This window comes from Alkalispirochaeta alkalica DSM 8900 (assembly GCF_000373545.1).
In the GTDB taxonomy this organism is placed as follows: Bacteria; Spirochaetota; Spirochaetia; order DSM-27196; family Alkalispirochaetaceae; genus Alkalispirochaeta; species Alkalispirochaeta alkalica.
Genome location: NZ_KB891760.1, coordinates 1 through 57671, shown reverse-complemented (window position 1 = coordinate 57671; position 57671 = coordinate 1). Strand labels below are relative to the sequence as shown.

Here is a 57671-nt window from a genome sequence, read left to right as displayed (position 1 = left end):
GGGTTCCCAGAGTGCGTGCAAGGCTGCGTGTCAGGCCTTTTCCGATGCGGTGGTGGAAGTGGCGGCGAATCCGCTGAAGTTCTGATCGGGAGCGATCTGGAAAGGAGGAGGTATGCAGGAGAAGCAGACCTTTGACGCGGACTTGCTTTCGATTCAGGAGGCGAGGGAACGGGCCGTCGCGGCCCGGGCTGCCCAGCGAAAGTTCCTGAAAGCCTCCCAGCAGGAGGTGGACCGGATCTGTGCGGCCATGGCCGAGGCGGCGTTTGATGCCTCGGAACGGCTGGGTCAGATGGCCCACGAGGAGACCGGTTTCGGTGTTCCCGCCCACAAGTGCGTTAAAAATCAGTTCGCCAGCAAGACCCTCTGGGAGTCCATACGGGATATCCCCACCGTGGGGGTGATCGAGCGCGATGAAGCGAGGAAGGTCGTCAAGATCGGCTGGCCCGTGGGGGTGATTGCGGGATTGATTCCCTCAACAAATCCCACGTCGACGGCCATGTTCAAGATCCTCACGGGTGTGAAGGCCCGCAATGCTGTTATCATCGCGCCCCATCCCTCGGCGAAGAACTGCGCCTTCGAGACGGTGCGGATCATGGTCGAAGCGGGCGAGCGGGCCGGAATGCCGCCGGGGCTGGTGAGTTGCATGAAATATGTCTCGCTGGAAGGGTCCCGGGAGCTGATGCAGCACTACGCGGTGTCGCTGATTCTGGCCACCGGTGGGACGCCCATGGTCCGGGCCGCCCACAGCATGGGCAAGCCGGCGATTGGTGTTGGCCCGGGGAACGTTCCTGTCTACGTGGACCGGAGCGCCTATGTCCGGAAGGCCGCTCAGGATATCGTCAACAGCAAGGCCTTCGATTGCTCCGTGATATGCGCCACCGAGCAGGCTGTCGTGGCAGATCGCCCGATTGCCGAGCAGTTGCGCCAGGAGATGCGTGCTGCCGGCGCGCACTGGGTGAACGACGAGGAGCGTCGGGCCCTGGAGCGGTTGCTCTTTCACGCCAACGGCGCCATGAACGCCAGGGCTGTGGGCAAGACTCCCCAGCAGCTGGCTGCCATGGCGGGTATCTCTGTACCCGACGATGCCCGCGTTCTTGTGGTTGATCTGGAGGGGGTGGGCAAGGAGTATCCGCTGAGTGGCGAAAAACTCACCACCGTCCTGGGGTTTTACGTTGAGGATGACTGGCACGCCGGGTGTGAGCGGTGTCTGCAACTGATTCGGTACGGGGGCGACGGGCACTCCCTGGTGATTCACGCCACCGACGAGGAGGTCGTCGAGGCCTTCGGTCTGGAAAAACCGGTCTTCCGCATTCTGGTGAACACCTGGGGAACTCTGGGCGCCGTGGGAGCTACCACGGGGGTAATGCCTTCCATGACTCTGGCACCCGGTGGTGTCGGCGGGGCGGTGATGAGCGGAAATATCACTGTGACGCACCTCCTGAATGTGAAGCAACTGGCCACGATGACCTCGGAACCTCCCGAGGCCGCGAAGAGCCTCGCTCCGGGGGTGAAAGCTCTCCCGACTGGCGGGAAAAACCCCGGAGAATCCCTTCACTCACCGGAACTGATCGCCGATATCGTCCGTCAGGTTCTGGCGGAGATATAAGGAGCAGGTAGATGGCTGATGGACAGAAGGCTGACAAGCAAAATGCCGAGAAGCAAAGTGCTGACAAGCAAAATGCCGACAGGCAAAAAAAAGAGAGCAGGAAAAACGATCCGGTCCAGCCCGAGCTGAGTCCGGTTGAGGAAGGAACTGCAGAAGCGGTCGATGCCGCCGGGGATGGGAACGAATCCCCGAAGGCCGGGAGCAAGAGCAGCAAAACCAGGGATGAGAGCAGCGGGGAAGGTGCCCGGCAGAACGAAGGTTCCGGGTCTTCATCACCAAAAAAGCAGAAACCTGAGAAGGAGCAAACGATGGCAGACGTACAGATGATCGCACTGGGAATGATCGAGACCAAGGGGCTTGTCGCAGCGATTGAGGCAGCCGACGCGATGGTGAAGGCAGCAAACGTGAAGCTGATCGGCAAGGAATATATCGGTGGCGGTCTGGTAACTGTCATGGTTCGGGGAGACGTGGGGGCTGTTAAGGCTGCTACCGATGCCGGAGCGGCCGCAGCGCAGCGGATCGGTGAGCTCGTGAGCGTACACGTCATTCCTCGGCCCCATGGCGATGCCGAGATGATCCTGCCGAGCGCAAAGTAACGGGCTTTCCCGGACTGAAACCAAGGGGAGGATGATCCTGTGGCAGGCAAGAAAAAACTTTACACCGAGGATTCGATCCGGGAGCTGGGACGAGCCGGGGGGTGTTCTCTCCTCGTTCTCGAGCCGGGGGATATTATCACCCCCCTGGCGCGGGACATGGCACGGGAACTCTCCATCGAGATTCGTCGCCAGCCCGGTTCCGCCTCGGCGGAACCCTCGGGCTCTCCTTCCGCGCCCTCCCTCGGGGCGGGGGCCCCTCCGCCACCGCAGGCGAAGGAACTCTCCTCCCGGGCCGGAATCAAGGTNGTGAATGGCAGNGAGGTNTCGCTGCCTCCCTTCGCCTTCGATATCGGCAGGCCCGAGATGGATGTGCGGTGCGGTGATGTGGTGACTTCCGCCGACGGAGCACCCCTGGCTGCGGGGTTTCTCTCACTTCAGAAGGGCTCCTTTCCCTGGACCTTTCATTACCACGAGGTTCAGTACGTGCTGGAAGGGGAGTTGCACATCGGGACAAAGGAGGGGACGATCGTGGGCAAGCCGGGGGATATCCTCTACGTTCCTCACGGAACGGCCATCACCTTTGGTACCCCTTCCTGGGCCAANCTCTTTTATGTCACCTACCCGGCTGATTGGGCGATGCCATCGTGAGAGGGAACGAATCTGTGCCGCTCTACACCGAGGAATCCCTGCGGCGGCTCCTGGGGCCACCCCGGGAGGGAATGAGCCTCTCCCTGCCCCGGGGTGCCCGGTTTTCTCCGGCGGCGCAGGACTTTCTGAACCACTGGAAGGTGGCTCTTTCCTTCAGCGGGGAGTCTGGTCCCGTTGCAACGGAGGCTCGCGGAGCAGGAGCCGGTTCCGGCTGGGATCGGCCCGGAGCGTTTCCCGTGGTTCTCTCGGGCGATGCTCCCCGGTGCGCTCTCTGTGGGTCGGGGGTCAGGGAGAAACCGGAACACCTGACCCAGGTGGATGCGGGGACCTTCGATGCCAAGAACAGTCCCCGGATCCGCTTCCGGGGCAGGATGGATAGCCTGAATGCCTGGGTCATGCTCACGGCAACCCGGGCCCGGGCTGCGGGGCGTCCCGGTCTCGTGAGTCATCTCTCTACCGTGGCAGCCTACTGCCGCGAGATCATGAGCGCCGAGTACCATCTCCGCCCCGTGGCGCCGATCGAGGTGGCTGGTTTCGACGAGGCGGCTCTGCGAAGAGCCACCCACGATCCCGAAAAGGAGCTGGGGGTTCCCCACCTGGCGCCCTCCGTGGAGGACGATGAACTGCTCCACTGGCTCAACGTGCTCAGGACCCAGGTGCGGGAGACGGAACTTGTGGCGCTCGATGCCTTTCCTCCGGGGTCGGCCCGGGAGTTGCCCGATCTGGCGAGAGCGGTGAACCGCCTCAGCAGCGCCGTCTATCTGCTGGAGCTCCTGCTCGTGCGGGGGGACTACGGTCCGGGAGGGAGCCCGTGAACAGCCGACTCCTGGATATCCTCGAGAGAGCCGATCGGGTCGTGGAGGAGACGGGGCCTGTCGAGTCTCGGGGGCCGCTTTCGGTTGGGGTCGATCTGGGAACCGCCTACACGGTTATGTTCGTTCTGGACGAGGAGGGAACTCCCCTGGCGGGAGAGTACCACTTTGCCCAGGTGGTGCGTGACGGGGTCGTGGTGGATTTCGCCGGAGCGGTGGATCTGGTGCGGGCCATGAAAGGACGCCTTGAGACGCGGCTCGGGCGGGAGCTGGAGAGCGCCGCCACCTCCTACCCTCCCGGNGTCTCGCCCGGAGAAGTTCGGGCNGTAAAATACGTCCTGGAGTCGGCGGGGCTGACCTGCAGCACCCTGATCGATGAGCCGAGCGCGGCTAACACGCTTCTGCAGGTTGATCAGGGGGTGGTGGTTGATGTCGGGGGCGGNACCACGGGGATCGCCGTGATAGATCAGGGCGAGGTGGTCTATACCGCCGACGAGCCCACGGGAGGGACCCATTTCAGCCTGGTTCTGGCGGGGGCGCGCAAGATCCCCTTCGATCAGGCCGAGTCTCTCAAGACCGATCCGTCCAGGCATCGAGAGCTTTTTCCCCTGGTGCGGCCCGTGATGGAGAAGATNGGTTCGATCATCTCCTCTCATATTGCTCCNTTTCAGGTTGAACGGATTTATCTGGTGGGAGGAACCTGNAGCTTCGAGGGNATGGCGGGGGTTGTCCAGGCGGCCACGGGAATCGAGACCCTGGTCCCGGGGAATCCCCTCTTTGTCACCCCTCTGGGGATCGCTTTGAACGACGGGGTCCAGACGCTGGCTCTGGCAGAAAGGAATAACTGATGACCACTGACAATTTTCAATTGCGAGCCTATTGCTATCTTGACCGGATGCAGCCGCAATACGCCGCTTTTGTGGGCACCGTAACCCAGGGAGACCTGCCGATAGAGGGCATGGCCAGCCTCTATGTGGAGATGGCTCCCGGAAACTGGGTCTTTCGGGTGGTCGATGCCGCTGTGAAGGCCACCAGNGCNCGTCCGGGGGCGCAGATTGTGGAGCGGGAGTTTGGAATGTTCGAGCTTCATTCGACCTCCCAGGAAGACGTGCTTCAGGCGGGTGAGGTGGTATTGCGCGAGCTGGGTCTGGATGCGGGGCAGCGCAAGAAGCCCTCCATCGCCTCCATGCAGGTTATCACCAACGTGAACGGCTATCAGGCGCAGCTTCTGAACAGGTTCAGCCGGGGAATGATGCTCGTTCCCGGNGAGACCATGCTGGTCCTGGAGGTCGAGCCCGCTGCCTACATTAACCTTGCTGCNAACGAGGCGGAGAAGGCCTCCACGGTTAACCTTATGCATATCAGTGGCGTGGGGCGCTACGGCAGGCTCTGGATGGCGGGCACCGAGGCCGACGTGCTTGCCGCCCGGGATGCGGCGGTGTCGGCAATAGAAGCGATTGACGGTGTGTAGATTGACGGTGTGTAACGGAGGCACGACATGGGAAAACGATTTATTACAGCCCGGGATATTGACGACCTGATAGAGCAGGGGCAACAGGAGATTCATCTCGACACGGACACGGTGGTCACCGATGCAGCGCGGGAGCGCGCCCGTGAGCGAGGCCTGCGGCTTTGTCGGTGTGGAGCCTCTTCGGGAGAAGCCGCTCCAGCGCCTTCCGGGACCGAGCCCCTCCCGGGAGCCCCTCAGCAGAGCCAGCCTGGCGGGTCCGATGCCGCCCTGGCGGCCGCCGTTGAGCGAGCCGTTGTGGCGCATCTGGGAAAAGAGCCCCCGGGACTCCGGGATGTGATCAACCGGATTCTGCAACGGCGCTAGCGGCGCCAGAGTCTGTGGAGGCCCCTCTTCCGGTGGCTTCCCACGCATGGACACGGGGGGAACGATTCCGCTACCCTGATGCGTATTCAAGGAGGATGAATACGTATGCAGGTACACGCGCGGTTTGCAGCGGTTCTGGTGTTGATTATCGGGNCCCTTCCGCTCTTCGCCGGGGGAGCCCCCGAGTCCGGCCGGGGGACGCAACAGGTTATCGGAATATCGAAAATTGTTACCCACCCGGCGCTNGATGCGGTCGAACAGGGAATCATCGACGAGTTGCACCACCTGGGCCACGAAGNGCTCTCCTTCGATCTGCAAAATGCCCAGGGTGATCTTTCCACGGCAGCCCAGATAGCCCAGAAGTTCCGGGCTGACCGGGTGTCGGTGGCCGTAGGAATTGCCACGCCCACGGCGCAGGCCCTGGCAAACACCATCACGGAGATCCCCGTCGTTTTCGCCACCGTGACCGATCCCCTGGGGGCCGGTCTTGTGCCGTCCCTGGAAGGGGGCGGGGGAAACGTCACAGGGACCTCCGACATGACCCCCGTCCAGGCCCAGTTCGAGCTGATTAACGACGTTCTGGGGGCCCGGCGGGTCGGTCACGTCTACACCAGCGGCGAAGCCAACGCCGTGAGNCTGGCACGAAAGGCCGAAGAGGCGGCAACCTTTTTCGGGATGGATTTCGTCGAGGCCACGGTGGTTAACTCCAGCGAGGTCCGTTCCGCCGTTCAGGCGATCCTTCACCGGGTGGATGTTATCTACGTCAGTACCGATAATACCGTGGTGAGCGCCCTGCCCGCCCTCACCGAGGTTGCGGCTGCCGCCGGNGTACCCGTTGTCGCTGCCGATACCACCAGNGCTCTCGATGGCGGGGTTCTTCTGGCNCTTGGTTTCGATTACTACGCCTTTGGTCGTGTCACAGGAGCGATGGTGGCCGAGATTCTCCAGGGAGCNAACCCCGACCTCATGCCCGTCAGGTTTATAACGGACCCCGCCGACCTTGATCTTCTGGTTAATCTGGATGTGGCCCGTGACCTTGGTCTGGACCTTCCCCCGGAGCTGGTCGATCAGGCGTCGCTCGTAATCAGCGAGGGATCTCTCAGGTGATCGAGGGTATTCTTGTAGAGGGCCTTCTCTACGGGATCATGGCGCTGGGGGTCTTTATCACCTTCCGCATCCTGAACTTCCCCGATCTCTCCGTGGATGGCACCTTTCCCCTGGGTGCNGCCATCCTGGGGATGGCCGTCCTGGCCGGGGTGCCCCTTCTTCTGGGGGTNCTCCTGGCNTTCCTGGGAGGGGCCGCCGCCGGAGCCGTGACCGCCACCATTCACAACAAGCTGAAGGTTCCCAACTTGCTGGCAGGGATCCTGACCATGACCATGCTCTGGTCCGTGAATATCCGCGTTCTGGGNAACCGGGCNAACCTCTCGCTCCTGCGGACTCCCACGGTNCTCAGCCGGGCCACAACGTGGATAGGTCAGTTCCTGCCCTATCCCTGGTCGGTGGTGGCCTTCTTTCTCTTGCTCGCTCTGGNGCTGAAGTTCCTTCTGGACCTCTTNTTTCATACCGACCTGGGACTCACCCTGGGTGCAATGGGGGATAACCAGCAGATGGTGGTGAGTCAGGGNGTNAACCCCGAAATCATGAAGGTTATCGGTCTGAGTCTCTCCAATGGACTGGTTGCCCTTGCTGGCGCTTTCGCCGCCCAGTACCAGGGATTCGCCGATGTAAACATGGGGCAGGGGATCGTTGTGGCCGGTCTTGCCTCGGTCATGATCGGTGAGTTTCTTCTGCGNTCAAACAGGATCGGGCTTTTAACCTTCCGGGTGATCCTGGGGTCGATCGCCTATCGCGGTGTTATGTACCTGGGGCGCTACTACGGATACCACATCAGGATGACTCCCAACGATCTTCGTCTGCTCACGGGGATTTTGATCATTGTCTCGCTCATGGTGAGTCATTACCAGGGCGGTCGTGCCGAGCGATCCCGTCTGGAGAAGACCTTTCTCCCCGATCTCCCCGAAAAAGACCCGGCGAACCAGGCCAATCCTTCGGGAGGGCTGCCGTGATTCGCCTTCAGGGAGTATCCAAGACCTTTCATCCCGGGACGGTCAACCAGGTAACGGCGCTTCGCCCGGTCACCCTCGATGTGGCGGAAGGGGATTTTATTACCCTNATCGGCGGGAACGGGGCGGGNAAAACGACGCTTTTTAACCTGATCGCCGGATCGTTTCTGCCGAGCCAGGGNTCGATTCGTATACACGACCGCGACGTGACCAGCGAGCCCGAGTACCGCAGGGCCCGTTATATCGGCCGCATTTTTCAGGATCCGCTGCTGGGNACGGCGGGCTCCATGACGCTCGAGGATAACATGATGATCTGCTACCGCAAGGGGATGCGGGGGCTCCGGATCAGCCTGAACCGGGAACGNCGCTCTTTTTTCCGGGAGCAGCTCGTGCATCTTCGCATGGGTCTGGAGAACCGNATGAAAGATAATGTCCGNCTCTTCTCGGGCGGGCAGCGNCAGGCCCTGACNCTGCTCATGATGGTNCTCTCCCGGCCGGATCTGATCCTGCTGGACGAACACACCGCCGCACTGGATCCCGGAAACGCCGACCTGGTGCTGGAACTGACCCGTCGGTATATCGAGGAGTACGGCCTCACGGCGATGATGATCACCCACAATATGCAGCAGGCGATTACCTGCGGGAACCGTCTGCTCATGATGGACCAGGGTGAGATCATCCTGGATCTTCGGGGTGAGGAAAAGCGGAACCTTACCGTGGAAGGTCTTGTGGAGCGGTTTCACAGTATTCGCCACCGGGAGATGGAGAGCGACAGGGCCCGTCTCTCCTGACCGTTTCCGGAGCGCCTCCGGGGAAGCTCCCGGCAGGGGNCCGGAGAAATCAGTGATGAATAACAGGGGGTGAATTTGCATATTTATACAAAAACACCCCGGAGTCCTTGCAAACGAAAGGCGCCCTACAGCATAATGGGTCCACTTTTTCCAAGGAGGGTGAGCATGAAGATGAAAATTGGCGTCCTGGGGGGCGTGGTTCTGGCGCTGATGCTGAGCGCCTGCGGACAGAAGGGTNCCGACGAGATCCGGATCGGCGTTCCCGGGGCTCACAGTGGGGATCTGGCCTCCTACGGTCTTCCCACAGTGAACGCTGCAGAGCTGGTGGCAGAACAGGTCAACCAGGCCGGAGGCCTCCTGGGCAAGCAGATCCGGCTCTTTGTCGAAGATGATCAGTGTCAGCCCGAGGTCGCCACGAACATCGCGGCAAAACTGGTGGGTGACGGCGTCGTGGGTGTCCTGGGGCATATCTGTTCCGGCGCGACCCGAACGGCTCTGGGTATCTACACGGGCGAGGGAATCGTTGTGGTTTCTCCTTCTGCTACAAGCCCTCCTCTGACACAGAGCGGAGATTTCCCCACGTTCTTCCGGACCATCGCTCCCGACGATGCCCAGGGGGAGCTTCAGGCTCAGTTTGTGGCCGAGACGCTGGGAGCAAAATCTGTGGCGATCCTCCACGATGGTGGCGACTATGGTCGCGGCCTTGCTGATTTTGCCCGGGCAGCTCTGCTTGAGAAGTATCCCGACGTGCGAATCGCCCTCTACGAGGGAATAACCGTGGGTGCCGTAGATTATTCGGCGATCATCAACCGTGTGGGAGCTGCCAACGTGGACGTTCTGATCTACGGCGGGTATCACCCCGAGGCGTCGCGCCTGGTCTCGCAGATGCGTTCCCAGGGAATGGATCTTCCCTTTATCTCCGGCGACGGCATCCAGGATGAGACCTTTATCGATGTGGCCGGGGCCAACGCCGAGGGCGTCTACGCNACCGGTCCCCGGGATACCAGCGCAAACCCCGTTGCCCAGGCTGCCCGACGGGCACACCAGGAAAAGTACGGTGAAGAACCCGGTCCTTTCTTCATGAACGCCTATTCCGGTATGCTCGCTCTGGTGAATGCAATCGAGGCGGCGGGATCCACCGATTCTGCGGCAATCCAGGAGGCTCTGCGCACGAGCCCTGTCCAGACGCCCATCGGAGAGATCACCTTCGACGAGCGGGGCGATGCGATCGGGATCGGTTTTGCCATCTACCAGGTGCAAAACGGCGTGTACGTAGAACTGCAGTAAATCAAAACCAAAAACCCTGTGCAGGCGGGCCGATCTGTGCCCGCCTGCGTTGATTTTATGATAGGTGGAATCCATTCATGGCAATAGACTATTTTTTCAGGTTGTTTTTCAGCGGCCTTACCAGGGGAAGCATCTACGCGCTCCTCGCCCTCGGCTACACGATGGTTTACGGAATCATCAAACTCATTAACTTTGCCCACGGCGAGATCTACATGATCGGTGCCTTCACGGCCCTGATCATGGCCACGGTTTTCTCCTTCACGGGAATGCCCGCGCTGGCGATTCTGGTGCTCTCCAGCATCATCGCTATGGTCTATTCCTCGGCCTACGGGTTTACCATCGAGAAACTGGCCTACAAGCCCCTGCGGCAGGCGCCCCGCCTGTCGGTTCTGATCAGCGCGATCGGGATGTCGCTCTTTTTGCAGAACTACGTGCTTCTGGCACAGACGTCGAACTTTCTTCCCTACCCGTCGCTTCTGCCCGCCGTGAAGGTCCCTCCCTTTCTTCGGGGAATCGTGAACGGCCCGCAGCTCATTATCTTCGGGACCACGGCGGTGGTCATGGTGGCGCTCACCCTTCTGATCAAGTTCACCATGATCGGAAAATCCATGCGCGCCACCAGCCAGGATCGCACCATGGCCACCCTGGTGGGGATCAATGTCAACAAGGTAATCAGCTGGACCTTTGTTATCGGAAGTTTCACCGCTGCCCTGGGCGGAATCCTCATCAGTTCCTACACGGGACAGATCAACTTCTACGTAGGATTCATCGCCGGAATCAAGGCCTTTGTGGCGGCGGTCCTGGGAGGGATCGGCAGTATTCCCGGTGCGGTTCTGGGGAGTCTCGTTCTGGGCATGGCCGAGGCCTTTGCCGCGGGGTATATCTCCAGCGTCTACGAGGATGTTTTTGCCTTTGTTATCCTGGTGCTGATTCTGATCTTCAAACCTTCCGGATTGCTGGGAAAACCGGAAGTACAAAAGGTGTAATCCATGACAGTGAACGATATCAAAAAGACGGCCCTGGTGTCGCTGTGGTTCGTCTTTCTTACCTTTCCCATCATGGTGATTCGNGTAAATACCATCACCCAGACCGTGGTCTGGCGGTGGCATAACATGGCCTATATCGGCTTGGGAACCTTCCTGGGAGGACTCCTCTGGCGCTTTGCCCTTTCCCGGCGGAGCTTGGGGGTGAAGCCGAAGGTCGCAACCGGGGAGACCCCTGAATTGAGCGAGGCTCTCGCGGGACAGGGGGGGTGGAAGGAGAAACTTCTTCTCCTGACCCGGACCCCTTCGCTCCGCAAGGGAAGCCTGATGGCGATCCTGGCGGTGGCGGTTATCTTCCCTCTGGTGGGGTCCCTCTACCAGACGAATATCATGATCTCGGCCCTGATCTACGTGATGCTCGCCCTGGGGCTGAACATCGTCATCGGCCTGGGGAACATGCTCCATCTCGGGTATATTGCCTTCTTTGCTGTGGGGGCCTACACNTACGGATTGCTCCACCACTATTTCGGTTTGGGCTTCTGGCTCGCCCTTCCCCTGGGGGCGCTCTTCAGCATGGGTGCGGGAATTCTCCTGGCGCTCCCCGTGCTTCGGCTGCGGGGGGATTACCTGGCTATTGTTACCCTGGGGTTCGCCGAGATCGTGCGGATCGTGCTGAACAACGCCCGCGATCTCACGGGAGGGCCCGCCGGAATCAGCGGAATCGCCAGGCCCTCCTTTTTCGGCCTCACCATGAACCTCTCCCAGGTCTCGACCTATATCTACTACATCGTCCTCGCCATGGTCTGTCTTACGATCTTTGTGGTCTGGCGGTTCGAGAACTCCCGTCTTGGCCGGGCTCTGGTGGCCATGGGAGAGGACGAGATCGCTGCTGAGGCCATGGGGATCGACATCGCCCGGACAAAACTCACGGCCTTCGCCCTGGGGTCGCTCTGGGCAGGTGCTGCCGGGGTCATCTTCGCTTCGCGGACGGCCTTTATCAACCCCGCAAGCTTCACCGTCTGGCAATCGATCATCGTTCTCTCCTGCGTTGTGCTGGGAGGAATGGGGTCCATTCCCGGCGTTATCGTCGGGGCCTTGGGGCTCATTCTCATCCCCGAATATCTGAGGGCCTTCGCTGATTACCGGATGCTGATCTTTGGTGCGGTGCTGGTGGTGATGATGGTCTTTCGTCCCGGCGGACTGATCCAGAAAAAACGCCGGGCCTATACCTTTCACGGGGAGGCCCAGGAATGAGCCGAATTCTCGAAGTACAGAACATGACCATGGATTTTGGGGGCCTCCGCGCGGTGAACCGCGTGAATATCGAAATGCACCAGGGGGAGATCATCGCCCTGATCGGTCCCAACGGCGCGGGCAAGACAACCTTCTTCAATTGTGTCACCGGTGTGTACACTCCCACGGGAGGGGATGTGATGATCTGTCCCCCCGGGGGGGAGTTGCAATCGATCAAGGGAGCAAAGCCCAGCCGCATCTCCGCCAAGGGCCTGGCCAGAACCTTCCAGAATATTCGACTCTTTCCCAACATGACCGTCCTGGAGAACGTGATGATCGGGCGCCATAACCAGCTCAAGACGGGAATTGTGGGAGCTATTTTCCGCCCCCCCCGTACGCGGGCTGAGGAAGAACAGGTCCTTCACGACAGTTACGGAATCCTGGGAAAGCTGAATCTCGAACAGTATGCCAACGATCTTGCCCGGAATCTGCCCTATGGGGCCCAGAGGCGGCTCGAGATCGCCCGGGCGCTGGCGACGGAGCCCTTTCTGCTCCTGCTGGACGAGCCAGCAGCGGGAATGAACCCCCAGGAGACCAGGACTCTGGAGTCGCTGATACGCAAGATTCGCGATACCGAGAAGATCTCGATCTTTCTGATCGAGCACGACATGAGCCTTGTCATGTCTCTCTCGGAGCGAATCTACGTGATGGACTACGGACGGATGATCGCCACGGGAACTCCCGAGGAGGTCCGCAACGACCCGGCCGTGATCAAGGCATATCTGGGGGAGGACGTCAGTGCTTGAGCTTCGGAACATCAGTACCTACTACGGAAATATTCAGGCCCTCAAGGGAATCGACCTCACCATAGACCGGGGCGAGATCATCACTCTTATCGGTGCCAACGGGGCGGGGAAGTCCACAACTCTGATGTCCATCTCCGGGGTCGTGCCACCCCGGGACGGGGATATCCTCTTCGAGGGCGAGTCTCTCCTGGGGATGGACCCCGATCGCATCGTGGGGAAGGGTATATCCCAGGTCCCCGAAGGGCGGCGCATTTTTCCCCATCTCACGGTGCGGGAGAATATCGATATGGGAGCCCTGCTCCGGCGTGACCGTGAGGGGATAAAGCGTGACCTGGAGTACGTCTACTCGCTCTTTCCCATTCTTGCCGAACGTCGAGGTCAGGCTGGAGGAACCCTCTCGGGGGGGGAGCAGCAGATGCTCGCCATCTCCCGGGCAATTATGGCCCGGCCAAAATTGCTGCTCCTGGACGAGCCCAGTCTTGGGCTGGCTCCCCTGATCGTGCAGCAGATCTTCGAGATCATCAGCCAGATAAACAGCGAGAACGGAACGACGATCTTCCTGGTGGAGCAGAACGCGAACCAGGCACTGAAGGTCGCGCACCGGGGCTATGTGATGGAGAACGGCCGGATAACCCTGGCCGACGCGGCCTCGAGACTGCTGGAAAATCCCGAAGTAAAAGCCGCCTATCTTGGCGTATAACGGGTATAATAGGGGCAGGATGATGAACCATCGGTGGGTGGCCCCGGAGGGCATAGCAGGTCCCGATGGGCCAGCAAACCCGATGGCATAGCAAGCCCGTTGGCATAGCAAGGGAGAGCGTGAAATGCTTGTAAAGAACATCATGAGTCGGAATTTGTATGTGGCCCACCCCAAGACAGCGGTGACGGATGCACAGGAGACGATGCGCCGGGAAAACATCCATCACCTTCCCGTGATCGACGACCACACAAAGAAGCTTGTGGGCATCGTGAGTGAGAAGGACCTCCTCTACGCCTCACCCTCGCCGGCCTCGACGCTGGATGTCTACGAGATGACCCGGCTTCTCTCGAAGCTCTCCGTGGGGAGTGTGATGGCAAAGAAGGTGGTCTCGGCCCATCCCCAGGATCTGGTAGAGGATGCTGCCCGGAAGATGGTCGATCACGACATCGGGTGTCTCCCGATTGTGGACGAGGATAACTACCCCGTGGGCATCATCACCGAGTCCGACATGTTTCGCCTCTTTATCGACCTCTTCGGCACACGGGAGAAGGGGCTTCGGGCCACCCTGCGCATCCCCGAGGAGCCGGGGGAACTGGCAAAGCTCGGCAGCGATGTCTCTGAACACAACGGCAACATCGTCTCCATCGGAACCTGGCCGGGCGAACGGCCCACGGACGCACTCTGCATCATGAAGGTCACGGGTATGACCAGAGAGCAGTTCATTTCCTCCGTGGAGAAGCATATTCTTGAGGTGATCGACATTCGGGAAGTGTGATTTTCAATTTATTTTGCTGATAACCTTCAGTTAATGTCCCGGTATCTGTTATACTGAAGGTCAGGTATGAGAAATTTTCTGACCCATTTCTTGGGCCACAAGGTCGGCGCTGTTCGAGTAGTCCCCTTGGGGCTCAAGATCGTGGCAGTATTTGTAATATTTCTCCTGGTTTCCAACTTCACCACGAACTATCTCAATCTCATCCTCAACCGGGGTGAGCAGATCCGCCTTCTGAACCAGCTCCTGGTAAAAGACCTCAAGGAAATGCACGTCTTTGCCAACAACCAGCGGGAGATCTTCCTCTTTAATCCCGACGAGGAGGCGACTGTTTCCAACATGGCCGCCGCAGCGGAGCGGAATCACCGGGGTGAACGGTCGTTGAGTCTCGGTCTTGATTCCCGGGGAACCATTTTCTTCCTGGGGGGGGCTGTCGAGGAAAGACGGGCCTTCCCCGACGGAGCTGCCCTGGGTGAGATGACCGCTGCCCTCGCCAGGGGCGTCGAAGAGGGGACCCTGCGTTTCCGGTACGGGGATTACAGTTACTTCGGTGTCTACAAGTACAATCAGGCCTGGGATCTCTTTCAGATTCGGGCCGAGGAACTCACCGAGTTCTACGCAGATTCGGCCGAGATCTTCCGCAATGTTTCGGGGATCATTGTCCTGGTGACCCTGATCTTTGCCGTTGTGGGGATTCTGATCATCCGGCACATCCTGCGCTTTGTCCGGGTCATCACGGACAATATCATGAGGATGCACGAGGACCAGGCGCTCTCGCTCATGGAGCTGGAGGGGGCGCCCAACGACGATGTGACTTACCTGGGCATGGCCTTCAACTCCCTGGCGAACACCATCGATAATCTCATGACGATCTTCAAAAAGTTTGTGGCCCGCGATGTGGCTGCCAGGGCCTACCAGGAGCGGGAAATCCGGCTGGAAGGGGTAAAGCGGGATCTGACGATTCTCTTTACGGACATCAAGAACTTTACCTTCATGACCGAGGCTCTGGGGACGGATATTATCAAGCTTCTGAACATCCACTACGACCAGGCCATACATCACATCCACGAGGCGGGCGGTGACATCGGATCGATCATCGGGGATGCCCTGCTCGCGGTCTTTGGGACGGTTGAGTCCGATTCCACCCCGAAGAGCGTGCAGGCGCTCCAGGCTGCTTTCGAGGTGAACCGCGTGGCGGCCTCGTTGCGGAGGGAGATGCAGAAGCGCCGGGATCAGATTATGGACGAGCGGGGGTTCCTCACCCAGGAGGAGCAGTACGTTTACCGGGCAGTTCTCCTGGAGGTGGGGGTCGGTCTGGACGGCGGAATGGTCTTCTACGGGAATATCGGGAGCTACGAGCGCATGGTCAATACCGTTATCGGTGACAACGTAAACAGCGCGGCCCGCCTCGAGGGGCTGACCCGGTTCTACAAGGTGCCCGTGGTCTGTTCGGAATACGTGAAAGACGAGGTTCTGGCCTTCACCGACCGCTATACCTTCGTGGAGCTCGATCTTGTTCAGGTGAAGGGCAAGACCCAGGGCAAAAAGATTTTCTGGCCCATCGAGTCAAACTCCCTGGACGAGGAGTTTCGCCGGGGAATCGACCATTTTTCCGAGGCTCTGGAACTCTATTATCAGGGAGCCTGGCCCGAGGCCTTCTCGCGCTTTCAGGCCTCGTCGCTTCCCGTGGCAAATATCTTCAAGGAACGCATCTACGGCCGGGAAGCTCCGGAAGGTTGGGACGGCATATGGACAATGACAGAGAAATAGAGCAGGTCCACTCCCAGGCACAGATTCTGGCCAAGAGCAAGGAACGTTTTCTTCGGGATATCATGCGGGAGTTCCGCCAGGGCCAGGACCGGTACGATCTCGAGACGGAGTTTGCCAGGACAAAAAAGAATCGCAGCCTCGTGATCCCCCTCTCGATTCTCCTGTTGGTAGCGGTTTTCGCCCTGGTAGTGACCATGGTTACCCGGTTTATAGAGGAAACGAGTCTGGCAATTCCCGTAAATATCGACGATTTTGCCGATGTGAACCTGCGGGATCTCCTGGACGAGGCCCAGCGCTTGCAAAACCGCTACGACGGGACCCTGCGCGACCGAAACCGCCTGACCGAGGAACGGGACAGCAGGGTTCGTTCTGTCGAGCGGGGGCTCGAACGGGAACTCTCCCTGCTGGAGGACTCGGGTCTTCCGCTGCGGGAGCGGTCTCTCCGGGCGGCGCAGCTTCGGGGGGACGCCGAGGAGCAGATCCACCGGATCCAGGAAGAGTTTCTTCGGGCTGACCAGGAGCTTGCCCGGGAGCTCGAGGAGCTGGAGGCCGCCATCGCACAGTACGATAGTCGCCAGCTGGAGCGGGCCCGTGAGCAGGAGGAAGTCCTGAACAATCAGCAGCGGCTCTTCGAGATGGAGATGCAGCAGCTCCGCTCCCGTTACGACCAGGAGATCGAGCAGCTTCTGGCAAACCACCAGGCAGAACTTGAGACGATCGAGGCCCACCACAGGGAGGCTGTAGCTGCCCTGCGGGCCCGAAACCGGGAGAACGAGGCCTTCCTGCGGCGTCGCTTCGATCCCGATCTGTCGGAGGACCCCGTGGGACCGCTCCTGACGGTGCCTCTGGAGCCTCCCGGGGAGTGGGCCGCACCGGGTTCGTACAGGACCGTTCTGGCAGAGGCGGGGCTCGCTGGCCGCGGGGACCACGCAGCCTTTCTCGCCCGGCACGGAGAGCTCCGGACGATTCTGGAGCGACTCCAAAGCATTCCTTACGAGAACTCCCTCGCGCCCGCTCTGGTGCAGCTCGACCTCCGACTTCAGCACCTGGTGAGCGACTACGAGAGNGTCTGGCGTGGCCTGGGTGATCTGGCCGAGGAAAGGACCCTGGCTCTTGAACAAACCCGGGNGGTGCTGGCAGAACGGAAAGAGGATCTGGCGCGTCTCCAATACGCTCTGGACGAACTGAGCATGATTCAGGGAGAGAGCGGNTACATTCTCGATCCCAGGGATCCCGAGGCGATAGANGTCTACGTGCACCCCCTGGTTGCTCTTCCGCCCGATGCTCGGGGGTACGTCTTCCGTCGCGACGACGAGCTGGTGGGGCGGGTCCAGTTTTATGAACGACAGGGTCAGATCTGGGCGCGCAGCGACGACGAGGGGCTGCGTCCCTTTGATCGTATTCTGATCGATCTTCAGGGAGGGGAATAGCATGAGCCGTTGCAGAGGATCTTACCGGGTAGGGGCCTTTTGTCGGGCTGCAGCGTTCCTTCTCTTTCAGCTTTTCCTGCTGGATCACCTGNCGGCNCGGGAGGCCTTCCCCCTTCGGGAGGAGCTGGCGGCCCGGGGCTTTTCCGTTGAGTCCTTTCACCGCGACGGGCTCCGGGTTTCGGCGGAGCTGCGTCACCGCCAGGGGTTTCCCGTGGTGATCTCCTCTGCCTCGGGGGTTGGGTCGGACCAGGTAGAGCGCTTTCTCGGACTGCACGAGCTTCTGGAGGATCTGCCGGGGNTGCAGATAGGGAGAATCCGTCTCGCCCTGGAGGGGTCGCGAATGACGGCCGTGGTCTTGCCCCGTGAATATCGGCTACAGGGCGAGGATTACCTTGCCTATCTCCCCGGAGGCATGAGGTTTGTCTTTGAGGAAGCCTGGANCTACGATTTCAGGCTGCTCGTGGAGAGTTTCTCCCTGCGGGTTCAGGGGCAGTTTCTCACGGNCCGCCAGCTCTCCGAGCGTATCATCAGCGCCGTGGAGAACCCCGCCGGATACATCAGGAGTTCCGATCCGTACTATCTGGCCCAGCGTCTGGAGCAGCAGCAGCGGGTGCTGGAAGATCTCGGGCAGCGCCTCCAGGAGCAGACCCGGGCTCTGGAGGATCAACGGCAGGCCCAGGCCGCTGCCCTGGCCCAAACATCGGAGGAACTCACCCGGGCTTTTCGCGAAGCCCTCACCCTGATGGAGAACGAACTCGAGCGGGCCCGCCGGGGCGTGGTTCTTCTGGAGGGGCGTTCCCTCTTCGGTTCCCTGCGTGATCTCTCTCCCCAGGCTCTTGCGGCGGCCTTTGCGCTTCTGGGGAAAGAGCCGTCGCTGGACCCCGAGGAGTTGCGGGAGCGGGTAAACCGGACATTGCCCGAGGGGGTCGCTCCGCTTCACCGCCGCCACGCCGAGGCAGTTCTTGCCGTCTCTCGGGGAGAGCTTCCCGAGAGGTAGACAATCACCGCTTCTTTGTTGTATATATCGGGAAACGTGGTGTATGTATGGCCCGCCTGAGCGCCCCTTGCTCCTCTCGTCCGCGGGTCCAGAAGGAAAAACCAACCTGTTATATCTGTCGTTGTGCGTCAAAAGAGTATAACAGGGAGTACTATAAGGAAGAGTAACGCATGAATGAAGCAGTGAGAAAGATGCGCAACATCGGTATCAGCGCCCACATCGACAGCGGGAAGACAACACTATCCGAGCGCATTCTGTTTTTTTGTCAGAAGATTCACGCCCTTCACGAAGTTCGGGGAAAGGACGGGGTCGGTGCAACCATGGACTCCATGGAGCTCGAACGGGAGCGGGGAATCACCATTCAGTCCGCTGCCACCAACGTAACCTGGAAGGATCATACCATCAACCTGATCGATACCCCGGGCCACGTGGACTTCACTATCGAGGTGGAGCGGGCCCTGAGGGTTCTTGACGGGGCGATCCTGATCCTGGACTCCGTTGCGGGTGTCCAGTCCCAGTCGATTACCGTCGACCGGCAGCTGAAGCGCTATAGCGTGCCCCGCCTCGCCTTTGTGAACAAGTGCGACCGGACCGGTGCAGACCCCATCAAGGTCTGCGCTCAGTTGCGGGAGAAACTCGGGTTGAACGCGGTGATGGCTCAGTTGCCGATCGGTCTCGAGGACAAACACCAGGGTGTGATCGACCTCGTTAAAATGAAGGCGATCTATTTTGATGGAGATCACGGTGAGGTTCCCCGCTACGAGGATATTCCCGAAGATCTTCTTGCCCAGGCCGAGGAGTACCGGGAGGGGCTGCTCGACGCGGTCTCCATGTTCGACGAGGAGCTCATGGAAGCTGCCCTTGAGGGAACGGCCACGGAGGACCAGATCCACGCTGCCATCCGTCAGGGTGTACTCGCCAACGAACTCTGTCCCGTGTTTGTGGGGAGTGCCTACAAGAACAAGGGGGTTCAGGCTCTACTGGATGCAGTGATCGCCTACCTGCCCTCTCCTCCGGACATCACGAACCGCGCCCTGGATCTGGACAAGAACGAGGAAGAGTTTGTTACCCAGTCCGATGATACCATGCCCACCATTTCTCTGGCGTTCAAGCTCGAAGATGGTCAGTACGGACAGCTTACCTACATTCGTATCTATCAGGGAATGGTAAAAAAGGGTTCCGAGCTCTACAATGTTCGAACGCGGAAAAAGTTCAAGGTGGGGCGGCTGATCAGGATGCACGCCGACCACATGGACGACATCTCCGAAGCTGCAGCGGGGGATATCGTGGCCCTCTTCGGAATCGACTGCGCCTCGGGAGACACCTTCTGTGATCCCAGCCTCAACGTTTCCATGACCTCCATGTTTGTTCCGGAACCGGTGATCTCGCTCTCTCTCAAGCCCAAGGACAAGGCNTCNTCTGACCGGATGGGCAAGGCTCTGGGACGGTTCATCAAGGAAGATCCCACCTTCCGTAGCTACGTCGATGAAGAGAGCAACGAGACGATCATCCAGGGAATGGGTGAGCTTCATCTTGAGGTTTACGTTGAGCGAATGAAGCGGGAATACAAGGCCGACGTTGAGACGGGCATGCCCCAGGTGGCGTACCGCGAGACGATCTCTGCCCGGGGTGAGTTCGATTATACCCACAAGAAGCAGACCGGTGGTTCCGGTCAGTACGGTCGTGTGGCGGGCTACATCGAGCCACATCCCGAGGAGCACTACGAATTTATCAACCAGATCAAGGGAGGGGTGATTCCCAACGAGTATATCCCCTCGGTTGACAAGGGATTCAAGATCGCCATGGAGAAGGGGACCTATATCGGGTACCCCGTGGTAAATATCCGGGCTCTGATCAACGATGGAGCTACCCACGCCGTGGACTCCTCCGATCAGGCTTTCCAGACGGCGGGAATCGGAGCGTTCCGCTCGGCCTACGAGAAGGCAAAGCCCATCGCCCTGGAACCGGTCATGCGGGTTACCGTGGAAGGTCCCACGGAGTTTCAGGGAAATATCTTCGCGACCCTGAACCAGCGNCGCGGAATGATCATTTCTTCCAACGAGGACGGGATGTTCAGCGTGGTCGAGGCTGAGGTTCCCCTGGCAGAGATGTTTGGTTTCTCCACTATTTTGCGATCCCTCACGCAGGGAAAGGCCGAGTACACCATGGAATTTGCCAAATACGGAAAAGTACCGCAAAGTATAGCTGAAGAGTTGCGCGAACGGTACTTGAAGGCCAAGCGTGACGGGAATAAGTAGAAAGGAGAGACGCGGAATGGTCAAGGAAGAACTCATAAGGCGCAGTCCCCTGCGATTGCTGGAACGCTCCATTCATGGTGGATTGCAGGGTGGAGAGATCGGTGTCTTTGCCGCGCGCAAGGGGACCGGAAAGACGGCGTGTCTCGTCCATATTGCTACGGATCAGTTGCTGCAGGACCGGCACGTGATTCATGTTTCCTTTGCAGGACGGACCGACCATATCGTGACNTGGTACGAGGACATTTTCGGCGAGATTGCAAAGCGCCGGGAGTTGGAACACGCCATGGAGATCCACGATGGGGCGATCAGAAACCGCATGATCATGAACTTCAGTCAGGAAGGGGTCACGGTTCACCAGTTTCTCCGAAGTATCCGGGCTATTATCGATGACGGCCAGTTCAAGGCCGACGTGCTTGTGGTGGATGGCTACGATTTTTCCAAGGGTGAGCCCGAGACCCTGCGAGCTCTGAAGGAGTTCGCCGGGGAGAACGGTCTCGCTGTGTGGTTCAGCGCATCGATCCATCGCGAGGACAAACGGGTGGATGACCAGGGCGTGCCGATGGCCCTCTCTCCCTTTATCGATTCGATCGACGTGCTCATCACGCTCACCCCCGAGAAGGATCACGTGGGGCTGCGGCTGCTGAAAGACCACGGCGATTATAACCCCGAAGATCTCCACCTGGAGCTCGACAGCAAGACCCTGCTGATTCGCGAGGATCAGTAGGGGCCCCTGCCGGTCGGGAGCCCCCCACGGGGTATCGCGGCGGCAGGTCCTATCGTGACCGGGTGACACCCACCCGGTCGCAGTATTCCCCCACAGGACAGAGACTGCACCTGGGCGAGAGTGGCGTACAGATGCCCCGGCCGAACCCCACCAGCCACTGGTTCAGGGGTATCCAGAATCGTTTCGGAAGTGTCCCCATGAGGGCTCGCTCGGTCTCGTCGGGGGTCTTTTCCGCGACCCACCCCATTCTGTTGGAAATCCGGTGAACGTGAATATCGACGCAGATCGCGGGGATACCGAACCCCAGGGCCCGTACCAGGTTTGCCGTTTTTCGACCCACCCCGGGAAACTCCAGCAGTTCTCTCTCTGAGGAGGGGACGCGCCCGTGCCGGGTGCGGACAATAGTGGCTGCTATCTCCCTGATCTGCCTGCTCTTGGTCCGGTAAAACCCCGCAGGATACATCGCTTTTTCGATTTGTTCCGCTTCGAGGGAAGCGATCTCCTCGGGGGTGGTGGCTATCGCGAAGAGTCGTTCTGCGGCAGCGAAGGTCACTTCGTCGCGGGTCCGGAGGCTGATGATCGTGGCGAGCAGGACCCGGAAGGGGTCCGGGGGATCCGTCCAGGAGGCCACAGCGTTGACGCTGGCCTGGTACTGCTGAACCGCATCGCACCGGGCGATACGGTCCAGGATTTCCTCCCAGGGGACGTTCCTGCCGGGAGATTCATCCCCGCAGGGAGGAGGATGGCCGGGATTATTCGTCGTCGTCAAGGATATCGCCGGAGTCCTTGTCGTGGTCATCGGCGAGGTCATCGTCGGGGAGAATGTCTGCCGAGGTCTTGCCCCCGCCGGGAGCGTTCTCCTCGAGCTTGCGAAAGACCAGTTCCTCCACCTCGGCGGGCGAGAGATCAAGGGAGAAGGATACCTCGTCTACGAAGAGCTGGAGTGCGCTGTCGTAGAGCTTGCGCTCCATGATGGGGAGCTCCTTGACCTTTTTNCGCTGGTACAGGGTTCGTACCACCGAAGCGATNTCGTGTACCGACCCCTGNTTCAGGAGGTCCAGGTTCATCTGGTATCGCATCTTCCAGTCTGCCGGGATCGGCTCGAAATCCTCGGAGAACATGGTCAGGGCTTTTTCTGATTCTTCCCGGGGGACGATCGCCCTGATACCGAGCTGCTCTGCCCGGTCCACCGGGACCTTGACGGTCATGTCCGAGACAGGAATATAAATCACGTAATAGAGGACGTCCTCACCCTTGAAAGAAAGCTCCAGGATTTCCTGAATTGTGCCCACACCCTGTATAGGATAAACAACGTGCTGGCCGACTTCGAAGGTTGTTCCCTTCCCGTTGGTTTTGGCGCTCATGAGGCGGGAAGTATACCGAAATTTTCACGTCTGGTCAAAGACGTAGGGAGATCGGCCTGGCCGGAGAAGGGAAGCCGGGCGGAACAGCTGCGCAAGGAGGAACAGGCTGTCCCCAGGATCTGGATGCCCGGGTAGAGGCCGGTCTTACCTGCCCCCGGGTAGATCCCGGTCCCCTCCGGGGAGGGCGCGTACCAGCCCGGGGAGCGGGCGTTGTTCGACAAAGGCGAGGTACTTGAAGGGGTGCATGTCCAGCGGGTTGGGGTACCACCCCTCGATAATGTCCCGGTCGATCAGATTGACCGCCGGCGAGTGGCTCACGGGAAGGACCGTTCCTGTCTGAAGGAGTATCGCTTCGGCCTCGCTCATGATCTGGTACCGGGCGGTTCCCGTCAGGGCCAGGGAGTCNTCGATGAGCTGGTCGAAGCGAGGGTCGGAAAAGCCTGCGTCGTTCAGGCTGCTGTCGCTGACCCACATTTTGAGAAACGTCAGGGGGTCGGCAAAGTCTCCGATCCAGCTGATCATGGCCACGGTATAGGAGGGATCCCGCAGGGCATCGAAATACTCGGGATAGGGGGTGTACCGCAGGGAAACCCTTGTGGCCAGCGCGTCTTCCCAGGCCTGTTTCATGAGCTCTGCCACCCGGGTCGACTCGGGCCCCCGGGGAACGTGAATGGTTATCTCGGGCAGACCTTCGCCCCGGGGATGGCCCGCTTCTTTCAGGAGCTCCAGGGCCTGGGCGTGGTCAGGGCCGGTAATGCCCTCCTGAAAGGGGTAATGGGGGATCGCCGGGACCAGGCGCGACGAGGGCATGAAGTGGATCGCCGGGTCCCTGATTTTTTCCCAGGGAAGGAGCAGCGCCAGGGCTCTCCTGACCGAGGGGATGGAAAAGGGGAGTTCGTCGGACCGAAGGAAGTAATAGGTCGTGGCAAAGAGGGGGTTCACCACGATCGACGACGGGTAAGCCACGTTTGCCAGGGACATGCCGCTGGAAACCCAGTGAATCTCGCCGTCGTTGAATCGGGATGTCACCTCTTCGGGGGGATCGTCAACGAAGAGGAGCCGGAGACGGGGAATCTGCACGTTCCGGATATCCCAGTAGTGAGGGTTTTGCTCCAGGGTGATCTCCCCGGAGGTTCTGGTTACCATGCGGTAGGGGCCGTTCCCAAGAGCCTCTTCGGGGGCGGGGTCCTGGAGGGANCGTACCTGGGGGTGGAGCGGTACAAAGGCGTGATGAGCCAGGACGCGGATGAAATGAGGTGCCCGGGACCGGAGGCGAACCTCCAGGGTCTGGCTGTCCCGAGCGTGAATCCCTATCGAGTCGGGGGCGGTGGTGTGGCCCTGGCGGTAGTCCCGTACCCCGGCGATCACATCAAAGAGGAAGCTGTAGGGTCTGTCCCGGGCAGGATCGATCATGGCGAGCCAGGTGTCGCGGAAGTGCTCCGCCTCTACGGGGTCTCCGTTCCAGTAGCGGGCGTTGTCCCGGAGAAAAAAGGTGTAGGTCCTGCCGTCTTCGCTCACCTCCCAGCGTTCGGCCACAGCAGGGACCGGTTCCAGGGTGCGGGGATGGTATCCCGCGAGACCCTCGTAGAGCGCGGTGTAGACCTGGGCTTCCGTAGCGGTATAGCTGTTCAGNGGATTGAGTCCGATCGAGGTGGTGGCGAAGGCGGCCACGAGTTCCCGGTCGCGGGATGCGCCGGCCCTGGAAGAGATCACCCGGAGGAGGTCGTCGGGATCGGATCGATGCGGGGCTGGGTGCTGCAGGGGCTCCGTGGCAGGAAGGGGTGNTGCAGCCGAAGCGGGNNCTGNGGTGNAACCCGCCCCCCCGGCGGAGCCGGAAACTGCGGNAAGACAGGAGCCTTCGGCGGAGCCGGGAAAGAGAACGGCGAGGGCCAGAAACAAAACCGGGAAATACCTCTGTCCTGTGGTGCGTCTCATACTCCCATGATTATTCATACCTGGCCCGGACAGGCAAGACCTTCTCAGGTGACGGGGTTATTCGTTCCCTCCTCCGGGGGTGTTCCAGGGTTCTTCCGGGGATCTCGCCGGGGTGTGGGGGTGTAGTCGAAGATGTTGGGCATATCGGGGATCAGGGGCTCCACGGTCCGGTACAGTTCTTCCAGCTGNGGTTCGAGCTCCCCATACCGTGTTTCGCCCCGGGAGGTGCCGATCGCCTCCAGCCCCCGGACAAGTTGCGAAAGCTGGTCNGGNGTTCTNCCTCCCGCAATGGCCCCCTCGGCGCGGGGGCGGGAGCCTCCCAGGAGCCACCGGATTGCCACCGCTCCCGGGTGGAGGTCCCGGCAGCTGCAGATATCGAGGAAGGCCCTGTTGAATCGGTGGATGCTGTCCCAGAGAGGAGGACGAAAGAAGGCCGTTTCCTGGCGGTGGTCCCGGGGGTTCCACCGGGGTTGTGCCGGAAAGGGACGGGCCAGTATGCCCTGGGCCAGGGGGCTGTAGGCCACGCGGGGACACCGCAGGTGGGGCCAGAGGGCCTTTTCCGGTCTGCGCCAGAGGAGGTTATATCCTTCCTGAACCAGATCGGGCGGGCACTGGTTCAGAAGGAGGCGGTACTCCCTGCTTGTGATGTTGCACACGCCCGTGGAACGGATCAGCCCCTCCCGGGCGAGGTNCTGCAGCTCCTCCAGAGCGGCCGGGAGGCTCAGTCCCTCCCGGGGCCAGTGAATGTAGAAGATATCGATGTAGTCCGTTCCNAGGCGGCGCAGGGATCGCTCCAGGTGTTTTCGCAGCGCCCGGGGCTCCCTGATCACGGTCTTGCTGGCGATAACGAGGGATTCCCGCCGGGTTCGCAGGATTTCCCGGAAGGCCTGCCCCAGNAGTTGTTCGGCCCGGCCCGAACCGTAGGATTCGGCCGTGTCGAAGTGCCGGAACCCCAGATCCCAGGCGTGACGGAGCAGATCCTTGGCGGGGCCCGGGGGAAATTCTCCCCAGGCCGTTCCGCCCAGGGCCCAGGTTCCAAAGGCCAGGGGGAATCCGGCGGGGCCGGAAAAAACGGGCAGGTTCATAACAGTCTCCTATGGTGAACGTCCTGTCGTGCTCTGCTGTCGTGACAGGTGCCGTGACAGGTGTCGTGACAGGTGCCGTGCCGGATATCTTGCCCGAAGGGAGGAACAGGGGCAACCCCGGGTTTTCTCTTCCCGACAGCCCCTGGTTCAGAAAAATGCTGGCCCCTGCTGCTGACGGGGTGGTCCGATGGACCGGGGAGGTGTAAAATGGGTGAGGTATGGAATCGCTGATCACCCCGACCCACGTCTACCCCCCCGGGTACGGTCACAGCCCCCTTCCCTCGGATTATCGTCCCTGGGAAGCGGATATCCCCTTTCTCGAGGCCTGGGCGCGGGTTCGCAGGAACACCATGGTCGACCAGGCCCGTCTCTTTGAATTGTGGGAGCTTGTGGGGCAGCTCCCTCCCGATCTTCCGGGAGCGCTCCTGGAGGTGGGTGCCTGGAGGGGAGGCAGCGCGGGTATCATGGGATTGAGGCTGCTCCGGGAGGGCGATTCCCGGCCCCTGGTTGTGGCCGATACCTTCTGCGGTGTCGCCAAGGCAGGNCAGGAGGACCCCTATTATCGCGGTGGCGAGCACGGNGATACCTCTCTTGACAGGGTTCGTGCTTTTTTGCATGATCTGGGCCTGCCCGATTGTACGGTGCTGGCCGGGGTGTTCCCGGACGAAACAGCGCACCGCGTACCCTCTGCGGACATCGCCTTTTGCCATATCGATGTTGATGTCTACCAGTCCGCACGGGATGTNTTTGAGTGGGTCTGGCCCCGTATGCCTGCGGGAGGGATCGTGGTTTTCGACGACTACGGCTTTCTGGGGTGCGAGGGCGTAACCCGATACGTCCACACCCTGCGGGACCGCCCCGACGGGGTGGTTGTGGCCAATCTCAACGGACACGCGGTGGTTGTCAAAACGAGATGAAAGGCGACAGATTCCATGACAAACCGATTTCTCACGCTGTACCTGCTGGTANTGCTTCTGGGATGCAGNTCCACGGGAGGAGCTCCCGAGGGGAGTGATCCCGCCCGGGAAGCNCCGCGCTTCCGCTTCTTCTGGCAGAGTGATCCCCCGGAGCNNCAGAAGCCCCAGTCCTACGCCACCATTCATAATTTGCTTGAGACAGACCGACCCATGCTCGCCCTCTACCGGGAAGACGTAACCCACCAGGCGGTGACCGATTTCTTCGTCGATCTTACGGGAGACCCCTCCACGGCGCTGCCGATGCTCTACTACGCGGAACAGGCCGGACTCTCGCTCTCGCTGGTGTTCTCCCTGGTCTGGGTGGAGAGCCGCTTTTCCCCGGTGGCGGTAAACGAGAACGCCACCTCTATAGACAGGGGGTTGTTTCAGCTGAACTCCCTGACCTTCCGGCATCTCTCGGAGGAGGATTTTTTCGATATTCCCGTGAACACCTGGCACGGAATCGATTTTCTGCTCTGGTGTCTGGCCCATACGGATTCGGAATATCAGGCCGTTGCGGTCTATAACGCCGGGCTCACCCGGGTGCGGGCCGGTATGACCCCCGCATCCACACTGGTCTACGTAGAGCGAATCCGCGAATATCGCCGGTCCCTGGAGAAACGGTTCCGCCAGTATATCCTGAACGAGTTCCCCTTCGATACCGCCTGATGATAAACTGCTTCTACTATGGTTGTGGTACTGGAAAAAGGGGTCACCCCCCGCGAGAAGGAAGCGGTTCGTGCGTTCCTCACCGACCGGGGGTTTCAGGTCCGGGAAGTTGCCGGTGAGGAAGAGACAATTCTGGGCGCTGTTGGCAGCGGCCAGGTGGATCACCGCGAGGTGGAGATGCAGCCCGGTGTCGCCCGGGTCGTGCCGATTACAAAGCCCTACAAGCTCGCTTCGCGGGAGTTCAAGAAGGCCGATTCTGTCTTTTCCGTGGGTCCCGTCAAGATCGGGGGAAACCGCCTGGTGGTTATCGCCGGTCCCTGCGCGGTAGAGAGCCGCGAGCAAATCCTGGAGTGCGCCGACATCGTGGCCTCCTCGGGCGGTGTCATGCTCAGGGGGGGGGCCTTCAAACCCCGGACATCACCCTATTCCTTCCAGGGGCTGGGTGAGGAGGGCCTGCGCTACCTGAAGGAGGCTGGCGAGCGGTACGGTATGCCCGTGATCACCGAGATCGTCGCGTCCCACCAGGTGGAGGTCATGCGGGATTACGTCGATGTTTTCCAGATCGGGGCCCGGAACATGCAGAACTTCGAACTCCTGAAGGTTCTGGGTGCCGAGGGCCGGCCGGTGATGCTCAAGCGGGGCCTCTCTGCCACAATCGAGGAATGGTTGATGGCTGCGGAGTACCTNCTCGCTCACGGAGCGGAAGATATCATCCTCTGCGAACGGGGTATCCGGACCTTCGAGACCTATACCCGCAANAGNCTGGATATCTCCTCCATACCGGTGGTCAAGAAGCTGAGCCACCTTCCCGTGCTGGTCGACCCCAGCCACGCCACGGGTTTGCGCGATCAGGTTATTCCTGTAGGGCTNGCNGGGATCGCCGCCGGAGCTGACGGCCTCATCGTGGAGGTCCATCCCGATCCGCCCCGGGCCGCTTCCGACGGTCCCCAGACGCTGTACCCCGAGCAGTTCGAGAAGCTGCTCCGGGATATCGAGGTTCTTTCTCCCGTGGTGGAGCGGGAGGTTGCCCGGTTGCCCCGGAAATCGGTGAAACCCGCCCCAGAGCAGGGAACTGAGCCTGGCCGGAAGGCCCTTGACCAGGGCCCCCGAACCGTGGCGTTCCAGGGGTCAAAGGGCGCCTTCAGCGAGGCTGCGCTCCTGCGGTATTTCGGAGATGCTCCCCAGGGTGTCGAGCCGAGGAGTTTCCCTCACTTCAGGGATGTCTTCGAGGCGGTTCTCTCGGGAGAGGTCCACTTCGGGATCGTTCCCTTGGAGAACTCTCTCATGGGTTCGATTCACCAAAACTACGATCTTCTCCTGCAGTATCCCGATGTGACGATCGTGGGGGAGACCCAGATCAGGATCGAACACAGCCTGATCGGCACGCCNGATGCATCGATCGAGACGATCAGGAAGGTGATATCCCAGGGCCCGGGGATCGAACAGTGCCGGGATTTTCTGGACGCGCACCCCCACTGGACGGTGACGCCCTTCTTTGATACGGCGGGGTCCGTGGCGTACCTGCAGGAGTGCGGTGATCCCTCCCTCGCCGCGATCGCCAACGCCCGCACTGCCGATGTCTACGGTATGAAGGTGCTGCGGCAGGGGATNGAGAGCAACCCCCGCAACTATACCCGNTTTGCGATTCTTGTCCGGGAGGATCAGGCCGAGGGGGTGGCTGATGCAAATATGGCTACCGTCGTTTTTTCTACCCCCGACAAACCGGGGGCCCTGTATCAGTGCATGAAAGTTCTGGCCGAACGGCAGTTGAATCTGAAGAAGCTGGAGTCCCGGCCCCTTCTGGGGCAGCCCTGGCGGTATATGTTCTACGCCGACGTTGAGCTCTCGGGTGATCAGGAGCAGTTCGACCTGGCCATGAAGGAGCTGGACAGCGAGACCCACGATCTCCGGCTTCTGGGAACCTTCCGGGAAGCCCGGGGCTACGCCCGCTCCTGAGGATTGCGCCAATCGGGATGGTGCGGGTGCGTTCATCAGGAACTACGCCCGCTCCTGAGGATCGCGCCGGGAGTTCTTCCGGTTCGGGCCCGGCGAGGATGCCGGGCCTGAAGGATATCAGGCCTGGTCAGGAGATATGCCCAGTCGCTTGAGCTGCTGCTGCTCCTCGTACTTGGCGATGTACTCGTGGGTCTTCTTCCGGGTCCGCTGGAGCGTGTCTTTCAGGGATACCTGCTCGGAGGCGATTCCCCGCAGACGCTTCCGCTGTTCCCGGTCCAGCGAGGCCCGGATAAATGTGTCCAGGGACTCGCTCCGACGAAGGATAATCTGCATCTCCTGGATATCGCGGGTGACAAACTGAAGCAACTCTTCCTCGCTGCTCTCGGAGAGGCGGTTCCAGGCGTTGCCCGTCCGGGCCAGGAAGCCGTTGTAGAGGCGCGCGCGCCGGGAGAGGGCGTTCACAAATTCCTCGAAACGGATATCCTCCGATTTCCGCGTCTGGGTCTGTTCGTCCAGGTAGTCCACGGTATATACGTGGGTGGTGTCGTCCTTTCCCCTGATCCGGTCCCAGACCTGATGGAGAAACTCCTTGATACCCAGTTTTCTGCTCTGGAGGATGAGGGCGTTGTCGGTGAGTTTCTGGGCGATGGCCTCCAGGGGGGTGCTCGCTCCTGCCTGGGTACGGAGCGCTTCCAGGAGGGTGTCCCGCAGATCGGGGGCCTGTTGTTTCCGCCGCTCCTTCCGGTCCTGCTTCATCTGGAGGCTCGCCAGGAGCGCCTCCCTGGTGGCGGGGCCCGCGTCGGGGCTGTTCTCGGTGAGGATCTCCTGGATGAGTTCCTGCACGAAGGGTGCCTTTCCCATCTTCCGCTGCCAGGCGATTCTGATCTGTTTCAGGGCCTGGTCGGGGGCGGCGATGCTCTCGGCTATCCGGACCGAGGGAAGGACCTCCCGGCGGACCTCGAGCTTGTAGCTTTCCCGCTGGTAGGCTGTGAGCTGGCGCAGGATAGTGAGGGCCTTGCGACAGGCCTGGGAGAGGTGATCCTGGGCGTCGGCGACGATGCTTGCCGAGAGCTGATCCCCCGACCGTTTCAGTTTTGCAGCGTTTTCTCCGAGCCCCCGCGTGGTGGGTTGTGTAGCTGTCTCGCTCAGGCCCTCCCATTTTATGTATCGGGTAAAGCGGACCAGCATTTTCAGGCGCCGCAGGTCGATATATTCCAGGGAGAACTCGTAGTAATCGGTGAGGAAGATGAGCCGAGCCAGGTACTGATCCGATCGCACCGCCAGTTCCCGGTCCCGTTCGCTCTCCAGAAAGGGCTGGTCCGAGGGGACGTCCAGTTCGGAGATGCGTTCTTCGTAGTTGTAGGGGTCGGGCGTGATGAGGCCCTTCTTTTTGAAGGCCGTGTGAATCGCCTCGAAGTTGATGCGCATCTGCTGGTAGCATTGCTTGAGTTCCGGCAGGAGCGATTCTTCCAGGTCTCTTCGTCGGAGTTCCAGGAGTTCTGCCAGGGTTGTTTCAAACTGGTCCAGCTGGGTCATGGGCCAATCATACGGGAAGTTTGCCCTTCTCGACAAGCGATAGAGCTCCCCGAACGGTACCTCCCCTCAGGAGGGCAGGGTGAGAGGAGGGGAGGTATCGCCTGTGGGGGGGCTTGTTCTGGTGGCGCTGGCTGTGGTGGTGCTGTCAGCAGGGTGCAGTCTTGTCCCGGAGAGGGAGGTTTCTCTCCGGATTCCGGCTCTTCCCCCCTGGTACGAGTCAGGAGATATTCTCTGGAGACTCTCCTGGTGGGACGGAAGAAGTATCAGCCACAGGGAGATCTTCGTTTCATCGGAAGATGGTTCAGCCAGTCTGGCCGTGCCCCTCTCGGGAGCGGGGGCGATTCTCCCCGTGGTTACGGCGACGCCCGTTCTCGGTCCGGACCAGGGGCTGGAGCTGGCGTCCTTCGGGGGCTGGCTCCTTCCGGGGGATGATCGGGTTCTGCTGGACCGCCACCGTGGTGAGATATCGCTGGTGCTCCTGGATCTGGCACGGCAGGGGCTGGACCCTGCCCTGGTAAATGTGGAACGGCTGGAAGCGCTGGTTCGGGAACGGCTTCCCCGGTATCCGCGACGCCTCGACAGGGTTCGTCTGACGGACGCGTTGGGAGCGCAGCGGATGCACAGCCACCACGTGGCCAAGCGCTGGGCTCCGATGTATCAGGTACGTCTGCTCCGGGAATCGTCCCGGGGGGAAGGGTGGCAGGCGCGGCCCTGGATAACCGACGATCCCGCCGAGCCTCCCCTGGTGCCGGCTCCAGCGGGAGAGTACGAGCTCTTTTCCCTGGGGGTGCTTCCCGGTGAGGTGCGACACCTCTGGAGGTGGAGCTCCCGGGGCGGAACCCGGGAGCTCCTGGTGGTCTACAGGACCCACCAGGGTCAGGGATTTCATCGTCTGGTGGAGATCTCTCCGGGTGGAGAGGTTCTCCGGGAAGGGCCCTGAGGATTTCCCCGGGCCTTCCCGGAGGCCCGGGATCAGCGAACCACGAAGTTGACCAGTTTGTCGGGCACCACCACGACCTTGACCACTTCCTTGCCCTCGATGAACTCCTGAATTCGGGCGTTCTGGGCTGCACAGGTCTGGAGAGTCGCCTTGTCGGTTCCTGCCGGGACCTCCATGCGGGCCCGGACTTTGCCGTTGACCTGGAGGACCACCGTGATCTGCTCATCCTGGGTGAGGGCCTCGTCGTACTGGGGCCAGGGTGCCAGGGAAACGGGAGCGGGGTTCCCGATCATCTCCCAGAGTTCCTCGGCCAGGTGAGGCGCGTAGGGCGAGAGGAGCCGGATAAAGGGGTCCCACACCGACCGGGGCAGGGTCTTCTCCTTGTAGAGCTCGTTCACCAGGATCATCATCTGACTGATCGCGGTATTCAGGGCGAGCTCGTCCGTGTCGTGGGTAACTTTTCTGATCGTCTTGTGGAGCACCCGCAGGAGGTGCTCTCCCGGCTCGTCCTCTGTAACGGGTCGCTCCGTGAGGCGCCAGACCCGGTCCAGGAAGCGGTAGACTCCCACCAGCCCCTGGGTGGACCAGGGTTTTTCCTGCCGGAGGGGACCCATGAACATCTCGTAGATGCGCATGCTGTCGGCCCCGTAGCGGGCCACCACGTCGTCGGGGTTGATCACATTACCCAGACTCTTGGACATCTTGACGCCACCCTCGCCCAGAATCATTCCCTGGTTCACAAGGCGTGTAAANGGCTCGTCGCAACTGACAATCCCCAGATCGTAGAGAACCTTGTGCCAGAACCGGGCGTAGAGGAGATGGAGTACGGCGTGTTCGGCTCCGCCCACGTAGAGGTCTACGGGGAGCCAGTAGTCCAGTTTTTCCGGGTCTGCCAGGGCCTGTGCGTTGTGGGGATCGATGTACCGGAGGTGATACCAGCAACTGCCCGCCCACTGGGGCATGGTGTTGGTCTCGCGGCGTCCGGGGCGGCCGCTCCCGTCGGGGCACTCGCAGTTTACCCAGCTCTCCACCGCCGCCAGGGGGCTCTCGCCCGTTCCCGTGGGGGTGTATTTCTCGACCTCCGGCAGGGTCAGGGGTAATTGATCGTAGGGAACGGGGTAGTATTCTCCCTCGCATTCCACCAGGGGGATCGGCTCGCCCCAGTAGCGCTGGCGGCTGAAGATCCAGTCCCGGAGCTTGTAGTTAACTGTCTTTTCCCCAATCCCCTCTTCCTCGAGCCAGGCCGTGATTCTGGCCTTGGCGTCTTCCGTGGGGAGCCCGTCGAAGGCCCCGCTGTTCACGGAAAAGCCCGGTTCCGGCCGGGCTGCCTCCAGGGGTTCCCGGGGGTCTTCCTGGAGCGACCGGGCCACCACTTTTTTGATGGGCAGCTCGAAGCGGGTCGCGAAGGCCCAGTCCCGCTCGTCGTGACCGGGGACGGCCATGATCGCGCCGGTGCCGTAACTGATGAGGATATAGTCGGAGATCCAGATCGGGATCTGTTCCTGGTTGACGGGATTTATCGCGAAGGCGCCGGTGAAGACCCCGGTTTTTTCCCGGCTCAGCTCGGACCGCTCCAGATCGCTCTTCAGGCGTGTGGCGGCCACGTAGGCCTGAACCTGATCGGCCTGGGCGGAGGTGGTGATCTGCGGAACCAGGGGGTGTTCCGGGGCCAGGACCATATAGGTCGCCCCAAAGAGCGTGTCGGGCCGGGTCGTGTAGACCTCGATCCCCGAGAGGGCCGTTCCGCCCGGGACCGCGTCGGGAGCCAGGGGAAAGCGGACGTTTGCTCCCTCGGAGCGGCCGATCCAGTTTCTTTGCATCGCCTTGATCGATTCCGGCCAGTCCAGCGTGTCCAGCCCCTCCAGGAGCCGGTCGGCGTACTCCGTTATCCGGAGCATCCATTGCCGCAGGGGACGCCGTTCCACGGGATGGTTCCCCCGTTCGCTTCGGGGGCCGTCGGGGGTGGTCAGGACCTCCTCGTTGGCCAGAACCGTCCCGAGCTCCTCGCAGTACCACATGGGTATCTCTGCCACGTAGGCAAGCCCCTTCTCCCAGAGCTTGAGGAAGATCCATTGGGTCCAGTGATAGTAGTCTTCCTTGTGGGTCGATACTTCCCTGTCCCAGTCGTAGGAAAAGCCCAGATTCTTTATCTGTTCCCGGAAGCGGTCGATGTTCTCTTCCGTGGTCTTTCTGGGGTGCGTTCCCGTCTGGATCGCGTAGTTTTCAGCGGGCAGACCAAAGCTGTCAAACCCCATGGGATGGAGAACGTTAAAGCCCCGCATGCGCAGGAACCGGCAGTAGATATCGGTTGCGGTGTACCCCTCGGGGTGACCCACGTGTAGCCCCGCTGCGGAGGGGTAGGGAAACATGTCCAGCACGTACCGGCGTCGTTCCTTGGGAACCGAGGGATCTTCCACAGTCCGGAAGGTGCGGTTCTCCTCCCAATAACGCTGCCACTTTTTCTCGATCTCGGAGAAGGGGTATTTCTTCATGCCGGCATGGTACCCAAAGCTTCACAGGCCAGTCAATCGTGGCCTATACTTGAGGGAGTGGAACCCAGGCCGAATCCTTCGAACTACGCCGGGTCCTGGTATCCCGCAGAAGCGGCTGATCTTGAGGCGCTTCTGAGGAATCCGCCCGATTGGCCCCACCTCCCCTGTGCCGGGCCTCCCCCGGAGGAGATCCTTTCCGGCGCGGTCCTTCCCCACGCCGGGTTGTTCTACAGCGCTCCCGGCCAGGCTGCTCTCTGGAACCGCTGGTACCCCCTGAAAGGGCGGGCCGCTCCCGAGGCTGTGGTGATCGTATCTCCGAGCCATTACGCCGGGATTCCCCGGGGGTGCCTGGTGGGTGCCTCCTTTTCCCGCCACGAGACGCCCCTGGGTGACCTTCCGGGGCTTCTGCCCCCTTTCGGGGTCGGCGATTCCTTCGGAGACAGGGATGATCCGCCTCTTCTTGCCCGCGAACACGGCCTCGAGTTGCTTCTGCCGGGGCTTCGTTGCTGGGCGGGGGCGGTGCCCACGGCGCTGCTTCTCACGGGCCCCGTGGCCTCTCCCGGGGAGGCCACGGCTGCGGCCCGGCGTCTCCTGGACCGTCTCTCCCGGCAGGTTGATCCTCGCAAGGTTCTCTGGCTGGCCAGTTCCGACTTTACCCATTACGGGCCCCGCTTCGGTACGGGCCGTGGCGGGGGCAGACCGTCCCGGGGCGGGGGTGGCCCGGCGGGATCGGGCGGGACGGGATCGGCCGATGCCCTCAGGGGTGAGGTCCTGGGGGACGATCTGGCTCTGGCCGAAGCGGCCTCCTCGGGGGACCTGCACCGCTACTGGGCGGCTCTGAAGGAGCCCTCGTCGGTGTGCGGGCGTTTTGCCATTGCCCTGGTTCTGGCGGTGCTGGACGAGATCTTCGGGAGCGATAACCTGGGGGGGAGGCCCCTCTGCTGTTATACCTCGGCGGACCGCCAGCCCCCGCCGCCCGAGGGTGATCGGGAAGCGTTGTCCTTCGTCTCCTACGCTACCCTGGAGATAACCCGGCGGGATTCCCGGGAGGGCCTCCGGTGATGGTCAGCCGGGAGCTTCGGCGAGAGCTTCTGGGGTATTCCCGGGCTCTTCTGGAGGCGTCCCTGCTGGGAACCTCGCTCCCCCCGACCCTTTTTGGGGACCCCCTCCTGGAGGAGAAGCGGGGGCTCTTTGTCACGCTCCGGGTTCGGGGGCTCCTCCGGGGCTGCATCGGCCGGATCGTGGCCGAGGGGGTGCTCCGGGAGACGGTTCACCACTGTACTCTGGAAGCCGCCTTTGCAGATCGTCGCTTTCCCCCCCTGGAAGGGAAGGAGCTGGAGGGACTCACCATCGAACACTCTCTTCTTTCGCCACCCCGCCCCCTGAGGAGGCCCGGCGATATCCGCCTGGGGGTCGACGGCGTGATCTTCGCTCTTGGTGATGCCCGGAGCGTCTTTCTTCCCGAGGTTCCCCTCGAGCAGGGCTGGGACAGGGCCGCCTTGCTGGACGCTCTGGCCCGCAAGGCGGGGCTTCCCTCCCGGGCCTGGCAGGATAAAAGAGCCCTGTTCCAGGTTTTCCGCACCTGTCACTACAGCGAGGATGGCCAGGGATCGGGAGATGACCGGGACTGAGGGACTGAATCGTGAATGAGGAAATGACCGGAGCGGTTCTGGCCTGCGACTTCTGCCTCCACCGGTGCGCTCCGGGTCCGGGAGGTGTGGGCCGGTGCGGCGTGCGCCGAAACGAATCGGGACGGCTCCGTACCACCCTGTACGGGGAGATTCAGGCCTGCGCCGTTGATCCGATCGAGAAAAAACCCCTCTTTCATTTTTACCCCGGCTCGGCCACCTTCTCCCTCGCTCTGGGGGGGTGCAATTTCGCCTGTCCCTTCTGTCAGAACGGAGCCATCGCCTTTTCCTCCCGCCTGGGGCCTCCCCGGGTTCGATGGAGCCCCGGCGAGGCGGTGGAGGCCTGGCGACGATCGGGAACCCCCACGATCTCCTTCACCTACACGGAGCCGGGGGTGTGGCAGGACTACCTTCTGGATGTGGCTTCTCTGGCCCGAAAGGAGGGAGCCCGCATCGTGATGGTCACCAACGGATATCTTACCCCCGAGGCGCTGGACCGGCTGATCCCTCTGGTGGACGCCTTCAACCTTGACCTGAAGGGTGGCCGGGCCTTCTACGAAGACCGGTGTCGGGCCCCCGGGGGGTTCCGGGGGGTGCTGGCGGCGCTGAAGCTGATCGCTCCGGTACGACACCTCGAGGTGACCACGCTGGTGATCCAGGGGGTCCATACCGCCGATGAGCTGGAGGAGCTTTTCTCCTGCCTCGTTTCGGCGGGGGTCTCGGTATGGCACCTGAGTCGTTTCTTCCCCGCCGGGGCGATGAGCGATCGGGCCCCCACGGGAGAGGCCTTCCTGGGGACGCTCCTGGACCGGTTTTGCCAGAGGACCGCATCCCGGGGTGGCATCCCTTTTGTCTATGGTGGAAACTGCCGAAACTTGGAGTATCAGCGGACGTGGTGCCCCCGTTGTGGTACCCTCTGTATTGATCGGGCGTCCTCTGTTGCCGATTATACCAGCCGGGGCGGGTGCCCTTCCTGCGGAGCTCGGCTCTACGGGGTCTTTTGAACAGGTATCGGGGACGAAGGAGGGTGTGGTTTTGCAGAATGAGGAGGACGAAGTGATACAGCGACGCGGAACAGGATGGTTCTCACTAATTCTGGTTGTGGCAGCTCTGGCCCTGGGAGGCGCCCCCCTGGCGGGGCAGAGTTCCTTTTCGGGTGGCATGGGGGTTAATTTCTTCCGCTACGATACGGCCTATCTCACGGCGCTGAGTGCCACCTATCTCCACGATCTGGGGGAGGGGCTCGAGTTGAACCTGGGGGCCGAGTTCGGAATTAACACCGACGAGAACGACAAGGGCGATACCGTTCCCAGTTTTCTGATACCCCTGAATCTGGGGTTGAACTTCACCTTCCCCCGGGACGCCGTGACCTTTGTCTTTGGTACGGGGATCTCGCCGGTCTTTAACTTTAACCCCGACACGGATGACGAGTTCCTCTTTTATATGGGGCCCTACGCCAAGGGAGCTGTGCGCGTGCGGGTGCACCCGATCATGAGTCTCTACACCGAGGTTCAGCAGGATCTGTTGATCGGTGGTACCGACTGGATTAATACGGGGACCAGATTCAGCCTGGGGATCAATTTTGCCCTGGATCCCCTGACGCCCTGAGCCTGACTCCCTGGGGGAGAGGGGCCACGGGATTGGGTTCTGGAAGGGCATAAAAAAACCCTCTCAGGAAAGGAGGTGGAAAACCTGAGAGGGTATGTAAAGAAATCTGGCCGTTCCCTAACAGAGACCGGCCGTGCTGTGTTGTTGGTGGGCACTATACAACAGCATTCAAAGAGAATCAACACCCAGAAGGTCATTTTTTAGGTTTTATGTTGAGTTTTGTTCGGGGCGCTTCCAGACAACCTCGATGAGGCGGTTCTTCCTGATGCGGCTCACGGTGAACTCCCCCGCCGCGGTGCGAACCCTCTCGGATCGTCCCGGAATTCTTCCCAGAATCTCGACAATGTATCCTCCCAGGGTGTGAACATCGCTGTTTCGGGTTTCCAGGGGCAGGGGAAGGAAATCGTTGATCACCGAGAGTGGGATATCGGCGCGGATCGAGTAGCGCCCCTCCCCCAGGGAAATTATCTTGCTCCCCTCCCGGGGCTCGTGTTCGTCGTAGATCTCCCCGATTATCTCCTCCAGAATATCCTCGAGGCTCACGATTCCCGAGAGCCCCCCGTATTCGTCCAGGACGATGGCCAGGTTCAGTTTTGCCTGGAGGATCTGGTTCATTGCCTGATCAATTCGCCGGTATTCCGGAACGAACATGGGCTCCATCATAACCGTCTTGACCGGACGTTCCGGCTCGGAGAGATTCCTGATCAGGTCCTGGGTGACGATCACCCCCACGATATGTTCGGGATTGCCCTGGTACACGGGAATTCGGGAGTGGCCTGTTGCTCCCGCAGTGTCCAGAGCGTCCTTGATGGAGGTGTTCTGGTCGAGGCTCACCACGTCGGTGCGGTGGGTCATGACGGCGCTCACGGGAATGTCGCTGAACCGGAAGAGGTTTTTCATCGCCCGTGATTTATGCTGCTCCAGGATTCCCGCGTTCTCGGCGTGACCTATGATATGGAGGAGACCCTCCAGAGTGAGATGGCGTCCCTCCTCTCCCCCGCCGAAACGGGCCACCATGCGGCTGAAGCCACCCAGAAGAACGATGAGGGGCATCAGGATCCTGGAAAGAAGGTGGAGAATTCGCGCTGTATGGAGGCTGATGAACTCGTTGTTTGCCATGGCCACCTGTTTGGGGGTGATCTCGGCGAAGACCAGCATAACCAGCGTGAGAACTCCCGTCATGATTCCCACGGCGGCGCTTCCGAAAAGCCTGATGGTGATATGCGTCGCCAGCGCACTGGCGGAGATGTTCATAAGATTATTGCCGATGAGAATGGTCGAGAGGAGATGGTTGGGACGGGACATGAGGTGGTAGACCAGGGCCCCCGCTTTGCCCCGGGAGGAGCGGATTACCGCCAGTTGGGCGGGGGAGAGCGAAGTGAAGGCCGATTCGGCTCCGGAAAAAAAGGCCGAGCCCAGAACCAGCGAGACCAGAGCCACAATTGCCGTTGTGAGGTTCACAATGCCGGGATTCTACCCCGTCCGGGATGGATCGTGAAGGGCTTGCCTGGAGAAACCCCCTCCTTCCGGGAAAATTCCCGGCGCGGGCCGGGCCCGGAAGGAGGGGCGGGGGCTCGGGGCAGGCCAGGGGCGGCCCGGGATGGAGGCCTCTAGGGGCGTTCCACCTTCAGGACTTCCTTGATCGCCTGACTGATGTTTTCCTTGGGCAGGGCACCCACGGACATTCGGGGTTGTTCCCCCAGGGGAATAAAGAGCATCGCCGGAATGCTCTGGATGTCGAAAATCCCGGCCAGTTCCTGCTCGGCATCGGTATCGACCTTGTAAATATCGACGCTCCCCTGGTATTCCTCGGAGAGTTCCTCCAGGATGGGAGCGATCATCTTGCAGGGGCCACACCAGTCAGCGTAGAAGTCGACGATGGCGGGGCGCTCTCCCCGGAAGTTCCAGTCCTGGTTCTGTTCGAAGTCAAAAATCTTTTCCCGAAAGGTCTCTTTTGTCAGTTTCTGGGTCATGGCGTTCTCCACTTCTGATTAAACTATATATAGTATAATCATTATAATAAGGGGCGGCAAGGAGTTTTTCCGGGGATCTTTTCCCGGGAGGGGGCGGAGGGGGGGTCCTCTGATCGTGGTCTGAATGGGGTGGTCCGTGGCCGAATACAGAAAGAGGCTAAAGCCGGTGCAAAGCCGGTGCAAAGACCCGTCCTCTGTGTTAGAGTAGACGGTATCCTATGGGTATCGATATGGTCTGGTCCAGACGAGGTCTTCTCCTCCTCTCCGCGACGGTGCTCTTTCTCTCCGGGGCAGGGGTTGTCTTTCCCGAGGGTCATGAGCTGTTGCCCTCCCTGGGTATCTATTTGCCTCCCGCCGGGGACGAGGGGCGTGACCCCGGTGAGGTCTCGGGTGTACTTCCCCTTCTGGAGACGCTCCTGGAGGGGAGCTTCCGCGAAAGCGGGCTCTTCCGGCTCCGTCGTGAGCGCGGTGACGGCCCCCCCGTTCCTGCCTTCTCGCCCGGCGTGGACGCCGTGGTGGCTGCGCGCGCCGAGGCCGGTCCCGGCGGGGATACCCGGGTAGAGCTGGAACTGTTTCACCAGGGGCGTTCCGTCTGGATTCAGAGCAGGGAGATCCCCTCCGACGGGAGGACGCCCGAGGTATTCCCCCAGCTTTTCCGGCTGGTTTCTGCCGCCCGGGAGGAGCTGGAAGGCTATTTCCCCGATCACGGGCGGCTGCTTCTGAGGAATCACGGTGTTCCCGGGGCCTACGCTGTCTATGCTGGGGGCCGATTGCTCGGTCACGGCCTGGAGGAGGTCATTCTGCCCGCCGGCGAACACCGTCTCGAACTCTGGCTCCTTCGGGGGGATATCGAGTATCCCCTGGTGCGGCGCACCGTGCAGATCGCTCCCGGGGAGCTCCTGGAGGTGCACTTTGCCCTGCAGGAGGATGCCGGGACTCCGGGAATCTCCTTTTTCGGAGGGCTGTCTGATCCCTGGTACGCGCTCTTTGATCTCCGGGCGGCGCTCATGATACCCCTGGAGGGGTTCGAAGAGTTTAGCGGCCTTGCTGCGGGAGGCTTTGCCACGGTTCTCTTTAACGATCTGCTCTTCCGGCACCACGTTCTGGGGGTAGAGGCGGGGTTTATCTCCTTCGATCCGGATTTGAAAGATTCCGATGATCCCCTGGATGCAACGCTGGAGGCGGCCCTGCTTCTGCTCACTACGGGGATCTCCTTTGGTCCCGTCCCGGTGGCTGACATGGCGCTTCGGGGAGGGGCGGGGGTGGCCATGACCAACTCCTCGGTGCGCGACGGAAAGGACGGGGGAGGGGTTGTGTCAGACAGCTCCGATGCCAGTTACAAACCCGCCTTTTCGACCTCCCTCGATATCGGGATCGGTTTGGGAAAGACGGGGCGGTTCTCCATCTCCGTGGGGTATTACGGTATATACGACAAGGGCGACATCTTCTCCTTCCTCGGACTGGGTCTCGGTCTGGGAGCGCGCTTCTAGGAAGCCCGCTGCGGGGATACTTCCGAGAGGATTCTTCCGAAAGGATACTATGGAAAGCGCGCAGATCATTGATCAGGTAGACCTGATTCGGGAGGTCTTCTCCTACGCCCATCGGTTCCGGGGAAAAACCTTCGTTATTCACGTTGACTACGGTGCTGTTGATGACTCCCGTCTGAACGGGCTCGTTCAGGATCTGGTGTTGCTGCATAAGTCGGGGATACGGATTCTCCTGGTTCCCGGAGCAAAGCAGCGTATTGACGAGGTCCTGACGCGGTACAACATCCCCTGGCGCCGTGAGGGGGGGGTGCGGATCGCCTCCTCTGAGGCTATCCCCTTTATCAAGATGGCCGCGGTGGATGTGACCAACCGGTTCATGACGCTCCTGAGCGTGCATCACACCAACGCGGTGGTGGGAAACTGGGTGCGGGCCCGGGGACTGGGGGTGCTGGAGGGGGTCGACTACCAGCACGCCGGGGTTGTGGAGCGGGTGCAACTCGATCTGGTTCGCCAGACCCTGGAGCAGGGGATCATCCCGATCTTCCCCTGCATCGGCTGGAGCGTCAGTGGCAAGCCCTACAATATCTCCTCCCGGGAGCTGGCCTTCCGGATCGCCGTCTCCGTAGAGGCGGACAAACTCTTTTTTATCACCGACCGGATGGGAATTAACGGGGGGGATTTCCACCTGCCCCAGGGGGTGGATACCGCTGCCGATGGCCGGGTGAGCCGCCTCTCGGTGGAGGAGGCCCGGGAGTTTCTGCGTCTCAACGGCATTCACGATCTTGAGTTGGGGCGTCCCGCAGCGGGCGGGGAGGGGCGGGCCGATGCAGCAGCAGCCCCGGGGTCAGCTCCCAGGCCCAGTGGCTATTACGAGGGCCAGCGGGAGATCCTGGAGTACCTGCGCCTGGCCTATCTTGCGGCGGGGGTCTCGGTAAACCGGGTCCACATGGTGGACGGGCGCCGCGACGGTGTTCTTCTGGTTGAGGTTTTCAGCAATCTCGGGGTGGGAACCATGGTTCACGCCAACGCCTACCAGAGTATCCGCTCCGTCCGGCTCGACGAGGTTCCCAAGGTGTTGAGCCTGATCAGGCCGCTGGCAGACACGGGGGTATTGATCGCCCGCACGCAGGAAGAGATCGAGGCGATGTACCAGGATTTTGTGGTCCACGAAACCGATGGCCGGCTTCACGGGTGCGGGGCCCTCCATTCCTACTCGACCGGCCAGGGAGAGATCGCCGCGATCGCCGTGGACCCCTCCTTCGAGGAGCTGGGGATCGGGCGGAAGATTGTGCTCTATCTGATCTCGCTGGCCCGTGAACGGGGGCTCCGGGGGGTCTTTGTTCTCACCACCCGAACGGGGGACTGGTTCGAGTCGATCGGGTTCGTCCGGGTCTCTCCCGAGGAGCTCCCCCGGGAAAAGCGTCAGCGCTACGATGTTGACCGGAAAAGCCAGGTTCTGTATCTCCCCCTGGATTCCTCCCGGGAGGGCTCGCAGACGCCCGGACGTGCCCCCCTCCCGGGGTAGGGTTTTCCGGTTCTGCTCCGGCTCATGGCCGGGGCGATTGCCAGCTGCGCCGACTCTCGGTATATTACGGTGCATCCAAAGAATAGGTAATTCCAAACTCACAGGAGACGTTCCATGGCGAAGCATCAATTTCAAACAGAAGTAAACCAGTTACTTCATCTTATCATCCATTCCCTTTATTCCCACAAGGAGATCTTTCTGCGGGAACTGATTTCCAACTCCAGCGATGCCCTGGACAAGCTGAAGTATCTCACGCTCACCGATGATTCCTTCAAGAACCTTTCCTTTGATCCCCGGATCGATATCACCTTCTCCGAGGAGGGGGACGAGAAAACCCTGAGCGTGAGCGATACGGGAATCGGCATGAACCAGGAAGATCTGGTAGAGAACCTGGGGACGATCGCCCGGAGCGGGACCAGGACCTTTCTGGGAAACCTTACGGGGGACAGCAAAAAGGACTCCAACCTGATCGGTCAGTTCGGGGTGGGCTTCTATTCGGTCTTCATGGTCGCCGACCGCGCCGAGGTGGTCACCCGAAAAGCCGGTGAAGAGACCGCCTGGAAGTGGGTGAGCGATGGCCAGGGAGCGTTCGAGATCACCCCTGCCGAGCGTGAGAGCTGTGGTACCACCGTGACCCTTCATCTGGGAGAAGAGGGGCGCGAGTTCGCTTCTCGCTGGCAGATTGAGCAGATCGTGAAGAAGTACTCGAACCATATCGCCTTCCCCATCTTTCTCCACTACGAGAAGGCCGAGTACGACGAGGAGGGCAAGGAGAAGGGCTCCGCTCCCGCAGAGGAACAGATCAACACCGCCGCAGCGCTCTGGAAGCGTCCCAGGAACGAGATTACCCCCGAAGAGTACAACGAGTTCTACAAGACGATCAGCCACGACGGGGAAGACCCCCTGATGCATCTCCATACCCGCGCCGAGGGAACCATGGAGTATACGACGCTCTTCTACGTTCCCTCCCGGGCTCCCCTGGACATGTACCAGGTTGACTATCGGCCGGGGGTGAAACTCTACGTGAAGCGGGTTTTCATCACCGACGACGAGAAGAATCTTATGCCCACCTATCTGCGCTTTCTCCGGGGGGTGATCGATTCCGAGGACCTTCCCCTGAACGTGAGCCGNGAGATCCTCCAGCAGAACCGGGTTATGACGAAGATCCGGGAGAGTTCGGTGAAGAAGGTTCTGGGAGAGTTTGCCCGGATAGCCCGGGAGGACAGCGAGCGCTGGCTCTCCTTCGTCGAGCATTATAACCGCCCCCTGAAGGANGGGCTCTATTCGGACTTCGCCAACCGCGACACCCTGCTGGAGCTGGTGCGGTTCCGCAGTACCAAGGTCGAGGGGTGGACGAGCCTGGCCGAGTACAAGGAGCGGATGCTGCCCGATCAGAAGGCGATCTACTACATCACCGGTGACAACGAGCAGACTCTCCGCAACTCTCCCCTCCTCGAGGCGTACCGCAGGAAGGATCTGGAAGTCCTGATCATGGCCGACGATGTGGATGAACTGGTGGTNCCCATGATCGGAACCTACCAGGAGGTGGAGCTCAAGTCGGTAAACCGCTCCGATGCGGGCAAGGACCTGGAGGCCGAGAAGGACCAGGAAAAGGANGAGGCCCTGAAGCCGCTGCTGGAGCGGATGAAGGCCGTTCTGGGAGACCGGGTAAAGGACGTAGTCACCTCGGTGCGTCTCGCCGACAGCCCCAGTTGTATCGTGGTGGACGAGAGCGACCCCACCATGAAGATGGCCCAGATGATGAAAGCCATGGGGCAGACCGACCTGCCCGAGATCAAGCCGATTCTGGAGGTCAATCCCGACAGTGCCATCGTGCTGCGCATGAAGGAACTGTCCGATGAGGATCGCTTTGCCGATGCGGCCTTCCTCTTGCTGGATCAGGCGTTGCTGGTGGAGGGCTCCCCCGTGAAGGACCCGGCGGACTTTGTAAAGCGCCTCAACCGTGTTATGGAGCAGGGGCTCGCCTAGGGCGGCCCCTTTCGGAAGCTCCCCGGGGGGCCTTCAGGCGTCCCCCAGGGGGCCGTTGGTTTCCCGGTAGGTGCGGGGGCTCACGCCTTCGTACTTCCGGAAGACCCTGGAAAAGTAGCTGTCGCTCTCGAACCCCACCTGGCGGGCTATGTCGTGGACCTTGTCCAGGGGATTCCTCAGGAGGAGGTTCTTGGCCCGCTCCACCCGACGCTGGTTGATGTATTCCGTGGGGCGGTACCGGGTGATCGATTTAAAGAGCTCGCAGAAATACTGGGGCGTGACGCCCACCTCCTGGGCCAGGTCTTCCAGGGTCAGGGGGCGGTGGATCTCCCGTTCGATCCTGTCCAGAGCCGGTTTGAGACGGCGCACATGAGCATCGTGACTTGTCCCCCCGGCGGGGTGAAGAAACTTGAAAAAATCCATCATTAACTGGTAGATCACAACGGACCCGTCTATTCCCCGGAGGGGGTAGTCGCTCGNGAGGATTCCCAGGGCTTTTCTGATATGGCCCGCCAGGGCCATGGGTTCTGCCACGCCGTAGGAGGCGGTGGTGGCCATGCCCAGGTAGGAGAGCATGTCCCCCACNTGGTAGCCGCTGAAGGTGATCCAGTGGACGTACCAGGGCTCCTCCTGGGCCCGATAGCTGTGGGGCTCGTCGGGATAGAGAAGGAACCCCTCCCCCGGGCGGGCTGTGTGCGAGCTCTGGCCCTGATCGAGCCTGCCCGCACCGGAGATGGTCTGTATCCACTGGAAGGCGGGGAACCCGAAGGGGCGTTTCACGGGGTACTGGAAAAAATCACACCCCGCACCGACCAGCTGGTAGGGGAGTTCATTGGCTATCTCCGAGGGCATACCCAGGACAAACTCACCGTCCCGGCGGCCCCGCTCGTGCTGATTTTCCACAATAATTCTTCCTGACCGGAGTATTTTACAACAGTCCCCACTATTGTGATACGCTCCACTCCTCTTCCGGGGTATTATTTTCAGGGTTTAACCATCTTGAATGCATAAATATACATTTATACGGGTTTTTTCGCGCAAAAAAGAGGTCTTTNATGCTCTTTCTTGCTTTTCCTGAATAATGTGAAAGTTCCGGAAAATATTATGATTGACCGGGGAACAGCGTGACAGGAGAATGACGGAGGATACCAACCAAGGAGGATACAGAGAATGAGACGATGCAGAACCCTCGCGGTACTGGTTCTGGTTACCCTGGCAGCGGGAGTTGCCTTTGGGGGTGGTCAGAAGGAGGATCGATCCAGCAGACTGGTGATAAACTCGAACCTGTCCGACCCGGCGCCACGGGCGGCCTTTGCCGAGGTGGTGGAACAGTTCCGAAAGGAAAATCCCGATCTGGACGTGGTGGTCAACACCTTCGATCACGAGGCCTACAAGACGGCGATCCGTAACTTTCTGGTGGCCGATCCCCCCGACGTGGCCCTNTGGTTCGCCGGGGAGCGGATGAAGTATTTTGTCGACCAGGGGCTTCTGGATGATATCAGCGATGTCTGGGCCGATAATGATCTTCATCGTGCCATGGCCTCGTCGAAGCTGGCCGCGACGGTCGATGGTCGGCAGTATGGGGTTCCCTGGGGATACTACCAGTGGGGCATATACTACCGGAAGGACATCTTTGCCGAGCACGACCTGGAGGTTCCCGAAACGTGGGATGAGTTTATCGCCCTGGGAGAGGTCCTGAAGAGTCAGGGTATCACCCCCGTTACGATCGGAACGCGCTACCTCTGGACCACGGCGGGGTGGTTCGATTATCTCAACCTGAGGATCAANGGCTACGAGTACCATATGCGGCTCATGGCTGGGGAAGCTTCGTATCTCGATCCCGAACTGGCCCGGGTTTTCGAGGTCTGGCAGGACCTGATAGATCGGGAGTTCTTTCTGGCGAATCACGCGAGCTACTCCTGGCAGGAGGCGCAGGCCCCGCTGATCAACGGCACCGCTGCCATGTACCTGATCGGGAACTTCATCATACCCGACATGGAAGCTGCGGGAATCGGCGACAAGATGGGGTTCTTCCAGTTTCCCGTGATCGACCCCTCTGTAGGGATCTACGAGGATGCGCCCACCGAGACCTACCATATTCCTTCGGGTGCCCGGAATAAGGAAGGGGCGCGGCGGTTTCTCGCTTTTGCGGCCCGTCCCGATGTGCTGGGGCAGTTTGCTGCGGCCACGGGTAATATTTCTCCCCACCGGGATTCTCCCCCGCCCCGGGATCCCTTCGTGCTGAAGGGGTTCGAGATGCTCAACGCAGCCGACGGGCTGGCCCAGTTCTACGATCGGGATACCAGCGAGGAGATGGCCCGCCACGGTATGGAGGGGTTCCAGGAGTTTATGGTGAATCCCGATCGGCTCGAGAGAATCCTCCAGCGNCTGGACAGACGGCGAGAGGAGATTTTCAGCCGGTGATCGCTGGCGCCNCCCGGCTGACGCTTGATGGATGATGTGACGGTTGATGCCGATAGTCGATGCCGGATGGCCTGCGCCGTCCGGCCTGGTGCCGACGGCCCATGCCGTGCGGGTGAAACACCGAAGGCTCCCTGGGGGGATACCCGGGTATCCCTCCCAGGGGGCCGGTTCCCGCTTCGGGTATCTTTCTGTTCTGTAGAGGTTATGTGTGAATAAAGATATCGAATACCGTTGGTTGCGTGCGCAGTACCGCTTCGCACCGGTTTATTTTCTTGCTCCGGCGCTCTTTCTTTTTACGGTCTTTGTGCTGTGGCCCGTGGTCCAGAGCTTCTGGATCAGCCTGCATCACTGGTCCGGCTTCGGACCCATGACCTGGGCGGGGCTTGCAAACTACGAGCGACTCCTGGGTGATGACCGCTTCCATATCTCTCTGGCCAATAATATCCGCTGGCTCGTGGTGATGATGCTGGCCCCCCTGGGAGGNCTCGCTCTGGCGCTCTTTCTGAATCAGAACATACGGGGAATACGGATGATCAAGTCCCTCTTCTTTTTTCCCTTCGTTATAAACCTGGTGGTGATCGGTCTCGTTTTTTCCTGGTTCTATAACCCCGATCTGGGGTTGCTCGCAGCGGTCTTTCGCTCTCTGGGGCTGAGGCCCATTCCCGTTCTGGCCCACGAGCGCCTTGCTACCTACGCCGTGATCGCGGCCAACCTCTGGCCCCAGACGGCCTACTGCATGATCCTTTACCTGACGGGGCTCACCAGCATGAACGCCCAGGTGGTGGAGGCCGCCCGCATAGACGGGGCTGCGGGGCTGAAGATGCTCTGGCACGTGATTATTCCGCAGTTGCGGGGGGCTTCTTTTGTGGCCTTCGTGGTGACGATCGTGGGGGCCCTGCGCAGTTTCGATCTTATTGCAATCATGACCGGGGGCGGCCCCTGGGGCCGGACCAACGTCCTGGCCTATCAGATGTACAACGAGGCCCTCTTTAATTTTAACATGGGCTACGGCGCGGCGATCGCCGTGGTGCTCTTTCTGATTATGTCGATCTTTATCGCCCTCTTTCTGCGGACAGTCGTAAAAAACGAGAGGTAATGCTGTGTTTCCAACACCGATAGAACGAACCCCCCGGATCGTGCGGGTGGTCTACCATCTGGCGGTTCCCCTGGTGCTTCTGCTCTGGCTNCTGCCCATGATAGCGATTCTGGTGACCTCCCTGCGGGGGAACCAGGATATCATCGCCGGGAATTACTGGGGGTGGCCCAGGGAGTTCCGGATGGTCCAGAACTACGCCGAGGTCTTCAACCCTGCCCGCAGCCCCATGGTGCGCTATTTTGTCAACAGTCTGGTTATTACCATCCCCTCGGTCTGTATGGCGATCTTTTTCAGCGCCATGGCGGGGTACACCCTGGCTATACACCGCTTTCGGGGGAGGATCCTCCTCTACGCGCTCTTTATCGCCGGCAACTTTGTCCCCTTCCAGATTCTGATGATTCCCGTGCGGACCATTTTTGGAAATCTGGGTCTCCTGGATACGCTCCGGGCGCTGATCATCTTTCATACCTCCTTTCAGATAGGGTTTGCCACCTTCTTTCTGCGTAACTTTATCGCCGATCTGCCCATTTCCCTGGTTGAATCGGCTCGCATGGAGGGGGCCTCCGAGATGGGGGNTTTCTTTCGGGTGATCCTGCCCCTGATTCGTCCGGCGCTGGCATCTCTGGGGGTTCTGCTCTTCACCTTTGTCTGGAACGATTTTTTCTGGGCCCTCACCCTTGTCCAGAGCGATGCTGCCCGGCCGGTCACCTTCGGGCTCCAGGCTCTGCGGGGACAGTGGTCTATCGCCTGGAACCTGATCTCCGCCGGGTCGGTGGTGGCTGCTCTCCCGTCGGTGCTGGTCTTCTTTGTGCTGCAGCGCCAGTTTATCGCGGGTCTCACCTTTGGAGGGGTAAAAGAATGAAGGATCTTTCCGGAACGGGCGGTTTGATCACCCTTCGGGAGGGTGACGGGGAGCGGCGGGGGCCGATCTTTTCCCTGCTCTGCGGCAGGCCCCTGCAGGGGGGCAGGCCGATACGGTACGAGCTGGAAGTGGTGGACGGCACCTGGGTCTCGTCCCGCTACTGGGGCCCCCACGAGGCGGGGGATCATCCTCTGCCGGGCCGGGCCGATTACATGACGACCCTCCCCTGGAGGTCCGGCGAGGGGCTCTTCTCACCGGATCTGCTGCCCCGGGAGTATCCCTCCTGGGGGACGGGGGAGCTGCGGGCCCCCGCCTGGATAGTCCGTCGTCCCGACGGCACCCGGGCGGGTTCCCTGGAATATCGGGGGTACGAAATATATCGGGACCCCGGGGAGATACACGCTCTTCGGCCCCGGGGGCTTCCCTGGGTGAGGCACCAGGATATGGAGGTGCTTCGGGTCGATTGCGCTGATCCTGCCGGGGGGNTAGAGGTGTCGCTTTTCTACGCCCTGGCCGGTGATATCCCGGTTCTTCTGCGGTGGGCCCGGATCACCAACAGCGGGAGCTCCCGGGTAGAGCTCGAGGCGGCGGCTTCGGCTTCGGTGGATCTGCCTGCCGGGCCCCTGGAGATGATTACCCTGAACGGTGCCTGGGCCCGGGAACGCTCCCTCCACCGAAGGCCCCTGGGGCCGGGGGTGCAGCTTGTGGAGAGCCGGGGAGGGGCGTCGGGGCATCAGCACGCTCCCTTTGTGGCTCTGGCCGAGCCCGGTTCCGGCGAGGATCGGGGAACCCTGTGGGGACTCTCCCTGGTCTACAGCGGCAACCACCGCCACCAGGTCGAGGTGGATCAGTACGGACAGGTGCGGCTCCAGGCGGGGATAAATCCTCTGGGATTCTCCTGGCGCCTCGACCCGGGGGAGTCCTTCGAGACGCCCCTCTGCCTGCTGGGTTGTTCCGATCGGGGGTTGAACGGGCTGAGCGAGGGGTTCCACCGCTTTGTCCGGGAGGCCCTTTTGCCACCGGCCTGGCGGGACCGGGACAGGCCCATCGTGGCAAATACCTGGGAGGCCCATTATTTCGATGTGAACGACGAGAAAGTGGCTGCCCTGGCCGGGGAAGCGGCCCGGGTGGGGGCGGAGCTGCTGGTTCTGGACGACGGGTGGTTTCGCGGCCGTCACGACGATACCTCGTCTCTGGGTGACTGGACCCCCGATGGGGAAAAGTTTCCCCGGGGTCTCCGGCCTGTGGCCGAGGCGGTGCACCGTCAGGGGCTTCGATTCGGCCTGTGGATAGAGCCCGAGATGGTGAGTCCCGGGAGCGATCTTTTCCGGGAGCATCCCNAGTGGGTCATGGGTATTGCCGGACGCCAGCCTACCCTGGCCCGGAACCAGCTGGTTCTGGATCTGGCGAATCCCCAGGTGGTGGATCACCTGATCGGGGTGATTCGCCAGATTGTTGGGTCAGCACCGATCGATTATCTCAAGTGGGACATGAACCGTTCCATGAGCGAGGCCGCCTCGGCTTCCCTTCCTGCCGATGGCCAGGGGGAGGTGATGCATCGCTACATTCTGGGGCTCTACCGGATTCTGGAGACCATCACGGAGGAGTTTCCCGATCTTTTGATCGAGGGGTGCGCCGGCGGCGGGGGTCGTTTTGATTACGGAATGCTCGCCTGGACCCCCCAGTTCTGGACGAGCGATCAGACCGATGCGATCGAGCGCCTCGAGATTCAGCGGGGTACGAGTATCCTCTTTCCCCCCGAGACGATGGGGGCTCACGTCTCGGCTGTGCCCAACCATCAGGTGGGGCGGGTCACGCCGGCTTCGCTTCGGGCGATCACGGCGTTGGCCTTTAACTACGGTTACGAACTCGATCTGGCCCGGGAGAGCGAGGAGGACCGGTGCGTCTACCGGAGCTTTTCCGAGCTCTACCGGAGGAACAGGAGGTTTTTCCGGAGGGCCCGTTTTGTCCGGCTGTGCCAGGGGGGCAACGACTGGGCCTGGGCGGCGATCGCTCCCGACGGGCAGCGGGCACTGGTNTTTTATGTGCAGGTCCTGGCCGGGGGAAACCCCGGTGTACGGCGACTGGTTGTGCCGGGGCTTGAGGAGGAGCGGAGCTACCGGGTGAGGGTCCTGGCGGGCTCGTCCCGGGGGGCGTTTCCCGGTCCCGTTTCGGGCGCGGCTCTGCGGGGGCAGGGGCTCGATCTGCCTCCAGCCCGGGGTGATTACCAGGGAACCCTCTGGGAGATCGTCTCATCGGGAGAAGAGCTTGGCAGCAAGGAACCACAAGGAGCGCATCGTGATTGATCTGGAAACACTTCGGCCCTGGGCGCGGCCCGAGTTCACCGGCCTGGGCCGTCTCCCCGGGCGACCGGCNCTGATTCCCCGGGACCGGATTTCCCTGGATGGAACGTGGGAGTTCGCGCTCTTCGGGACTCCCCGGGAAGCNCTGGAGCGGGCGGGGGCAATTCTNCTGACCCGGGATGGCCGAGGGAGCCACGATTCTCTGGAGGGGACGATTCCCGTTCCCTCAAACTGGACCCGCCAGGGCTTTGACAAACCCCACTATACCAATATTGCCATGCCCTGGCAGGAACCGCCGCCTCACCTGCCCGAGAAAAACCCCTGCGGACTCTANCAGCGATCCCTCTCGGTGCCCCGGGAATGGGAGGGGCAGCGGATGGTTCTGTACCTGGGGGGGGCCGAGAGCGTCGCCCTGGTCTGGGTGAACGGCGAGCTGGTGGGCATCTCCAAGGATTCCCGNATGGAGAGCGAGTTCGANATCACCGGGGCGGTGAATGCCCGGGGGCTCGAGGCGGAGCACCATCTGCTGATCATGGTTGTCCGCTACAGCGATGCCAGCTATATCGAGGATCAGGACCAGTGGTGGATGGCGGGGATTCACCGGAGCGTTCTGGTCTACGCAACGCCTCCCCTGTTTTTGCAGGATCTCTGTGCCCGGCCCGATCCCGGGGAGGAGNGTCTGCAGGTGGATCTGGAGGTAGGGAGGGCCCGAGAGGTTCTGCTTTGCAGGACGGATCGGGGTGAGGATCGCCCTGCCGAAGCGGTGCGCCTCCAGGCTCCCTCGTGCCGTGTGGAGGTTTCTCTCTTTGGCCCCTGCCGGAGGGACGGGGGCGAGGGATCTCTTCCGGATGGNGAGGCGCTCCCCCTGGTGGCCCGGGAGGTGCGGGAACTATCGGGTGTGTACGGCTCCGGAGGCCATCTCCAGGATGATCCCACCGGGGGAAACCGGGCCCGCCTGATTCTGGATGTTCCCGCGCCGACCCTCTGGTGCGCCGAGGAGCCCTACCTTTACCGTCTGGATGTAACCGTGGAGGGGGAGGGGGGCGATGCGCAGAGTTCCTCGCTCTGGACAGGGTTCCGGACGGTCTGTGTGAAGGACCGGGAGCTTCTGGTGAACGGAAAAGCGGTGCTTCTGCGCGGCGTGAACCGCCACGAGCACGATCAGGAGACGGGAAAGGTGGTGAGTCGGGAGAGCATGATCGCCGATATCGCCTTGATGAAACGGTTTCATTTTAACGCGGTCCGGACAGCCCATTACCCCAACCACCCCGACTGGTACGATCTGTGCGATCAATACGGGCTCTATCTGGTGGACGAGGCGAACATCGAGGCCCACCATTACTATAACGAGATCTGCCGTGATCCCCGATACGCGGCTGCCTTCCTGGATCGGGGTATGCGCATGGTCCAGCGCGATAAAAACCACCCCAGCGTGATTCTCTGGTCCCTGGGGAACGAGAGCGGGTACGGCCCCAACCACGATGCCCTGGCGGGATGGATTCGTCACGCCGACCCCACCAGGCCGCTTCATTACGAGGGGGCCCAGCGGGGCGAGTGGGGGCAGGGGAGGTATCACTTCTTCCGGGGGGCGGCGGCCTCCGATGTGATCGCCCCCATGTACGCCTCGGTGGAGGAGATCACCTCCTGGGCCGAGAGCGATGCCGGAAAGGCTGACCCCCGGCCCCTGATTCTCTGCGAGTATTCCCACGCCATGGGGAACTCCAACGGTGGCCTCGCCGATTACGCCGAGGCGTTTCACCGTGTTCCGGGGCTCCAGGGGGGGTTCATCTGGGACTGGATGGATCAGGGGCTTCTGGAGAGGACTCCCGGGGGAACTCCCTACTGGACCTACGGGGGAGACTACGNTGACGAACCAAACGACCGGGATTTTTGCATCAACGGCCTGGTCTGGCCCGACAGGGAGCCCCACCCGGCGATGTGGGAGTTCAGGAAGCTTTTCCAGCCCGTCTCGTTCGAGCTTTCCGGTGAGGAGGATTCATCCGTGGCGGGGGTTCGGACTGTGCGGATACGGAACGAGTACGATTTTCTCCCCCTCAGGAAGACCGCTCTGGAGTGGATTCTCTCCTNTCAGGGCGAGGAACGGTTCCGGGGGAAGCTCTCCCTGGAGCGGCTGGAGCCCGGGCAGTTCCGGGATGTTACCGTGGGCCGTCCCCTGACCGCTCCGGGTGAGATCGTTCTGACGGTGCGCCTCCTGAACGAGGAGGGAACCGACCTGGTTCCCCCGGGCCATCAGCTGGGGTGGGAACAGTGGAGTATCGGTGGGGAATGGNTGCCCCCGACCCTGAAAGATGCTCCTNCTCGGGCTCTTTCTCTTGTTCTGGACGACGGGGGGCAGCCCCGTCTCTCGCTGGACGGGGAAGACCTGCTGGCGGGGCCCCTGCCGGCCCTCTGGCGGGCGCCCACCGATAACGATCTGATTCGCGGCATGCCCGCTCAGGAGGAGAAGCCGGGAGAGATCTGGTATCGCTTCGGGCTGGATCGGGTTTCTGCCGAGTGGGAGCTCTCCCGTGAGGGAGGGAGAGAGGAGCTGCGCGGACTTCTGAGGAACTCCCGGGGAGAAGAGCTGGGGAGCGCGCAGCTCTTCCTGGGGCCTTGCTGCGGTGAGAACGGCCGGGCGGGGAATCCGGACTGGTACGAACTGGCCCTTTCCCTGGATCTTTCCGGGGAGATTCCCGACCTTCCCCGGGTAGGGTTTCGTCTGGATTTCCCCGGTTCCTACGACAGGGTCGAGTGGTACGGCCGGGGGCCCCAGGAGAGTTATCCCGACCGGTCTGCGGGATACCCCCTGGGGCTGTGGAAGAGTTCCGTGGCCGACCAGTACGTTCCNTACATCCTCCCCCAGGAGCACGGGGGGCACAGCGGAACCCGTTTCGTGAAGATCCTGGGGGGCGAGTCCGGAAAGGCNTTCCAGGTAGCCGCTCCGGCGGGGGAGAGTTTNCATTTTTCCGCNCTGGCTACGGCGCCGGAAGATCTCGACGAGCTTACGCACACCTGGCAGGTTACCCCCCGGGATCAGACGGTCCTGATCGTGGATCATTTTCACCGGGGGCTCGGCACGGGGTCCTGCGGTCCCGACTGCGCTCCCCGGTATCGCTGCCGGGGAGGGGCCTTCTCCTGGCGGGTCTACGTGAGGTTTTGCTGAAGCGNTTCCCCCGGACCGGCTCAGGGCCGCCCGGGGGAACCGCCCGCTGTCTCAGGGGGTCTGGTAGATCCGGCGGATCTCTTCCAGAGTCTCCGGTGAGCGGGCCGTATAGAGGCGTCCCCTGCTCTTCCAGAGGTTCGGGTCCCGGGGATCCAGAACCCAGTCCTGGTCNGTGACGGAGGGGCCCAGCGCNCGGCCATCGGCGAAGTGGATCAGAAAGCCCAGGTTCTGGAGCATGGGGATCGCCCCGGCCACGTCCCAGAGCCGGATTTTTGCGATGTAGGCAAGATAGTTGCCCTGAAAGAGGTTGGTCAGGGAATAGACCGCGCAGCCGTTCACCTGTATCGGGTTTGGTCCGGGAAAGCGGGTGGTACGGGCGATCTCGTGGGGCAGGGCCACCATTCCCCCCGGACGGTAGGGCCGCTCCGGCGCTGCCAGGGGCTGGAGGTTTTCGAAGGCCCATCCCCGGGGATCCCGGGGGCCCTGCTCGTAGAGAACGAGACCCTTCCGGGTAATGAAGAGCTCCCCCGAGCAGGGGAGGAAGATCGCCCCCTCGGCGAAGCGTCCTTCCAGGAGGAGCCCCAGGGAGATGCCCCAGGAAGGGAGGTGGTTCGCGTAGGGAGCGGTCCCGTCGATGGGGTCCACCACCCAGGTGGCTCCNCGGAAGAGGTTCTCCCGGGTCCGGGCGTCCAGTTTCTCCCAGGTCTCTTCNCCCAGGAGGGTTGTACCGGTCTCCGGGGAGGGCCGGAGTTGNTCCGTAAAGAACTGTTCNATCTCCCGGTCGGCAGCGGTAACCAGGGAGTGGTCGGCCTTGTATTCTGTTGCCGGGGCCTCGAAATGGCTCAGGGCGATCTTCCCCGCCGCCACCATGAGGTCCCGGATTTCCTCAATTTTCCAGAGTGTGTCCGTGTCTGTCATGGCGCCATTCTTCTCTATCGGTCGGGCTTTGGCAAGGTCGGGCCTCTGGCAGGCGCGGGCTTTGGCAAGGACTCCCTGGTCTGGTAGAATCGGTGCCATGAAAAGCTCCAGCGGGGAACAGGCCGGAATCGACTCCTCAATTTTCCAGAGTGTGTCCGTGTCTGTCATGGCGTCATTCTTCTCTATCGGTCGGGCTTTGGCAAGGTCGGGCCTCTGACAGGCGCGGGCTTTGGCAAGGACTCCCTGGTCTGGTAGAATCGGTGCCATGAAAAGCTCCAGCGGGGAACAGGCCGGAATCGACGGCTACGACGACATTCACGAAAATTTGCGCTACTGGATGAACGAGCTGGTGGGGGCTNTNCCCTCAGGGGGGGCGGTGATCTACGATATCGGCGCCAACGACGGCGAGCTCACCCTGCCCTTTGCACGGAACCCCCATCGGGTGATCGCCTTCGAGCCGGGNCGGGCTGCCCGGGAACGGCTGCTCCGGCGGGTTTCCTCCCGGGCAGATCTGGAGGCCTTCACCCTTGTGCCCTGCGCCTTGGGAGCGCGGGCAGGGAAGGCGATGCTCCAGATCTACAGNGATGACACCTTCTCGTCCGTCCACGCGAGACCCCGCGAGGATCTGCAGCGGTACGATCTCGCCGTGACGGGGCAGGAAGAGGTGACGGTGTTGCCTCTGGATGGTTTCACCGGCCTCCTTCGTCAGGATTCCGGGGGGGGCGGGGAGCACGATTCCCGTCGGCAGGGGCCTTTGGGGGAAGCCCTGGCGGGAATTCTGAAAGAGGCGCTCCCCACCCTGGAGGGACCGCCCCTGCCCCCGCCCGATGTGGTGAAGATCGATGTGGAGGGCGCCGAGCGGGCGGTTCTGGAGGGCGCCCTGGAGACGCTTCGCGAGGCGGCCCCGGCCGTGGTGATGGAGTATTCCTGCATCAATACGGCCCACGCCGGNTACGACCGCAGCGAACTTCTGGAGCTGCTGCGCCGTGCCGGATATCACCAGATCTTTGGACTCTACCGGAACAGTGACCGGCGGCTCTACGGGGAGGAGACCTTCGGGGACTGTCGCATCTGGAATATCATCGCCNTTTCCGGGCGCTTCGCCCCGCTTCTGGATCGCGCCGGGATCGGCCGGGTGCTGCCCTCATGAGGAACCTGCCCCCGGCGCCCTCGCCCGCGATCAGCGTGATCGTTCCTGCTCTGAACGAGGCCCGCTACCTTCCGGTCCTGCTTGACAGCCTGGAGGAACAGGATTTTTCCGATTACGAGGTGATTCTGGCCGATGCCGGCTCTACCGACGGGACGGCAGAGTACGCCCGGAGCAGAAAATGCCGGGTTGTTCCCGGGGGGATGCCCGCTGCGGGGCGCAACGCCGGTGCTGCCGTGGCCAGGGGAGAGTTCTTTTTCTTCGTCGATGCCGATGTGCGGTTGCCCCCGGGGTTTCTGCGGAGGGCCCACGAGGAGATCGAGGAACGGTTTATCGATTTTGCCACCTGCGAGGCGAGACCCCTCTCGGAGGTTTCGCTGGACAAGTTGCTCTTCAGTTTTGCCTCGACCATAACCCGCCTGACCCTGAGAACGGAGCCCCGCTCCTCGGGGTTCTGCATCATCGTGAGCCGGCGTCTCTTCCGCCGCGTGGGAGGGTTCGACGAGACGATCCGTCTGGGCGAGGACCACGCCTTCGGCAGGGCTGCGGTAAAATACCGGCCCCTGGAGTTTCTTGCCTCGGTCTGGGCCGAGGTAAGCGTGAGGCGCCTCGAGAAGGAGGGGCGTCTCGCCTACGCCCTGAAAGCGATCCACACCGACCTGCACAGGCGCTGGGTGGGGGAGATTCGCGACGACTTGATCGAGTATGAGTTTGCCCGGTACGACGAGCTCCCTGTGGCGGGCGAAGAGGCCCCCGGTGAGACGATCCTGGCCAGGCTCGACCGGTTCCTGCTGCAGGCCGACGAGGGAATTACCGCCCTGATAACCAGCGTCAGGAACCGCGAACGCGACGATGCCAGGGACGAGAGCGAAGCGGACCGGGCTCTGCGAGAGCGTCTGCACGCACAGTTCCGGCAGATCTCGCTCCAGTTACGCCGCCGTCTTCGCCGCCGCCGGGGGAAACGCCCCTAGCCCGGTTCTTCCCCGCCCGGGGTGTTCTTCGACGAAGAAGCCAGCTTGAGCTCCCCCGTGGCGCGGAGGATCTCCTCGATCTGGGAGTGGTTCACGTCGCTCACNCTGGAGATGTCGCCGATGGCGGCGCTGATCTGCTCCACGCTGGTGATGATCGTGTCCATGGCGTCGCGCGAGCGCAGGGTGATCTCGCTCACGTTCCGCATGGCTGTGAGCATCTGGTCGTTCCCCGATTTCATCTCTCCCGATCCGCCCTGGACCGAGACGGTCATCTCCCGCATCTGCGTCAGGGCCTCGAGAATCTCGCCGCCCCCGGCGCGCTGCTCCTCCA

At 61.5% G+C, this 57671-nt stretch carries 47 protein-coding genes (1 of these 47 running past the window's edge); 37 read left to right on the top strand and 10 right to left on the bottom strand.

Features of this window, described 5'->3' with window-relative positions:
- The 19 genes from eutL to fusA all read left to right on the top strand — a co-directional run.
- Nucleotides 1–85, top strand: the 3' end of a protein-coding gene (gene eutL / locus B071_RS0113905) for an ethanolamine utilization microcompartment protein EutL (RefSeq protein WP_018527678.1). It extends 572 nt beyond the left edge of the window; 85 of the gene's 657 nt are visible here — the last part of the coding sequence; its start codon lies beyond the left edge, outside the window; the stop codon is at nt 83–85.
- 27 nt (nt 86–112) lie between these two features.
- Nucleotides 113–1606, top strand: a complete 1494-nt coding sequence (locus tag B071_RS17865) for an aldehyde dehydrogenase family protein (RefSeq protein ID WP_018527677.1) — start codon at nt 113–115, stop codon at nt 1604–1606.
- Between the two features lie 308 nt (nt 1607–1914).
- Nucleotides 1915–2202, top strand: a complete 288-nt coding sequence (gene eutM, locus B071_RS0113895) for an ethanolamine utilization microcompartment protein EutM (RefSeq protein WP_026245254.1) — start codon at nt 1915–1917, stop codon at nt 2200–2202.
- Nucleotides 2203–2358: 156 nt separating this feature from the next.
- Nucleotides 2359–2850: a cupin domain-containing protein gene (locus B071_RS0113890; RefSeq protein ID WP_083915018.1), complete on the top strand. Its 492-nt coding sequence runs from the start codon at nt 2359–2361 to the stop codon at nt 2848–2850.
- Nucleotides 2847–3665, top strand: coding sequence for a cobalamin adenosyltransferase family protein (locus B071_RS0113885; RefSeq protein WP_157703260.1), 819 nt, complete (start codon nt 2847–2849; stop codon nt 3663–3665). Before B071_RS0113890 ends, B071_RS0113885 begins: the two co-directional genes overlap by 4 nt.
- On the top strand, nt 3662–4510 hold the full coding sequence (gene eutJ / locus B071_RS0113880; RefSeq protein WP_018527673.1) for an ethanolamine utilization protein EutJ: 849 nt from the start codon (nt 3662–3664) through the stop codon (nt 4508–4510). The genes B071_RS0113885 and eutJ overlap by 4 nt, the downstream gene beginning before the upstream one ends.
- The gene (locus tag B071_RS20675) at nt 4510–5133 is read left to right on the top strand and encodes a microcompartments protein (RefSeq protein WP_018527672.1); all 624 of its coding nucleotides are present in this window, start codon (nt 4510–4512) and stop codon (nt 5131–5133) included. The genes eutJ and B071_RS20675 overlap by 1 nt, the downstream gene beginning before the upstream one ends.
- Nucleotides 5134–5160: 27 nt before the next feature.
- On the top strand, nt 5161–5496 hold the full coding sequence (locus B071_RS0113870) for a cupin domain-containing protein (RefSeq protein WP_018527671.1): 336 nt from the start codon (nt 5161–5163) through the stop codon (nt 5494–5496).
- A gap of 105 nt (nt 5497–5601) precedes the next feature.
- Nucleotides 5602–6603, top strand: coding sequence for an ABC transporter substrate-binding protein (locus B071_RS0113865; protein WP_018527670.1), 1002 nt, complete (start codon nt 5602–5604; stop codon nt 6601–6603).
- Nucleotides 6600–7565: an ABC transporter permease gene (locus B071_RS0113860; protein WP_018527669.1), complete on the top strand. Its 966-nt coding sequence runs from the start codon at nt 6600–6602 to the stop codon at nt 7563–7565. Before B071_RS0113865 ends, B071_RS0113860 begins: the two co-directional genes overlap by 4 nt.
- A complete protein-coding gene (locus B071_RS0113855) occupies nt 7562–8353 on the top strand; it encodes an ABC transporter ATP-binding protein (RefSeq protein ID WP_018527668.1) in 792 nt (263 codons plus the stop codon). The genes B071_RS0113860 and B071_RS0113855 overlap by 4 nt, the downstream gene beginning before the upstream one ends.
- 135 nt (nt 8354–8488) lie before the next feature.
- On the top strand, nt 8489–9640 hold the full coding sequence (locus B071_RS0113850) for a branched-chain amino acid ABC transporter substrate-binding protein (protein ID WP_438829735.1): 1152 nt from the start codon (nt 8489–8491) through the stop codon (nt 9638–9640).
- Between the two features lie 77 nt (nt 9641–9717).
- Complete coding sequence (locus B071_RS0113845) at nt 9718–10626, top strand: branched-chain amino acid ABC transporter permease (protein WP_018527666.1); 909 nt, start codon at nt 9718–9720, stop codon at nt 10624–10626.
- 3 nt (nt 10627–10629) lie between these two features.
- The gene (locus B071_RS0113840) at nt 10630–11877 is read left to right on the top strand and encodes an ABC transporter permease subunit (protein WP_018527665.1); all 1248 of its coding nucleotides are present in this window, start codon (nt 10630–10632) and stop codon (nt 11875–11877) included.
- Nucleotides 11874–12662 (top strand): ABC transporter ATP-binding protein, encoded by a 789-nt coding sequence (locus B071_RS0113835; RefSeq protein WP_018527664.1) that lies wholly within the window; start codon nt 11874–11876, stop codon nt 12660–12662. Before B071_RS0113840 ends, B071_RS0113835 begins: the two co-directional genes overlap by 4 nt.
- Nucleotides 12655–13362: an ABC transporter ATP-binding protein gene (locus B071_RS0113830; protein WP_018527663.1), complete on the top strand. Its 708-nt coding sequence runs from the start codon at nt 12655–12657 to the stop codon at nt 13360–13362. The genes B071_RS0113835 and B071_RS0113830 overlap by 8 nt, the downstream gene beginning before the upstream one ends.
- Nucleotides 13363–13486: 124 nt before the next feature.
- The gene (locus B071_RS0113825) at nt 13487–14137 is read left to right on the top strand and encodes a CBS and ACT domain-containing protein (RefSeq protein WP_018527662.1); all 651 of its coding nucleotides are present in this window, start codon (nt 13487–13489) and stop codon (nt 14135–14137) included.
- A gap of 66 nt (nt 14138–14203) precedes the next feature.
- Nucleotides 14204–15904, top strand: a complete 1701-nt coding sequence (locus B071_RS0113820; RefSeq protein WP_018527661.1) for an adenylate/guanylate cyclase domain-containing protein — start codon at nt 14204–14206, stop codon at nt 15902–15904.
- 2597 nt (nt 15905–18501) lie between these two features.
- Nucleotides 18502–20589, top strand: a complete 2088-nt coding sequence (fusA, locus tag B071_RS0113805; protein ID WP_018527658.1) for an elongation factor G — start codon at nt 18502–18504, stop codon at nt 20587–20589.
- Between the two features lie 773 nt (nt 20590–21362).
- Here fusA and B071_RS0113795 read toward each other — a convergent pair.
- The 4 genes from B071_RS0113795 to B071_RS18745 form a co-directional block, all read right to left on the bottom strand.
- Nucleotides 21363–22082 carry an endonuclease III domain-containing protein gene (locus B071_RS0113795; RefSeq protein ID WP_018527656.1) on the bottom strand — a complete coding sequence of 240 codons (720 nt, stop codon included), beginning with the start codon at nt 22080–22082 and terminating at the stop codon, nt 21363–21365.
- Nucleotides 22066–22677, bottom strand: coding sequence for a CarD family transcriptional regulator (locus B071_RS0113790; RefSeq protein ID WP_018527655.1), 612 nt, complete (start codon nt 22675–22677; stop codon nt 22066–22068). The genes B071_RS0113795 and B071_RS0113790 overlap by 17 nt, the downstream gene beginning before the upstream one ends.
- A 144-nt stretch (nt 22678–22821) precedes the next feature.
- A complete protein-coding gene (locus tag B071_RS17860; protein WP_438829734.1) occupies nt 22822–24612 on the bottom strand; it encodes a peptide ABC transporter substrate-binding protein in 1791 nt (596 codons plus the stop codon).
- A 44-nt stretch (nt 24613–24656) separates the two neighbouring features.
- Nucleotides 24657–25697, bottom strand: a complete 1041-nt coding sequence (locus tag B071_RS18745; protein ID WP_018527653.1) for an aldo/keto reductase — start codon at nt 25695–25697, stop codon at nt 24657–24659.
- 218 nt (nt 25698–25915) lie between these two features.
- On the opposite strand from B071_RS18745, the gene B071_RS17850 reads away from it, so the two are divergent.
- The 3 genes from B071_RS17850 to aroF all read left to right on the top strand — a co-directional run bounded on the left by B071_RS17850 (nt 25916) and on the right by aroF (nt 29278).
- On the top strand, nt 25916–26614 hold the full coding sequence (locus B071_RS17850; protein ID WP_018527651.1) for a TylF/MycF/NovP-related O-methyltransferase: 699 nt from the start codon (nt 25916–25918) through the stop codon (nt 26612–26614).
- A gap of 15 nt (nt 26615–26629) precedes the next feature.
- Nucleotides 26630–27322: a lytic transglycosylase domain-containing protein gene (locus B071_RS17845; protein ID WP_018527650.1), complete on the top strand. Its 693-nt coding sequence runs from the start codon at nt 26630–26632 to the stop codon at nt 27320–27322.
- Between the two features lie 18 nt (nt 27323–27340).
- Nucleotides 27341–29278, top strand: a complete 1938-nt coding sequence (gene aroF / locus B071_RS0113760) for a 3-deoxy-7-phosphoheptulonate synthase (protein ID WP_018527649.1) — start codon at nt 27341–27343, stop codon at nt 29276–29278.
- Nucleotides 29279–29395: 117 nt separating this feature from the next.
- On the opposite strand, the gene B071_RS0113755 is transcribed toward aroF, so the two are convergent.
- Nucleotides 29396–30814 carry a TP0584 family protein gene (locus B071_RS0113755; protein WP_018527648.1) on the bottom strand — a complete coding sequence of 473 codons (1419 nt, stop codon included), beginning with the start codon at nt 30812–30814 and terminating at the stop codon, nt 29396–29398.
- 79 nt (nt 30815–30893) lie between these two features.
- On the opposite strand from B071_RS0113755, the gene B071_RS0113750 reads away from it, so the two are divergent.
- On the top strand, nt 30894–31754 hold the full coding sequence (locus tag B071_RS0113750) for a hypothetical protein (RefSeq protein ID WP_018527647.1): 861 nt from the start codon (nt 30894–30896) through the stop codon (nt 31752–31754).
- A 32-nt stretch (nt 31755–31786) separates the two neighbouring features.
- Here B071_RS0113750 and leuS read toward each other — a convergent pair whose 3' ends face one another.
- Nucleotides 31787–34246 (bottom strand): leucine--tRNA ligase, encoded by a 2460-nt coding sequence (gene leuS, locus B071_RS0113745; protein WP_018527646.1) that lies wholly within the window; start codon nt 34244–34246, stop codon nt 31787–31789.
- Nucleotides 34247–34303: 57 nt separating this feature from the next.
- Here leuS and amrB point away from each other — a divergent pair, with 57 nt between their 5' ends.
- From amrB to B071_RS0113725, 4 genes are read left to right on the top strand one after another with little or no spacing between them, the layout of a single operon-like run.
- Nucleotides 34304–35308 (top strand): AmmeMemoRadiSam system protein B, encoded by a 1005-nt coding sequence (gene amrB, locus B071_RS0113740; RefSeq protein WP_018527645.1) that lies wholly within the window; start codon nt 34304–34306, stop codon nt 35306–35308.
- A complete protein-coding gene (gene amrA, locus B071_RS0113735; RefSeq protein ID WP_018527644.1) occupies nt 35308–35877 on the top strand; it encodes an AmmeMemoRadiSam system protein A in 570 nt (189 codons plus the stop codon). Before amrB ends, amrA begins: the two co-directional genes overlap by 1 nt.
- A gap of 11 nt (nt 35878–35888) precedes the next feature.
- Nucleotides 35889–36878, top strand: a complete 990-nt coding sequence (locus B071_RS0113730) for a radical SAM protein (RefSeq protein WP_018527643.1) — start codon at nt 35889–35891, stop codon at nt 36876–36878.
- Between the two features lie 52 nt (nt 36879–36930).
- Nucleotides 36931–37482 carry a hypothetical protein gene (locus B071_RS0113725; protein ID WP_146049413.1) on the top strand — a complete coding sequence of 184 codons (552 nt, stop codon included), beginning with the start codon at nt 36931–36933 and terminating at the stop codon, nt 37480–37482.
- Nucleotides 37483–37689: 207 nt separating this feature from the next.
- On the opposite strand, the gene B071_RS0113720 is transcribed toward B071_RS0113725, so the two are convergent.
- The gene (locus B071_RS0113720; protein ID WP_018527641.1) at nt 37690–38943 is read right to left on the bottom strand and encodes a hemolysin family protein; all 1254 of its coding nucleotides are present in this window, start codon (nt 38941–38943) and stop codon (nt 37690–37692) included.
- 149 nt (nt 38944–39092) lie between these two features.
- Nucleotides 39093–39455 (bottom strand): thioredoxin, encoded by a 363-nt coding sequence (gene trxA / locus B071_RS0113715; protein ID WP_018527640.1) that lies wholly within the window; start codon nt 39453–39455, stop codon nt 39093–39095.
- Nucleotides 39456–39673: 218 nt separating this feature from the next.
- Between trxA and B071_RS19920 the strand changes: the two genes are divergently transcribed.
- From B071_RS19920 to htpG, 3 genes are all read left to right on the top strand, one after another.
- A complete protein-coding gene (locus tag B071_RS19920) occupies nt 39674–40945 on the top strand; it encodes a hypothetical protein (protein WP_018527639.1) in 1272 nt (423 codons plus the stop codon).
- Between the two features lie 49 nt (nt 40946–40994).
- On the top strand, nt 40995–42467 hold the full coding sequence (locus tag B071_RS0113705) for a GNAT family N-acetyltransferase (protein WP_018527638.1): 1473 nt from the start codon (nt 40995–40997) through the stop codon (nt 42465–42467).
- A gap of 114 nt (nt 42468–42581) precedes the next feature.
- Nucleotides 42582–44456 carry a molecular chaperone HtpG gene (gene htpG / locus B071_RS0113700; RefSeq protein ID WP_018527637.1) on the top strand — a complete coding sequence of 625 codons (1875 nt, stop codon included), beginning with the start codon at nt 42582–42584 and terminating at the stop codon, nt 44454–44456.
- 33 nt (nt 44457–44489) lie between these two features.
- Here htpG and B071_RS0113695 read toward each other — a convergent pair whose 3' ends face one another.
- Complete coding sequence (locus B071_RS0113695) at nt 44490–45308, bottom strand: AraC family transcriptional regulator (RefSeq protein WP_438829741.1); 819 nt, start codon at nt 45306–45308, stop codon at nt 44490–44492.
- Nucleotides 45309–45626: 318 nt separating this feature from the next.
- Between B071_RS0113695 and B071_RS0113690 the strand changes: the two genes are divergently transcribed.
- From B071_RS0113690 to B071_RS17835, 5 genes are all read left to right on the top strand, one after another.
- Nucleotides 45627–46880 (top strand): ABC transporter substrate-binding protein, encoded by a 1254-nt coding sequence (locus B071_RS0113690; protein ID WP_018527635.1) that lies wholly within the window; start codon nt 45627–45629, stop codon nt 46878–46880.
- A gap of 367 nt (nt 46881–47247) precedes the next feature.
- Nucleotides 47248–47976, top strand: a complete 729-nt coding sequence (locus B071_RS0113685) for a carbohydrate ABC transporter permease (protein WP_438829740.1) — start codon at nt 47248–47250, stop codon at nt 47974–47976.
- Between the two features lie 97 nt (nt 47977–48073).
- Complete coding sequence (locus B071_RS0113680; protein ID WP_438829739.1) at nt 48074–48838, top strand: carbohydrate ABC transporter permease; 765 nt, start codon at nt 48074–48076, stop codon at nt 48836–48838.
- Entirely contained in the window at nt 48835–51144 is a 2310-nt protein-coding gene (locus B071_RS17840) for an alpha-galactosidase (protein ID WP_018527632.1), read from the top strand. The genes B071_RS0113680 and B071_RS17840 overlap by 4 nt, the downstream gene beginning before the upstream one ends.
- Nucleotides 51059–54304: a glycoside hydrolase family 2 TIM barrel-domain containing protein gene (locus B071_RS17835; protein WP_083914998.1), complete on the top strand. Its 3246-nt coding sequence runs from the start codon at nt 51059–51061 to the stop codon at nt 54302–54304. The genes B071_RS17840 and B071_RS17835 overlap by 86 nt, the downstream gene beginning before the upstream one ends.
- A 51-nt stretch (nt 54305–54355) precedes the next feature.
- Here B071_RS17835 and B071_RS0113665 read toward each other — a convergent pair whose 3' ends face one another.
- Nucleotides 54356–55174, bottom strand: a complete 819-nt coding sequence (locus B071_RS0113665) for an inositol monophosphatase family protein (RefSeq protein ID WP_438829738.1) — start codon at nt 55172–55174, stop codon at nt 54356–54358.
- Nucleotides 55175–55487: 313 nt separating this feature from the next.
- Between B071_RS0113665 and B071_RS0113660 the strand changes: the two genes are divergently transcribed.
- Nucleotides 55488–56372 carry an FkbM family methyltransferase gene (locus tag B071_RS0113660; protein WP_018527629.1) on the top strand — a complete coding sequence of 295 codons (885 nt, stop codon included), beginning with the start codon at nt 55488–55490 and terminating at the stop codon, nt 56370–56372.
- Nucleotides 56369–57340: a glycosyltransferase gene (locus B071_RS17830; protein WP_018527628.1), complete on the top strand. Its 972-nt coding sequence runs from the start codon at nt 56369–56371 to the stop codon at nt 57338–57340. Before B071_RS0113660 ends, B071_RS17830 begins: the two co-directional genes overlap by 4 nt.
- Nucleotides 57341–57671 lie beyond the last annotated feature (331 nt).

Coding starts and splice junctions, on each gene's coding strand:
- B071_RS17865 (WP_018527677.1), top strand. CDS start 113: ATGCAGGAGAAGCAGACCTTTGACGCGGACTTGCTTTCGATTCAGGAG.
- eutM (WP_026245254.1), top strand. CDS start 1,915: ATGGCAGACGTACAGATGATCGCACTGGGAATGATCGAGACCAAGGGG.
- B071_RS0113870 (WP_018527671.1), top strand. CDS start 5,161: ATGGGAAAACGATTTATTACAGCCCGGGATATTGACGACCTGATAGAG.
- B071_RS0113845 (WP_018527666.1), top strand. CDS start 9,718: ATGGCAATAGACTATTTTTTCAGGTTGTTTTTCAGCGGCCTTACCAGG.
- B071_RS0113835 (WP_018527664.1), top strand. CDS start 11,874: ATGAGCCGAATTCTCGAAGTACAGAACATGACCATGGATTTTGGGGGC.
- B071_RS0113825 (WP_018527662.1), top strand. CDS start 13,487: ATGCTTGTAAAGAACATCATGAGTCGGAATTTGTATGTGGCCCACCCC.
- B071_RS0113820 (WP_018527661.1), top strand. CDS start 14,204: ATGAGAAATTTTCTGACCCATTTCTTGGGCCACAAGGTCGGCGCTGTT.
- B071_RS0113755 (WP_018527648.1), bottom strand. CDS start 30,814: ATGACCCAGCTGGACCAGTTTGAAACAACCCTGGCAGAACTCCTGGAA.
- amrA (WP_018527644.1), top strand. CDS start 35,308: ATGGTCAGCCGGGAGCTTCGGCGAGAGCTTCTGGGGTATTCCCGGGCT.
- trxA (WP_018527640.1), bottom strand. CDS start 39,455: ATGACCCAGAAACTGACAAAAGAGACCTTTCGGGAAAAGATTTTTGAC.
- B071_RS19920 (WP_018527639.1), top strand. CDS start 39,674: ATGGGTATCGATATGGTCTGGTCCAGACGAGGTCTTCTCCTCCTCTCC.
- B071_RS0113705 (WP_018527638.1), top strand. CDS start 40,995: ATGGAAAGCGCGCAGATCATTGATCAGGTAGACCTGATTCGGGAGGTC.
- B071_RS17830 (WP_018527628.1), top strand. CDS start 56,369: ATGAGGAACCTGCCCCCGGCGCCCTCGCCCGCGATCAGCGTGATCGTT.